This window comes from Streptomyces bambusae (assembly GCF_020532645.1).
GTDB lineage: Bacteria > Actinomycetota > Actinomycetes > Streptomycetales > Streptomycetaceae > Streptomyces > Streptomyces bambusae.
The window spans coordinates 1-56,986 of sequence record NZ_JAJAUZ010000027.1; the positions used below are offsets into that span (position 1 = coordinate 1).

At 74.2% G+C, this 56,986-nt stretch carries 50 protein-coding genes, 1 rRNA gene and 1 pseudogene (1 of these 52 cut by a window edge); 36 read left to right on the top strand and 16 right to left on the bottom strand.

The genetic code is table 11. The annotated features are described in order from the left end of the window. Positions 1 to 74 precede the first annotated feature (74 nt). The 3 genes and pseudogenes from rrf (at position 75) to LG634_RS19670 (ending at position 2,450) form a co-directional block, all read left to right on the top strand. A 5S ribosomal RNA gene (gene rrf / locus LG634_RS19660) occupies positions 75 to 191 on the top strand. A 408-nt stretch (positions 192 to 599) separates the two neighbouring features. Then, a pseudogene (locus LG634_RS37925) lies at positions 600 to 1,550 on the top strand (hypothetical protein); the annotation flags it as partial. Positions 1,551 to 1,610: 60 nt separating this feature from the next. Further along, complete coding sequence (locus tag LG634_RS19670; RefSeq protein ID WP_226735268.1) at positions 1,611 to 2,450, top strand: tetratricopeptide repeat protein; 840 nt, start codon at positions 1,611 to 1,613, stop codon at positions 2,448 to 2,450. Positions 2,451 to 2,538: 88 nt separating this feature from the next. On the opposite strand, the gene LG634_RS19675 is transcribed toward LG634_RS19670, so the two are convergent. Continuing rightward, positions 2,539 to 3,816, bottom strand: a complete 1,278-nt coding sequence (locus LG634_RS19675; protein WP_226735192.1) for a DUF1015 family protein — start codon at positions 3,814 to 3,816, stop codon at positions 2,539 to 2,541. Between the two features lie 88 nt (positions 3,817 to 3,904). Between LG634_RS19675 and LG634_RS19680 the strand changes: the two genes are divergently transcribed. The 4 genes from LG634_RS19680 (at position 3,905) to LG634_RS19695 (ending at position 8,074) form a co-directional block, all read left to right on the top strand. Next, positions 3,905 to 4,948 (top strand): HAD hydrolase-like protein, encoded by a 1,044-nt coding sequence (locus tag LG634_RS19680; RefSeq protein WP_226735193.1) that lies wholly within the window; start codon positions 3,905 to 3,907, stop codon positions 4,946 to 4,948. A 143-nt stretch (positions 4,949 to 5,091) separates the two neighbouring features. After that, positions 5,092 to 6,135 carry a FecCD family ABC transporter permease gene (locus LG634_RS19685; RefSeq protein ID WP_264203349.1) on the top strand — a complete coding sequence of 348 codons (1,044 nt, stop codon included), beginning with the start codon at positions 5,092 to 5,094 and terminating at the stop codon, positions 6,133 to 6,135. After that, entirely contained in the window at positions 6,132 to 7,193 is a 1,062-nt protein-coding gene (locus LG634_RS19690) for a FecCD family ABC transporter permease (RefSeq protein WP_226735195.1), read from the top strand. The genes LG634_RS19685 and LG634_RS19690 overlap by 4 nt, the downstream gene beginning before the upstream one ends. Before the next feature lie 11 nt (positions 7,194 to 7,204). After that, the gene (locus LG634_RS19695) at positions 7,205 to 8,074 is read left to right on the top strand and encodes an ABC transporter ATP-binding protein (protein WP_372482461.1); all 870 of its coding nucleotides are present in this window, start codon (positions 7,205 to 7,207) and stop codon (positions 8,072 to 8,074) included. Positions 8,075 to 8,100: 26 nt separating this feature from the next. Here LG634_RS19695 and LG634_RS19700 read toward each other — a convergent pair whose 3' ends face one another. After that, a complete protein-coding gene (locus LG634_RS19700) occupies positions 8,101 to 8,448 on the bottom strand; it encodes a sterol-binding protein (RefSeq protein ID WP_226735197.1) in 348 nt (115 codons plus the stop codon). 70 nt (positions 8,449 to 8,518) lie between these two features. Between LG634_RS19700 and LG634_RS19705 the strand changes: the two genes are divergently transcribed. The 5 genes from LG634_RS19705 (at position 8,519) to LG634_RS19725 (ending at position 13,697) form a co-directional block, all read left to right on the top strand. After that, positions 8,519 to 8,770 carry a hypothetical protein gene (locus LG634_RS19705; RefSeq protein ID WP_226735198.1) on the top strand — a complete coding sequence of 84 codons (252 nt, stop codon included), beginning with the start codon at positions 8,519 to 8,521 and terminating at the stop codon, positions 8,768 to 8,770. Positions 8,771 to 8,801: 31 nt separating this feature from the next. After that, positions 8,802 to 9,617: a TlyA family RNA methyltransferase gene (locus tag LG634_RS19710; protein ID WP_226735199.1), complete on the top strand. Its 816-nt coding sequence runs from the start codon at positions 8,802 to 8,804 to the stop codon at positions 9,615 to 9,617. A gap of 14 nt (positions 9,618 to 9,631) precedes the next feature. Beyond that, entirely contained in the window at positions 9,632 to 10,564 is a 933-nt protein-coding gene (locus tag LG634_RS19715) for an NAD kinase (RefSeq protein WP_226735200.1), read from the top strand. A gap of 146 nt (positions 10,565 to 10,710) precedes the next feature. Then, positions 10,711 to 12,447, top strand: a complete 1,737-nt coding sequence (gene recN / locus LG634_RS19720; protein ID WP_226735269.1) for a DNA repair protein RecN — start codon at positions 10,711 to 10,713, stop codon at positions 12,445 to 12,447. A 155-nt stretch (positions 12,448 to 12,602) separates the two neighbouring features. Then, a complete protein-coding gene (locus LG634_RS19725; protein WP_226735201.1) occupies positions 12,603 to 13,697 on the top strand; it encodes a glycosyltransferase family 4 protein in 1,095 nt (364 codons plus the stop codon). A gap of 47 nt (positions 13,698 to 13,744) precedes the next feature. On the opposite strand, the gene LG634_RS19730 is transcribed toward LG634_RS19725, so the two are convergent. Beyond that, positions 13,745 to 14,389, bottom strand: coding sequence for a TetR/AcrR family transcriptional regulator (locus LG634_RS19730; RefSeq protein ID WP_226735202.1), 645 nt, complete (start codon positions 14,387 to 14,389; stop codon positions 13,745 to 13,747). A gap of 119 nt (positions 14,390 to 14,508) precedes the next feature. Between LG634_RS19730 and LG634_RS19735 the strand changes: the two genes are divergently transcribed. Then, entirely contained in the window at positions 14,509 to 15,276 is a 768-nt protein-coding gene (locus LG634_RS19735) for an SDR family NAD(P)-dependent oxidoreductase (RefSeq protein ID WP_226735203.1), read from the top strand. Positions 15,277 to 15,327: 51 nt separating this feature from the next. Here LG634_RS19735 and LG634_RS19740 read toward each other — a convergent pair whose 3' ends face one another. Then, complete coding sequence (locus LG634_RS19740; protein WP_226735204.1) at positions 15,328 to 16,956, bottom strand: PucR family transcriptional regulator; 1,629 nt, start codon at positions 16,954 to 16,956, stop codon at positions 15,328 to 15,330. Positions 16,957 to 17,164: 208 nt separating this feature from the next. Between LG634_RS19740 and LG634_RS19745 the strand changes: the two genes are divergently transcribed. Continuing rightward, positions 17,165 to 18,703 carry an APC family permease gene (locus LG634_RS19745; RefSeq protein WP_226735205.1) on the top strand — a complete coding sequence of 513 codons (1,539 nt, stop codon included), beginning with the start codon at positions 17,165 to 17,167 and terminating at the stop codon, positions 18,701 to 18,703. 11 nt (positions 18,704 to 18,714) lie between these two features. Continuing rightward, positions 18,715 to 20,358: a flavin monoamine oxidase family protein gene (locus LG634_RS19750; RefSeq protein ID WP_226735206.1), complete on the top strand. Its 1,644-nt coding sequence runs from the start codon at positions 18,715 to 18,717 to the stop codon at positions 20,356 to 20,358. A 104-nt stretch (positions 20,359 to 20,462) separates the two neighbouring features. On the opposite strand, the gene LG634_RS19755 is transcribed toward LG634_RS19750, so the two are convergent. Continuing rightward, entirely contained in the window at positions 20,463 to 21,845 is a 1,383-nt protein-coding gene (locus LG634_RS19755; RefSeq protein WP_226735207.1) for an FAD-binding oxidoreductase, read from the bottom strand. A gap of 46 nt (positions 21,846 to 21,891) precedes the next feature. Continuing rightward, entirely contained in the window at positions 21,892 to 23,703 is a 1,812-nt protein-coding gene (locus LG634_RS19760) for a glycoside hydrolase family 15 protein (protein ID WP_226735208.1), read from the bottom strand. A gap of 425 nt (positions 23,704 to 24,128) precedes the next feature. On the opposite strand from LG634_RS19760, the gene pyrG reads away from it, so the two are divergent. From pyrG to LG634_RS19815, 11 genes are all read left to right on the top strand, one after another. Further along, a complete protein-coding gene (gene pyrG / locus LG634_RS19765) occupies positions 24,129 to 25,778 on the top strand; it encodes a CTP synthase (protein WP_226735209.1) in 1,650 nt (549 codons plus the stop codon). A 79-nt stretch (positions 25,779 to 25,857) separates the two neighbouring features. Next, positions 25,858 to 26,475, top strand: coding sequence for an NUDIX domain-containing protein (locus LG634_RS19770; RefSeq protein ID WP_226735210.1), 618 nt, complete (start codon positions 25,858 to 25,860; stop codon positions 26,473 to 26,475). A gap of 400 nt (positions 26,476 to 26,875) precedes the next feature. Beyond that, a complete protein-coding gene (locus tag LG634_RS19775; RefSeq protein ID WP_226735211.1) occupies positions 26,876 to 28,903 on the top strand; it encodes a tetratricopeptide repeat protein in 2,028 nt (675 codons plus the stop codon). A gap of 150 nt (positions 28,904 to 29,053) precedes the next feature. Continuing rightward, positions 29,054 to 30,169, top strand: coding sequence for an alanine dehydrogenase (gene ald, locus LG634_RS19780; RefSeq protein WP_226735212.1), 1,116 nt, complete (start codon positions 29,054 to 29,056; stop codon positions 30,167 to 30,169). Between the two features lie 337 nt (positions 30,170 to 30,506). Continuing rightward, on the top strand, positions 30,507 to 31,667 hold the full coding sequence (locus LG634_RS19785; RefSeq protein ID WP_226735213.1) for a ParA family protein: 1,161 nt from the start codon (positions 30,507 to 30,509) through the stop codon (positions 31,665 to 31,667). Next, complete coding sequence (locus LG634_RS19790) at positions 31,652 to 32,209, top strand: hypothetical protein (RefSeq protein WP_226735214.1); 558 nt, start codon at positions 31,652 to 31,654, stop codon at positions 32,207 to 32,209. The genes LG634_RS19785 and LG634_RS19790 overlap by 16 nt, the downstream gene beginning before the upstream one ends. A 61-nt stretch (positions 32,210 to 32,270) precedes the next feature. Further along, complete coding sequence (locus LG634_RS19795; protein WP_226735215.1) at positions 32,271 to 33,353, top strand: segregation and condensation protein A; 1,083 nt, start codon at positions 32,271 to 32,273, stop codon at positions 33,351 to 33,353. After that, on the top strand, positions 33,350 to 33,970 hold the full coding sequence (gene scpB, locus LG634_RS19800) for an SMC-Scp complex subunit ScpB (protein WP_226735216.1): 621 nt from the start codon (positions 33,350 to 33,352) through the stop codon (positions 33,968 to 33,970). The genes LG634_RS19795 and scpB overlap by 4 nt, the downstream gene beginning before the upstream one ends. Then, the gene (locus LG634_RS19805; RefSeq protein ID WP_226735217.1) at positions 33,970 to 35,109 is read left to right on the top strand and encodes a pseudouridine synthase; all 1,140 of its coding nucleotides are present in this window, start codon (positions 33,970 to 33,972) and stop codon (positions 35,107 to 35,109) included. The genes scpB and LG634_RS19805 overlap by 1 nt, the downstream gene beginning before the upstream one ends. Before the next feature lie 157 nt (positions 35,110 to 35,266). After that, on the top strand, positions 35,267 to 36,010 hold the full coding sequence (locus tag LG634_RS19810) for an NUDIX domain-containing protein (RefSeq protein WP_372482462.1): 744 nt from the start codon (positions 35,267 to 35,269) through the stop codon (positions 36,008 to 36,010). Further along, positions 36,007 to 37,020 carry an ADP-ribosylglycohydrolase family protein gene (locus LG634_RS19815; protein ID WP_226735219.1) on the top strand — a complete coding sequence of 338 codons (1,014 nt, stop codon included), beginning with the start codon at positions 36,007 to 36,009 and terminating at the stop codon, positions 37,018 to 37,020. The genes LG634_RS19810 and LG634_RS19815 overlap by 4 nt, the downstream gene beginning before the upstream one ends. Before the next feature lie 28 nt (positions 37,021 to 37,048). Here LG634_RS19815 and LG634_RS19820 read toward each other — a convergent pair whose 3' ends face one another. The 3 genes from LG634_RS19820 to LG634_RS19830 form a co-directional block, all read right to left on the bottom strand. Then, complete coding sequence (locus tag LG634_RS19820; protein ID WP_226735220.1) at positions 37,049 to 37,777, bottom strand: nucleotidyltransferase domain-containing protein; 729 nt, start codon at positions 37,775 to 37,777, stop codon at positions 37,049 to 37,051. Positions 37,778 to 37,787: 10 nt separating this feature from the next. Continuing rightward, the gene (locus tag LG634_RS19825) at positions 37,788 to 38,243 is read right to left on the bottom strand and encodes a QcrA and Rieske domain-containing protein (RefSeq protein ID WP_226735221.1); all 456 of its coding nucleotides are present in this window, start codon (positions 38,241 to 38,243) and stop codon (positions 37,788 to 37,790) included. An 88-nt stretch (positions 38,244 to 38,331) separates the two neighbouring features. Continuing rightward, entirely contained in the window at positions 38,332 to 38,676 is a 345-nt protein-coding gene (locus LG634_RS19830) for a DUF952 domain-containing protein (RefSeq protein WP_226735222.1), read from the bottom strand. Positions 38,677 to 38,791: 115 nt separating this feature from the next. Here LG634_RS19830 and LG634_RS19835 point away from each other — a divergent pair, with 115 nt between their 5' ends. From LG634_RS19835 to der, 5 genes are all read left to right on the top strand, one after another. Beyond that, entirely contained in the window at positions 38,792 to 39,262 is a 471-nt protein-coding gene (locus tag LG634_RS19835; protein ID WP_226735223.1) for a YidB family protein, read from the top strand. Positions 39,263 to 39,563: 301 nt separating this feature from the next. Continuing rightward, the gene (locus tag LG634_RS19840; protein ID WP_226735224.1) at positions 39,564 to 40,652 is read left to right on the top strand and encodes a prephenate dehydrogenase; all 1,089 of its coding nucleotides are present in this window, start codon (positions 39,564 to 39,566) and stop codon (positions 40,650 to 40,652) included. Positions 40,653 to 40,723: 71 nt separating this feature from the next. Beyond that, on the top strand, positions 40,724 to 41,407 hold the full coding sequence (cmk, locus tag LG634_RS19845) for a (d)CMP kinase (protein ID WP_226735225.1): 684 nt from the start codon (positions 40,724 to 40,726) through the stop codon (positions 41,405 to 41,407). Between the two features lie 56 nt (positions 41,408 to 41,463). Then, complete coding sequence (locus LG634_RS19850; RefSeq protein WP_226735270.1) at positions 41,464 to 42,051, top strand: lysophospholipid acyltransferase family protein; 588 nt, start codon at positions 41,464 to 41,466, stop codon at positions 42,049 to 42,051. A gap of 96 nt (positions 42,052 to 42,147) precedes the next feature. Continuing rightward, positions 42,148 to 43,599 carry a ribosome biogenesis GTPase Der gene (gene der / locus LG634_RS19855; protein WP_226735226.1) on the top strand — a complete coding sequence of 484 codons (1,452 nt, stop codon included), beginning with the start codon at positions 42,148 to 42,150 and terminating at the stop codon, positions 43,597 to 43,599. Positions 43,600 to 43,617: 18 nt separating this feature from the next. On the opposite strand, the gene LG634_RS19860 is transcribed toward der, so the two are convergent. Both LG634_RS19860 and LG634_RS19865 read right to left on the bottom strand, forming a co-directional pair. Then, positions 43,618 to 44,109: a hypothetical protein gene (locus LG634_RS19860; protein WP_226735227.1), complete on the bottom strand. Its 492-nt coding sequence runs from the start codon at positions 44,107 to 44,109 to the stop codon at positions 43,618 to 43,620. Between the two features lie 238 nt (positions 44,110 to 44,347). Beyond that, positions 44,348 to 45,139, bottom strand: coding sequence for a DUF8842 C-terminal domain-containing protein (locus tag LG634_RS19865; protein ID WP_504967650.1), 792 nt, complete (start codon positions 45,137 to 45,139; stop codon positions 44,348 to 44,350). Positions 45,140 to 45,359: 220 nt separating this feature from the next. Here LG634_RS19865 and LG634_RS19870 point away from each other — a divergent pair, with 220 nt between their 5' ends. Next, positions 45,360 to 45,989: a LysM peptidoglycan-binding domain-containing protein gene (locus LG634_RS19870; protein ID WP_226735228.1), complete on the top strand. Its 630-nt coding sequence runs from the start codon at positions 45,360 to 45,362 to the stop codon at positions 45,987 to 45,989. Here LG634_RS19870 and LG634_RS19875 read toward each other — a convergent pair. From LG634_RS19875 to LG634_RS19885, 3 genes are read right to left on the bottom strand one after another with little or no spacing between them, the layout of a single operon-like run. After that, positions 45,934 to 46,620 (bottom strand): ATP-binding cassette domain-containing protein, encoded by a 687-nt coding sequence (locus LG634_RS19875; RefSeq protein WP_226735229.1) that lies wholly within the window; start codon positions 46,618 to 46,620, stop codon positions 45,934 to 45,936. The two genes, LG634_RS19870 and LG634_RS19875, sit on opposite strands and share 56 nt — an antisense overlap. Next, positions 46,610 to 49,210, bottom strand: a complete 2,601-nt coding sequence (locus LG634_RS19880; RefSeq protein WP_226735230.1) for an ABC transporter permease subunit — start codon at positions 49,208 to 49,210, stop codon at positions 46,610 to 46,612. The genes LG634_RS19875 and LG634_RS19880 overlap by 11 nt, the downstream gene beginning before the upstream one ends. Continuing rightward, on the bottom strand, positions 49,198 to 49,614 hold the full coding sequence (locus tag LG634_RS19885) for a hypothetical protein (protein WP_226735231.1): 417 nt from the start codon (positions 49,612 to 49,614) through the stop codon (positions 49,198 to 49,200). The genes LG634_RS19880 and LG634_RS19885 overlap by 13 nt, the downstream gene beginning before the upstream one ends. A gap of 158 nt (positions 49,615 to 49,772) precedes the next feature. On the opposite strand from LG634_RS19885, the gene LG634_RS19890 reads away from it, so the two are divergent. The 3 genes from LG634_RS19890 (at position 49,773) to LG634_RS19900 (ending at position 52,758) form a co-directional block, all read left to right on the top strand. Further along, positions 49,773 to 50,291, top strand: a complete 519-nt coding sequence (locus LG634_RS19890; protein WP_226735232.1) for an MTB12 C-terminal domain-containing protein — start codon at positions 49,773 to 49,775, stop codon at positions 50,289 to 50,291. Then, positions 50,272 to 51,639, top strand: a complete 1,368-nt coding sequence (locus LG634_RS19895; RefSeq protein ID WP_226735233.1) for an ABC transporter substrate-binding protein — start codon at positions 50,272 to 50,274, stop codon at positions 51,637 to 51,639. The genes LG634_RS19890 and LG634_RS19895 overlap by 20 nt, the downstream gene beginning before the upstream one ends. 75 nt (positions 51,640 to 51,714) lie before the next feature. Continuing rightward, entirely contained in the window at positions 51,715 to 52,758 is a 1,044-nt protein-coding gene (locus tag LG634_RS19900) for a helix-turn-helix transcriptional regulator (protein ID WP_226735234.1), read from the top strand. 358 nt (positions 52,759 to 53,116) lie between these two features. Here LG634_RS19900 and LG634_RS19905 read toward each other — a convergent pair whose 3' ends face one another. Next, complete coding sequence (locus LG634_RS19905) at positions 53,117 to 54,160, bottom strand: phosphatase PAP2 family protein (protein WP_226735235.1); 1,044 nt, start codon at positions 54,158 to 54,160, stop codon at positions 53,117 to 53,119. Between the two features lie 281 nt (positions 54,161 to 54,441). Continuing rightward, positions 54,442 to 55,602, bottom strand: a complete 1,161-nt coding sequence (locus LG634_RS19910) for a putative hexosyltransferase (RefSeq protein ID WP_372482460.1) — start codon at positions 55,600 to 55,602, stop codon at positions 54,442 to 54,444. Positions 55,603 to 55,852: 250 nt separating this feature from the next. Here LG634_RS19910 and LG634_RS19915 point away from each other — a divergent pair, with 250 nt between their 5' ends. After that, on the top strand, positions 55,853 to 56,986 hold the 5' portion of the coding sequence (locus LG634_RS19915) for an MFS transporter (RefSeq protein WP_226735237.1). 630 nt of this gene lie beyond the right edge of the window; only the first 1,134 of its 1,764 coding nucleotides appear in the window; its start codon is at positions 55,853 to 55,855; the stop codon falls past the right edge of the window.

The following is a 56,986-nucleotide window of genomic DNA, read 5'->3' on the forward strand; positions in this document are numbered from 1 at the left end:
CAACGAACAGTTGCTGGTTTCTAGAGCTGGAACACAACTACAGAGTGTGCTTGTTCGCTCGAAACCGATAGGGTTTCGGTGGTCATAGCGTTAGGGAAACGCCCGGTTACATTCCGAACCCGGAAGCTAAGCCTTTCAGCGCCGATGGTACTGCAGGGGGGACCCTGTGGGAGAGTAGGACGCCGCCGAACAATCTTTCAAAGGACCCTTGGTCCTCAGCGTTCACGCTGAGGACCAAGGGTCCTTTTTGTTTTTCACCTGAAATACGTCGAAGCGCGGCCATGGGCTGGTTGCGCGAGAATGACTGCGGTACCCCGAAGACAGGAGTCACACCCATGTCCAACTCTCCCGACGATCGTCCGGAGCGCGAGCCCCGTCGCAACGACGGTGGTGACAGGGGCGGCTACCGCGGGGGCCGCGACGACCGCGGTGGCGACCGCGGTGGCTTCCGCCGTGACGACCGGGGTGGCCGCCCCGCCGGCGGTGGCTTCCGCCGTGACGATCGCGGTGGCCGGCCGGCCGGCGGCGGTTTCCGCGGCCGTGACGACCGGGGTGGCGACCGTCCCTCCTTCCGCCGCGACGACCGGGGCGACCGTCCGAGCTACCCGCGCCGTGACGACGACCGCGGTGGCTTCCGTCGCGATGACCGTGGTGACCGTCCCGGCGGTGGCGGCGGTTTCCGCGGCCGTGACGACCGGGGTGGCGACCGTCCCTCCTTCCGCCGCGACGACCGGGGCGACCGCCCCAGCTTCCCGCGCCGCGACGACCGTGGTGACCGTCCGAGCTACCCGCGCCGTGACGACGACCGCGGTGGCTTCCGTCGCGACGACCGCGGTGACCGGGGCGACCGCCCCAGCTACCCGCGCCGTGACGACCGCGGTGGCGACCGTCCCTCCTTCCGCCGCGACGACCGTGGCGACCGTCCGAGCTACCCGCGCCGTGACGACGACCGCGGTGGCTTCCGTCGCGACGACCGCCCGGGTGGTTTCCGTCGCGATGACCGTGGTGACCGTGGTGACCGTCCGAGCTACCCGCGTCGCGATGACGACCGTGGTGGCTTCCGTCGCGATGACCGTGGTGACCGTCCGGGCGGTGGCGGCGGTTTCCGCGGCCGTGACGACCGGGGTGGCGACCGTCCCTCCTTCCGCCGCGACGACCGTGGTGACCGTCCGAGCTACCCGCGCCGTGACGACGACCGCGGTGGCTTCCGTCGCGACGACCGCCCGGGTGGTTTCCGTCGCGACGACCGCGGCGACCGGGGTGACCGCCCCAGCTACCCGCGTCGCGACGACGACCGCGGTGGCTTCCGTCGCGACGACCGCGGCGACCGTCCGGGCGGTGGCGGCGGCTTCCGCGGCCGCGACGACCGTGGCGGCGACCGCGGTGGTTTCCGCGGTGGCGACCGTCGGGACGACCGCGGTGGCGACCGTGGCGGCTTCCGCCGTGACGACCGTGGCGGCGACCGTGGTGGTTTCCGCGGCCGTGACGACCGGGGCGGCTACCGGGGCCGTGACGAGCGGGACCGCGACTACCGCGACCGCAGCGACCGCGAGCCGGTCAAGCGCCTTCCGATCGACGAGGACGTCACCGGCGACGAGATCGACGCCGACGTGCGCCAGGAGCTCCTGAGCCTGCCCAAGGGCCTGGCCGAGGAGGTCTCCCGCAACCTGGTCATGGTCGCCCGACTCATCGACGAGGAGCCCGAGCAGGCGTACGCGTACTCGCGCATCGCCCTGCGGCTGGCCTCCCGCGTCGCCGCCGTCCGCGAGGCCGCCGGCTTCGCCGCATACGCCACGCAGAAGTACAGCGAGGCGCTCGCCGAGTTCCGCGCCGCCAAGCGCATGACCGGCTCCGTGGAACTGTGGCCCGTCATGGCCGACTGCGAGCGTGGCATGGGCCGCCCCGAGCGCGCCCTGGCCATGGCCGGCGAGCCCGAGGTACAGAAGCTGGACAAGGCCGGCCAGGTCGAGATGCGTCTCGTCGCCGCCGGTGCCCGGCGCGACATGGGCCAGCTCGACGCGGCCATCGTGACCCTGCAGAGCCCGGAGCTGGCCTCCAACACGGTCCAGTCGTGGACCGCCCGCCTGCGGTACGCGTACGCCGACGCGCTGCTGGCCGCCGGCCGTGAGGACGAGGCGCGCGACTGGTTCGCCAAGACGGTCGAGGCCGACAAGGACGGCGCCACCGACGCGTCCGACCGCCTGGCCGCCATCGACGGTGTCGAGTTCGTCGACGCGATGGACGACGACGAGGACGACGACGCCGACTACGAGTCGGACGCCGCCGAGGTCGCGGCTGCCGAAGCCGCCTCCGACGTGACCGAGTACTACGACGAGGACGACGACGAGTACGAGCCCGCGGAGTCCTCCGCGGCCGACGCCGACGCCGACCGCGACGCCGGTGACGACGAGCGCGACGACGCCGACCGCGAGGACGGCGACAAGGCCTGACGGCCCGCGGCGCGCAGCCGGGCATGAAGAAGGGCGGCACCCCGGAAACGGGGTGCCGCCCTTCGCCGTACCAGGAGGCTGCCGCCGGTCAGTCCACCTGCCGCAGCACCAGACCGGTCGCAGGCTTGGGGCCGAACGACGTCGACTTGCGCGGCATCGTCACGCCCTGCCGGGCGAGTTCGCGTACGACGTCCTCGCGGACCGGGTGCATCAGCACCGCCGTGCCGCCGTGCCGCGCCGCCATCTCCACCGTCGCCGCCGTGTCGTGGATGTACGTGATCTGCTCCGGCGAGTCCGGCACGTGCCACAGGTGGTCGAGGAGCGTGGCGTGCAGGACCGTCGCGTCCAGCCTGCGCCAGGCCTCCGGCCGGTCCCGGCGCACCGTGCGCTCGATCAGCTCCGGGTCGGGATCCGTGACCAGGTGGAACGAGCCGTCCCCGGTCAGCAGGAACGCGTTGCCCGCGGCCGCCGCGTCCGCCAGCTCGGCCATCGCCCGGTCCAGCGGGCCGTCGACCGTACGGACCCGGAACGAGCCCGCCAGGGCCGCCACCGCGTCCCGGACCGGCAGCCGGCGCAGCATCCGGTGGATGGCGCGGACCTGGAGCGGGTAGCGGACCGTGTCCACGAGCAGCACCAGGCCGAAGTCCCAGGCGCCCGCGCCCTGCTGCTCCGACTGGAGCCGCAGGTAGGTCGCCCAGCGGTGGTGGCCGTCGGCGATCAGGGCCTGGCGGCGCGCCAGGTCGGCCGTCACCAGCTCCAGGTCGGCCGGATCGGTCACCGACCACAGCCGGTGGTCCACTCCGTCCTCGGTGGTCGTCGCCAGCAGCGGCTCACCGAGCACGGTCCGCTCGACGACCGCACCGGTGTCCGCGGCCGCGTCCGTGCCGCCGCCGACGTACGTCAGCAGCAGCGGCTCCAGGTTGGCGGAGGTCGCGCGCATCAGACCGGCCCGGTCCGTCACCACGTCCGGCATCACGTCCTCGTGCGGGAGCACCACGCCGGCCTCGGCGGGGGAGAGCTCCAGCGCGCCGATCACACCGCGCTGCAGCAGCTCGCCCTTGCGCTGCTCGTACACGTACAGGGCGGGAGCCTCGTCGGCGCTCAGGACGCCCTCGGCCAGCCAGTCGCGCAGGGTCCGGGCGGCCTGCTCGTTGCGGGCCTCCGGAGTAGCGGCCTGCGGCAGGATCAACCGGACGATGTTGTGCGGGTCCGCCGATTCGAGGTGGTTGAGACCGTCCGGACGCACGACGACGTCGTACGGCGGAGAGGTGACGGCGGCGAGGCTGCCGACCCGCTCGGGGACGTAGCGCAGTCCGGCGAAGGGGATGAGGCGCAGTCCCTGTTCTGCAGGTCGAGGTGTGGTCATTGATGCATGGTAAGTCGCGTCTCGGGATGCGGGATGATCAGGGTGAGAAGTGCCCGACCAGGCACTGTCGTCACAAGGAGCGGACACGATGAGCCGGCAGCTCAGGACCAAGCCCGCGGGCAGCGGGACCAGCCTCCACCGGGCGTACGACACGGCCCTGCTCGACCTGGACGGCGTCGTGTACGCGGGCGGGCAGGCGATCGCGCACGCGGTGCCCTCGCTGGGCGCGGCGCGGGCGGCGGGCATGCACCTCGCGTACGTCACGAACAACGCGCTGCGGACGCCCGACGCGGTCGCCGAGCACCTGACCGAGCTGGGTGTGCCCGCCGTGGCCGGCGACGTGATCACCTCGGCGCAGGCGGTGGCCCGGCTGATCGCCGAGCAGGTGCCGGCCGGGGCGAAGGTGCTGGTGATCGGCGGCGAGGGGCTGCGGGTCGCGCTGCGCGAGCGCGGTCTGGTGCCGGTGGACTCCGCCGACGACGACCCGGTGGCCGTGGTGCAGGGGTACGGCGGCCCGGAGCTGCCGTGGGGCCGCTTCGCGGAGGCGGCGTACGCGATCGCCCGCGGGGTGCCGTGGTTCGCGTCCAACACCGACCTGACGATCCCCAGCGCGCGGGGCATCGCGCCCGGCAACGGAGCCGCGGTGGAGGTGGTGCGGATCGCGACCGGAGCCGAGCCGCAGGTCGCGGGCAAGCCGCTGCCGCCCATGCACCGCGAGACGGTCCTGCGGACCGGGGCGAAGCGGCCGCTGGTCGTCGGGGACCGGCTGGACACCGACATCGAGGGCGCGTTCAACGGGGACGTCGACTCGCTGCTGGTGCTGACCGGGGTGACCGACGCGGCGCTGCTGCTGCGGGCGGAGCCGAAGTACCGTCCCACGTACGTCGACGCCGACCTGCGGGGGCTGCTCACCGGGCAGCCCGAGGTGACGGCGGCCGGGGACGGGTTCCGGTGCGGGCAGTGGACGGCGCGGGCGGCCGCGGACGGACTGGAGCTGGCCGGCGACGGCGACGGCGACGGCGGTGCGGTGCTGGACGGGCTGCGGGCGCTGTGCGCGGCGGCGTGGACGCACGCCGGCGAGGGGTCCTGCACGCTGGACGCGGGGAAGGCGCTGTCGCGGCTGGGACTGTGACCGGAGAGGGATGCGGGCGAGCGGGGTGCGGCAGGTGTGCCGGGCCCCGCGGCCGGGCAGGGTACCCGGCGGGCTGCGATCTTGATCCGATGATCACATAAAGGCTCGACGTTTTTGCAGGGTAGGCTAACCTAACCTCCGTGTTGGTCGAGAGTCCCCCCGAACAGAGCGCCGCTCCCGCAGCCGTGCCCCGCCCCCGTCATGCGGTGCGCGCCGCGGGCCTGCTGGCCGCCGTCGGCGTGCTCGTACTGGTCGCCCTGATGAGCGTGGCGGTCGGAGCCCGGCAGATGCCCCTGGAGCAGGTCTGGCACGGCCTGTTCCACTACACCGGCACCGCCGACGACGTCGTCGTCCGCGACGTGCGCATACCCCGCACGGTCCTCGGCCTCCTGGTCGGCACCGCGCTCGGCCTGTCCGGCGCGGTCATGCAGGCGCTGACCCGCAACCCGCTGGCCGAGCCCGGCATCCTCGGTGTCAACGCCGGCGCCGCGGCCGCGGTCGTCAGCGCGATCAGCTTCTTCGGGGCCTCCTCGCTCACCGAGTTCGTCTGGTACGCCTTCGCCGGCGCGGCCCTGGTCTCCGTCGTCGTCTACGTCCTGGGCGGCAGCCGCAGCGCGACCCCGGTACGCCTGGCCCTCGCCGGCACCGCCGCCAGCGCCGCGCTCGTCGGCTACATCAACGCCGTCCAGCTCATGGACAGCGAGGCGCTGGGCCGGATGCGCTTCTGGACGGTCGGCTCGCTGTCCGCCGCGAACGGCGACACGGTCGAGCAGGTCGCCCCCTTCCTCGCGATCGGCATCGTCATCGCCCTCTCCCTGGGCCGGCCGCTCAACGCCATGGCGATGGGCGACGACACCGCCCGCGCCCTCGGCGCGAACCTCACCCGCACCCGGATCGCCTCCATGGTCGCCATCACCCTGCTCTGCGGGGCGGCCACCGCGGCCTGCGGCCCTATCACCTTCATCGGCCTGATGATCCCGCACTTCGCGCGGCTGATCACCGGCCCCGACATGCGCTGGCTGCTCGCGTACTCGGCGGTCCTCTCGCCCGTGCTGCTGCTCGGCGCCGACGTGCTCGGACGCGTCGTCACCCGGCCCTCCGAACTCCAGGTCGGCATCGTCACCGCGCTCATCGGCGGACCCGTCTTCATCTACCTCGTACGGCGCAAGAGGATGGCCCAGCTGTGACCGTGAACCTGCGGACCGGCACCCCCCGGCCGCGTACCCTGCGTGCGCCCGGCGGGATCTCGCTGCGCGTCGAGCCCCGCGCCCTGGCCGCCGGGATCCTGCTGAGCGCCCTCGCGCTGCTCACCGCCGTCGTGCTCATCGGCACGGGCGACTTCGCCATCGCGCCCGCGGACGTCGTGAAGACCCTCCTCGGCAACGGCAGCCCCGCCGACGACTTCATCGTCAACGACCTGCGGCTGCCGCGGGCCCTCGTCGGGCTGCTCGTCGGCGCCGCCTTCGGGATGTCGGGCTCGGTCTTCCAGACCGTCACCCGCAACCCGCTCGCCTCCCCGGACATCCTCGGCTTCAGCTACGGCTCGGCCGTCGGCGCACTCTGCGCCATCGTGCTGTTCAAGGCGGACGCCCTCGGCGTGGCCGGCGGGGCCGTCGTCGGCGGCGTGCTGGCAGGCACCGCCATCTACCTGCTGTCGTGGAAGCAGGGCGTGCACGGCTACCGGATGGTGCTCATCGGCATCGGCTGCTCGGCGATGCTGCTGTCCGTCATCCAGTACCTGCTGACCAAGGCGGAGGACGTGGACGCCGCCCGCGGCATGGTCTGGCTGACCGGCTCGCTCTCCGGCCGGGACTGGTCGCAGGTGTGGCCGCTGCTGGCCACCTGCGCGGTGCTGTTCCCGCTGGTCCTCGGCCAGGGCCGGGCGCTGCGGATGATGGAGATGGGCGACGACGCGGCCGCCGCCCTGGGCATCCGCGTCGAGCGGACCCGGATGCTGCTCATGCTCGCGGCCGTCCTGCTCACCACCGCGGCGGGAGCCGCCGCCGGCCCGATCGCCTTCGTGGCGCTGGCCGCACCCCAGCTGGCCCGCCGGCTGACCCGCTCGGCCGGGCCCAACCTGGTGTGCTCGGCGCTCATGGGCGCCGTGCTGCTGCTGGCCTCGGACTGGGCCTCGCAGCGGGTGTTCGGCGCCGACCAGATGCCCGTGGGTGTGGTCACCGGCCTGGTCGGCGGTGTGTACCTGCTCTGGCTGCTGGTCACCGAGCGCAAGGCGGGGCGGATCTGATGGCACGGCACATGCCCGCCGGGCAGGCGCAGGGTTCAAGCGATTCAAGGAGTACGGAAGTGCAGCGGCTCAGCGCGGAGAACGTCACGCTCGGCTACGACCAGCGGGTCATCGCCGAGAACCTGTCGGTGGAGATCCCCGACCACTCCTTCACGGTCATCGTGGGGCCCAACGCCTGCGGCAAGTCGACCCTGCTGCGCGCCCTGTCGCGGATGCTGAAGCCCTCCTCGGGCCGGGTGCTGCTCGACGGCCAGGCCATCGGCTCGATGCCGGCGAAGAAGGTCGCCAAGACCCTCGGCCTGCTGCCGCAGTCCTCCATCGCCCCCGACGGCATCACGGTGTCCGACCTCGTCTCCCGCGGCCGTTACCCGCACCAGGGGCTGCTGCGCCAGTGGTCCTCGGAGGACGAGCGGATCGTGGCGGAGTCGATGGCCGCGACCGGGGTCGCCGAACTCGCGGGCCGGTCCGTGGACGAGCTGTCCGGCGGCCAGCGGCAGCGGGTGTGGATCGCCATGGCCCTCGCCCAGCAGACCCCGCTGCTGCTGCTCGACGAGCCGACCACCTACCTCGACATCCAGCACCAGATCGACGTGCTCGACCTGTGCGCCGAACTCCACGAGGAGCAGGGCCGGACCCTGGTCGCGGTGCTCCACGACCTCAACCACGCGGCCCGCTACGCCACCCACCTGATCGCCATGCGCGGCGGCCGGGTCGTGGCCGAGGGCCCGCCCGCCGAGATCGTCACCGCCGCACTGGTCGAGGAGGTCTTCGGGCTGCGCTGCCAGATCATCGATGACCCCGAGACCGGCACCCCGCTCGTGATCCCGGCGGCCCGGCAGCCCCGCGTCAAGGCCCCGGCACAGGCCGCCGCCGCTTCCTGACCCGCCGGGCGGGAGGCCCGTACGCCCTACAGCAGGGAACGCAGTCGCAGCAGGTCGCGGAAGCCTGCCTCCAGGCGGATCCGGCCGGAGGCCCAGGCCTTCGCGAAGTTCAGGTCGCCGCCGACCACGGCCACCAGGTCGTCCCCGGTCATCGCCAGCCGGATCGCCGCCTTCTCGCGCGGCGGTCCCGGCTCGGCGCCGTCCACCAGGATCCGGCCGCCGGCCAGCCGGCCCCGGAACGTCGTGTCCAGGTCGGTCAGGTGGCAGCTCAGCGAGCGGTCCATCGAGGCCGCACTGCGCACCGCGCCGTCCGCGCGGGTCAGGCTGTCGGAGAGTCGGCCGAGGGCGTCCCGGCACTGTTCGATCGTCGCCATGGTGCTGCCGACCGTACCGCAGAGCAGTGACACGCGACCGGAGCAGTGCTCTTCGGGGTAGCGTCGGGGCATGAGCGACCCGCTGCCCGAGCCGGCCCCCGGCCCCGCACCCGACGGGCTCCCCGCACCCGACGGCACCGCCGCCGAGCCCGCGCCCCTGGGCGTGCCGCGCACCCCCACCGGGCGGCCGGAGACCGATGACCTGCTGGCGCGGCTGGCCGATGCCGACCACCTCCCGGCGGACGGACACGTCGCGGTGTACGAGGATGTGCACAGGGGACTGCGCGACGCGCTGAGCGCGCTCGACGCCGCCCCCCAGTGATGTCCGTTCTAAAACAGGAGCTGAACCGATCGTGGCAGGAGTGGCACGCCGCCGCCTGGACGCCGAACTGGTGCGCCGCAAGATGGCCCGCTCGCGGGAGCACGCGGCGCAGCTGATCGCCGCCCGGCGGGTCACCGTCGGCGGCACCACCGCGACGAAGGCCGCCACCCAGGTCGAGACGAGCGCAGCCCTCGTCGTCCTCTCCGACGACAGCGACCCCGACTACGTCTCCCGCGGCGGCCACAAGCTGGCCGGCGCGCTCGCCGCCTTCACCCCGCAGGGCCTGGCGGTCGCCGGCCGGCGGGCGCTGGACGCGGGCGCCTCCACGGGCGGCTTCACCGACGTGCTGCTGCGCGCCGGCGTCGCCCACGTGGTCGCCGTGGACGTGGGCTACGGGCAGCTGGCCTGGTCGCTGCAGAGCGACGAGCGGGTCACCGTGAAGGACCGCACGAACGTGCGCGAGCTGACCCTGGAGCAGATCGACGGCGTCCCCGTGGACCTGGTCGTCGGCGACCTGTCGTTCATCTCCATCGGCCTGGTGCTGCCGGCCCTGGTGCGCTGCACCGCGCCCGGCGCCGACCTGGTGCTGATGGTGAAGCCGCAGTTCGAGGTCGGCAAGGACCGGCTGGGCAGCGGCGGCGTGGTCCGCAGCCCGGAACTGCGGGCCGAGGCCGTGCGCGAGGTCGCCCGGCAGGCGGGGGAGCTGGGCCTGGGCGTGCTCGGCGTCACCGCCAGCCCCCTCCCCGGACCCTCGGGAAATGTCGAATACTTTCTCTGGCTGCGGGCGGGGGCACCGGCACTCGACCCGGCGGACGTTGACCGTGCTGTGGCGGAGGGGCCGCGTTGACAACTTCAGGGGCAGTGGCGTCAGGAGCAGAACAGTCGGAGGGCGGGACCGGGGAGCGGCGTACCGTCTTCCTGCTGGCGCACACCGGCCGGCCGGCCGCGATCCGCAGTGCGGAGCTCGTCGTCAAGGGGCTGCTGCGCTGCGGGCTGGGCGTACGGGTGCTGGAGCACGAGGCGGCGGACCTGCCGCTGCCGGACTCCGTCGAGCTGGTCGCGGAGGCCACGCCGGGCGTCCTCGACGGCTGTGAACTGCTGATCGTGCTCGGCGGCGACGGCACGCTGCTGCGCGGCGCCGAGTTCGCCCGCAGCTCCGGCGTCCCGATGCTCGGGGTGAACCTGGGCCGGGTCGGCTTCCTCGCCGAGGCCGAGCGGGACGACCTCGACAAGGTCGTCGACCGGGTGGTCACCAAGGCGTACGAGGTCGAGGAGCGGATGACCCTCGACGTGGTCGTCCGCACCAACGGCGACGTCGTGCACACCGACTGGGCGCTGAACGAGGCCGCCGTCCAGAAGGTCTCCCCGGAACGCATGCTGGAAGTGGTCCTGGAGATCGACGGCAGGCCGGTCACCGGCTTCGGCTGCGACGGGATCGTCTGCGCCACGCCGACCGGCTCCACGGCGTACGCGTTCTCCGCCGGCGGGCCCGTGGTGTGGCCGGAGGTCGAGGCGCTCCTCATGGTGCCGATCAGCGCCCACGCGCTGTTCGCGAAGCCGCTGGTGACCTCCCCGACCTCGGTGCTCGCCGTCGAGGTGCAGACCGGCACCCCGCACGGCGTGCTGTGGTGCGACGGGCGGCGCACCCTGGAGCTGCCCGCCGGGGCCCGGGTCGAGGTCCGGCGGGGCGCCGTCCCGGTCCGGCTGGCCCGGCTGCACCACGCCTCCTTCACGGACCGGCTGGTCGCGAAGTTCGCGCTGCCGGTCTCGGGCTGGCGCGGCGCCCCGCACTGAGCCCGCGGGCTGCCGGACCATTCCAACGAGTGCGGGCGACCCGGGTCACACCGGGCGGGCGGTTCCGCCCGATCGGTGACGGGTCGCGCCGCGCGGTCGCATGCCGGCGGGCAAACCTCGGTAAGGTCTGGGGCGTGCTTGAGGAGATGCGGATACGGTCGCTCGGTGTCATCGACGACGCGGTGGTCGAGCTGTCGCCCGGTTTCACCGCGGTGACCGGCGAGACCGGCGCCGGCAAGACCATGGTCGTCACCAGCCTCGGCCTGCTGCTCGGCGGCCGCGCCGACCCGGCCCTGGTCCGGATCGGCGCCAAGGCCGCCGTCGTCGAGGGCCGGATCGTCATGCGGCCGGACGCCCCCGCGGCGGTGCGGGCCGAGGAGGCCGGCGCCGAGCTGGACGAGGGTGCGCTGCTGATCAGCCGTACCGTCTCCGCCGAGGGCCGGTCGCGCGCCTACCTCGGCGGCCGCTCCGTGCCCGTCGGCGTGCTCGGCGAGCTCGCCGACGACCTCGTCGCCGTGCACGGCCAGACCGACCAGCAGGGCCTGCTGCGGCCCGCCCGGCAGCGCCAGGCCCTGGACCGGTACGCCGGCGACGCGGTGGCGGTCCCGCTGGAGAAGTACGCGGCCGCCTACCGTCGGCTCAAGGCCGTCGCCACCGAGCTGGACACCCTGACCACCCGGGCCCGGGAGCGGGCTCAGGAGGCCGACCTGCTGCGCTTCGGGCTCGACGAGGTCGCCGCCGTGGAACCGCTGGCCGGCGAGGACCGGGAGCTCGCCGCGGAGGCCGAGCGGCTCGGCCACGCCGAGTCCCTGGCCTCGGCCGCCGCCGTCGCGCACGCCGCGCTCGCCGGCAACCCCGAGGATCCCGAGGGCGTCGACGCCAACACCCTCGTCGCCGGGGCCCACCGCGCCCTGGAGGCCGTACGCTCCCACGACCCGGCGCTCGGCGCGCTCGCCGAGCGGATCGGCGAGCTCGGCATCCTGCTCGCCGACGTGGCCGGGGAGCTCGCCGGGTACGCCGACGACCTGGACGCGGACCCGCTGCGGCTGGCCGCCGTCGAGGAGCGGCGGGCCGCGCTCACCCAGCTCACCCGCAAGTACGGGGCGGACGGCGAGGGCATCGCCGGCGTCCTGGCCTGGGCCGAGCAGGGCGCCGCGCGGCTCACCGAACTCGACGGGGACGACGACCGGATCGGGGAGCTGACCGCCGAACGCGACGGGCTGCGCTCCGAACTGTCCGGCCTCGCCCAGGCCCTGACGGACGCCCGGGCCGCGGCCGCCGAGCAGTTCGCCGCGGCCGTCACCGCCGAGCTGGCCTCCCTCGCGATGCCGCACGCCCGGGTCACCATCGACATCCGGCAGACCGAGGCGGCGGACCCGGCCGACGGGGTCGAGGTCGGCGGCCGGGCCGTGGTCTGCGGGCCGACGGGTGCCGACGAGGTCGAGCTGCTGCTCGCCCCGCACCCGGGGGCCCAGCCGCGGCCCATCGCCAAGGGCGCCTCCGGCGGTGAGCTGTCCCGCGTGATGCTCGCCGTCGAGGTGGTGTTCGCCGGCTCCGACCCGGTGCCGACGTACCTGTTCGACGAGGTGGACGCGGGCGTCGGCGGCAAGGCGGCGGTCGAGGTGGGCCGGCGGCTGGCCAAGCTCGCCCGGTCCGCGCAGGTCGTGGTCGTCACCCACCTGCCGCAGGTGGCGGCCTTCGCCGACCGGCAGCTGCTGGTGGAGAAGACCAACGACGGATCCGTGACCCGCAGCGGCGTCACCGTCCTGGAGGGCGAGGACCGGGTGCGGGAGCTGTCCCGGATGCTCGCCGGCCAGGAGGACTCGCAGACCGCCCGGGCGCACGCCGAGGAACTCCTCGCGGCGGCACGCGCGGACGCGTGACACGGTGCACCCGGCCCGAATGTCACCCATGTGGGTGATACCTGGAGGCGGGTGACGGGATCCTGTACGGGATCCGCACCCGGACGGCCGCGGAACGCGCGTGCGGGCTGGCATCCTGGGCGCGTCCCTACTCCCACACCCAGGAGCTCCGGCACGTGAGCAGCACACCGGTTCCGCCGTACGGGCGCCCGCCGTTGCGCACCGTCCAGGTGCTCGGCGGCGGCAGCGCGGGCAGCAGCGCGCACGTGCGGTCACTGACCACCGGGCTGGCCGCCCGGGGCGTCCGGGTCACCGTCTGCGCGCCCGTCGAGACCGAGGGGGAGTACGACTTCACCGGTGCGGGCGCGCACTTCACCCCGGCCGCGGTGAGCGCCCTGCGCGCCGTGTGCGCCGGGGCGGACATCGTCCACGCGCACGGGCTGCACGCCGGGATGCGGGCGGCGCTGGCGCTGCGCGGGCGGCGGGCGCCGCTGGTGGTGACCTGGCAGGCCGGGCCCGCGGCCGACGGGCCGCTGGGGCAGCTCACCCGGATGCTGGAGCGGCGGGTGGCCCGGGCCGCCGCGGTGGTCCTCGGCACCTCCTCCGACCAGGTCGACCGGGCCCGGCTGCGCGGGGCGCGCGATGCCCGGCTGGCGCCGGTGACGGTTCCCGGGGCGCGCCGGGCGCCGGCCCGGGGCCTGGACTCCAAGGCCCGCGCCGAACTGGGCGCGGTGGCCCGGCCGCTGGTCATCGCCGTGGGCAGCCTGGTGCCGCGCCGCGGCTATCCGGTGCTGCTGGACGCGGCCCGGTCGTGGCGGGGGCTGGACCCGGCGCCGCTGCTGGTGATCGCGGGGGAGGGGCCGCAGCGGACCGCGCTGGCCCGCCGGATCGAGGCGGAGCAGCTGCCCGTACGGCTGCTCGGGCGGCGCGACGACGTCACGGACCTGCTCGCAGCGGCGGACGTGGCCGTGCTGCCGAGCCGCTGGGAGGCCCGCTCGCTGCTCGCCCAGGAGGCGCTGCGGCTGGGCGTGCCGCTGGTGGCGACGGCGGTCGGCGGGGTGCCCGAACTCGTCGGCGACGCGGCGGTCCTGGTGCCGTACGGGGACGCCCGCGCCCTCGGCTCGGCGGTGACCGGACTGCTGGCGGACGCGGATCGGCGGGCGGCCCTTGCGGTGGCCGGAGCGGCCCAGGCGGAGACCTGGCCGACGGAGGACGACACGGTGGCCCAGGTGCTGTCGGTCTACGACGAACTGACGGAACGCGCCCGGTAGGACGGTAGGACGGCAGGACGGTAGGACGGGTGCCGTGGGGCCGCCCGCTACCGTCCGGCGGGGAGTTCCGGGCCGTCCGGGGCCGGGGCCGGGGCCGGGGCCGGGGGCGGCCAGGCGGCCAGGGTCATGTCGACCAGCCGGTGCAGGTCCGCGGGGGCGGTGCCGGTCGCGGCCTGGACCGCGATGCCGTACGTGACGGCCTTGACGTGCCGCGCCAGGTCCGCCGGGTCGAGGCCGGCCGGCAGGTCGCCCTCCTCCTGGGCGCGCCGGTAGCGCGCACACAGGGCCCGCTCTCCCTCGGCGCGCATCAAGGCGAGCTCCTCGCGGAGCGCCGCGCCCTGCGGGCCGGTGACCAGCGCGCCCTGGACGATCAGGCAGCCCGCCGACGGGTTCTCGTCCGAGGTGCAGACCCGGACGGTGCCGCGCAGCAGGTGTTCCGTGACGGCGCGGGCGGTGGGTTCGGCGAGTGCCGCGTCGGCGTGGCGGGCCGGTCCGGCGGTGTAGTGCGCGACGGCCTTGCGGAACAGGGCCTCCTTGTTGCCGTAGGCCGCGTACAGGCTGGGGCGGCTGATGCCCATGGCCTCGGTGAGGTCCGCGAGGCCGGTGCCCTCGTACCCCTGGCGCCAGAAGACGCGCATGGCGCGGTCCAGGCGCTCGTCCAGGTCGAACGCGCGGGGTCGTCCCAGGGTCATCGCAGTCCGCCTCCGTCGTCGGCCGGCCGGGCCGGTCCGGCCCCGGTTACTTCTGTACCGATCGATATAGTACCGTGGCCGCAGTTCGATACCGATCGGTACAGAAGTGGGGAGTTCTGGTGCACGCACACAACGGGCGGCTCGGCAGCCTGGCGGGGAAGGTCGCCCTGGTGACCGGCGGGTCGCGGGGGATCGGAGCGGCGACCGCCCGGGCGCTCGCCGCCGAGGGCGCAGCGGTCGCGATCAGCCACTCCGCCTCCGCGGAGCGGGCCGAAGCGGTGGTGGCCGGGCTGCGCGCCACCGGGGTCCGGGCGGCCGCCTACCGCGCCGACCAGGCCGAGCCCCGGCAGGTGGCCGACCTCGTCGGCAAGGTCGCCGCCGACTTCGGCCGCCTCGACATCCTGGTCAACAACGCGGGCGTGTTCGTCTACGGCGCGACCGACGACGCGGACAGCGACGCGGCCGCCCTGGAACGGCAGTTCGCCGTCAACGTCGGCGGGGTCGCCGCCGGCATCCGGGCCGCGGCCGGGGTCCTCGGCGACGGCGGCCGGATCATCACCGTCGGCTCCAACCTGGCCGACCGGCCCGGGCAGCCCGGGGTCGCCGACTACGCCGCCACCAAGGCGGCCGTCGTCGGCTACAGCAAGGGCGCGGCCCGCGACCTCGCCCCCCGCGGCATCACGGTCAACGTCGTCCAGTCCGGCTCGGTCGCCACCGAGATGAACCCGGAGGACGGGCCGCACGCCGACCGGCAGCGCGCCGCCAACGCCATGGGCCGCTACGGCCGCCCCGAGGAGATCGCCGCCGGCATCGTCTTCCTCGCCGGCCCCGGCGCCTCGTTCGTCACCGGAGCCGTCCTCGACATCGACGGCGGGTACGCGGCCTGACCCCGGGCCGTGCGGTCACCGCGCCCCGGCCCGGGGCGCGGTGACCCGGGGTCAGGGAGCGTGCCGGCGGGCGCGGAGGGCCAGGCTCAGGGACAGCACCGTCTCCGGGTCGTCCAGGTCGGTGCCCAGCAGCTCGGCGATCCGGGCCAGGCGGTTGTAGAGGGTCTGGCGGTTCAGGTGCAGTTCGCGGGCGGTCTCCGCCTTGCGGCCGGCGTGCGCGAGGTACGTCTCCAGCGTCGGCAGCAGCGCCGGCTTCGAGGACGTGTCGTGCGTGCGCAGCGGACCGATCGCCCGCTCCACGAACGCCGCCAGGTCCGGATGCTCCCGCAGCCGCCACAGCAGCAGGTCGATGTCCAGCCGGCGCGCGTCATACCAGGGCCGCGCCGGCAGGCCGTGCGCGGCCGTCGCGGTCTCCGCCGCGTGCCGCAGGCCTGCCGAGGCCGCCGCCCAGCCGCCCGCCACCCCGACGACCACCACCGGCTGCCCGCTGCCCGCCCGGTCCAGCCCGGCCCGCTCCACCCCGGCCCGCAGCGCCGCCGACACCCGGTCCGCGACCGCCGTGCGCTCCGACTCCGTACGGAGCGCCAGCAGCAACGGCACCCGCCCCTCGACCGGCCGCACGCCCAGCAGCACCGGCACGCCCACCGCGGCCAGCTCCTCCAGCACCGCCCGGGCCAGCACCGCCCAGTTGCCCGACGGCCCCAGGTCCGAGGCCAGCCGCATCACCACCGGCAGCAGCGGCCCCTCGCCCGGCCGGAAGCCCAGCACCCGCGCCTGTGCCGGAGCGTCCTCGGCCGCGATCCGGCCCTCCGCCAGGTCGGTCAGGAAGTCGCCGCGGCCCCGGGCCGCCAGCTCCTCCTCCTGCCGGGCCTGCATCAGGACCACCGCCAGCACGCTCGCGGTCCGCTCGGCCGCGATCCGGTGCACCGGCAGCAGCGGCGCCGACACCCCCAGCAGCACCAGCCGGGCCCGCACCGACCCGGTGCCGTGGCCGCCGCCGGGCACGTCCACCAGGACCGCGTTCCCCGGCGGGCCCTCCGCCCGCGCCTCGCGCTGGCCGCGCAGCCCCTCCCAGATCTGCAGCGGATCGGCGCCGACCTCGCCCGAGCCGCCGGCGGCCGCGTACAGCAGCTGCCCGTCCGGGGTCTCCAGGAACACCGGGTTCGCCGTGAAGTCCGCCAGGATCCGCAGCACCTGGGGGATGCCGCCGCCGCCCAGCAGCGCCTCCGTGCACCGCCGGTGCACCTCCTCGGCGCGCTGCAGCAGCGCATAGTGGCCGTTGACGATCTCGGTGTGCACCTCCTCCGTCACGGCCACGAACGGGACCTCGCGGTGCAGCTGCACCAGCGGCAGGCCGGCCGCCCGCGCGGTCTCCACGATGGTCGCCGGCAGCCGGCTGAACCGCGGTCCCAGCTCGACCACCAGTGCCGCGATGCCCCGCTCCGCGAGCCGCCGGACGAACGCCCGCTGCTCCGCCGGCCGGGTGCCCAGCCCCAGCCCGGTGGTCAGCAGCAGCTCCCCGCCCTTGAGCAGCGAGGCGATGTTCGGCACCTCGCCCGCGTGCACCCAGCGCACGGTCCGCCCCAGCCGGTCCGCCCCGGCCACCACCTCCGGCAGGCCGCTGCGCAGCCCGGGGAGTTCGAGTGCCCGCTGAACGGTGATGCCGCCCTGGTTGTCCATATCGCGGGACGGTACCGGCAGCATGGTTTCCGGCACATCACTCCACGGTCACGGCTGCCGTCGTACCCCCTGTTCGCCCGACAACTCGTCGGCCGTACAAGGCGATTATCAGACTCCGTGCCGATTGTGGCGTGCGTCACCCGGCGCGAGAGTGGCCGCCTTCACGTCCACGCGCAGCACCATCGGAACACCAAGGAAGAGGACGTCCATGTCCCAGCGTTCCACGGGTGAGGTCCAGCGCCTCAAGGCGAACTCGGTCGGCCTGACCGGAGTCGTCTTCATGGCGGTCGCCACCGCCGCGCCGATCACCGCGATGACCGGCAACCTCCCCATCGCCGTCGGCTTCGGCAACGGCACCGGCGCCCCCGCCGGATACCTGTTCGCCACCCTCGTCCTGACCGTCTTCGCGGTCGGATACGTGGCCATGGCCCGCCGGATCACCGCCGCCGGTGCGTTCTACGGCTACATCTCGCACGGCCTCGGCCGGATCGCCGGCATGGCCTCGGGCATGCTGGCCGTCCTGGCGTACATCGTCTTCGAAGCCTCGATCGTCGGCGTGTTCGCCTACTTCGCGCAGACCACGGTGCACGACCAGCTCGGCGTGGACCTGCCCTGGGTCCTCTACGCGGCCGCGATGCTCGCCGTCACCGCCGTCCTGGCCCACTTCGACATCAACCTCACCGCCAAGGCGCTCGGCGTGATGCTCGTCGCCGAGGTCGCCGTGCTGTTCGCCGTCGCCACCGCGGTGCTCGTGGCCGGCGGCGGCCCCGACGGCATCCCCCTGGAGCCCGTCAACCCGAAGAACGCCTTCACCGGCGCCTCCGCCGGACTCGGGCTCTTCTTCGCCTTCTGGTCCTGGGTCGGATTCGAGTCCACCGCCATGTACGGCGAGGAGTCCCGCGACCCCAAGCGGGTCATCCCCAAGGCCACCCTGATCTCCGTCGTCGGCGTGGGCCTCTTCTACATCTACGTCTCCTGGATGACCATCTCCGGCAACGGCCTCGGCAAGTCCGTGGAGCTGTCCGCCTCCAGCAGCCCGCTCGACCTCTTCTTCGCCCCCACGCACACCTTCATCGGCGCCTGGGCCGTCGACGCCTTCCAATGGCTGCTGCTCACCGGCTCGTTCGCCTGCGGCATGGCCTTCCACCAGTGCGCCGCCCGCTACCTGTACGCCATCGGACGCGAGGGCTTCCTGCACCCCGCGCTGGGCCGCACCCACGAGCGGCACGGCTCCCCGCACGTGGCCTCCGTCGTCCAGACGGTCATCGCGGTCGCGCTGGTCGCCCTCTTCTGGCTCACCGGCCAGGACCCCTACCTGCACCTGTACACCCTGCTCGCGATCCTCGGCACGATGGCCATCCTGATCGTCCAGACCCTGTGCTCCTTCGCGGTCATCGGCTACTTCCGCCACCACCACCCGGAGGACCGGCACTGGTTCCGGACCCTGGTCGCCCCTCTCCTCGGCGGCATCGGCATGACCGCCGTCGTCGTCCTGCTCGTCCTCAACATGGAGACCGCCGCCGGCACCGCAGCCGGGTCCGTGTTCTTCCGGCTCATCCCGTGGATCGTCGGCGCCGTCTTCTTCGGCGGCCTCGGACTCGGCCTCTACCTCAAGGCCAGGGCCCCCGAGCGCTACGAGATCATCGGCCGGATCGTCCTGGAGGACGCCGCCGAGCGCACCGGCGGCGGCAGCGGCACCGACGGCCCCACCGACCTCTCCCCGTCCACGTCCACCGCGAACGTCTAGGAGGCAACGCCATGGCCCGTACGCCCCTGATGCACGCACTCACCCGGCTCGCCGCCGAGCACGCCGCCGCGCGCCGGCTGCGGCTGCCCGTCGCAGAGGTCCGCGGCATCGGCCGCCGCGCGCTGCTGGAACGCGCGGCCGCCCTCGGTCTCGGCGCGGCGGTCGCCGCCGGCGCCGCCGCACCCCCCGCCCGGGCCGATGCGGCGCCGGCCCCCGACGGCCGCAAGCCCGCGCCCGCCAGGGTCGCCGTGGTCGGCGCCGGCATCTCCGGGCTCACCGCGGCCCTCACCCTCCGGGACGCCGGGATCGCCGCCACCGTGTACGAGGCGAACCCCGCCCGGGTGGGCGGCCGGATGTGGACCCAGCGCAGCCACTGGGCGTACGGGCAGACCTCCGAGATCGGCGGCGAGCTGATCGACACCAGCCACAAGAAGGTCCTCGAACTCTGCCGCCGCTTCGACCTGCCCGTCGAGGACTTCCTCGGCGGCGGCCCCAATGGCGCCGAGGAAGTCCTGTGGTTCCAGGGCGGCTACTACCCGCGTGAACAGGCCGACGAGGACTTCAACGCCGTCTACCAGCAGCTCCGCCGGGACCTCTCGGAGGCGGGCGAGGTCTCCTGGAACACCACCACCCCCACCGGCACCGCGCTCGACAACATGTCGCTCTACGAGTGGATCGAGACGCGCGTCCCCGGCGGGCACTCCGCACCCCTGGGCCGCTTCTTCGACGTGGCCTACAACGTCGAGTACGGCGCCGACACCACCGAGCAGTCCGCCCTCGCCCTGGTCCTGCTGATGGGCTATCAGACCAACCCCGGCAACTTCAACGTCTGGGGCCTGTCCAACGAGCGCTACCACATCACCGGCGGCAACGACCGGCTCCCGAACGCCATCGCGGCCGCCCTGCCCGCCGGTTCGATCGTCATGGGCCGCGAACTCCTCGCCGTACGGGCCAACGCCGACGGCACCCAGACCCTCACCTTCGACGACGCCGGCGCCACCCGCACCGCCGTCGCCGACCACACCGTGCTCTGCCTGCCGCTGCCGGTCCTCCAGCGCATCGACACCTCGCAGGCCGGCTTCGACCCGCTGATGCGCAACCTGCTGCGGGACGCCCGGATGGGCCACTGCACCAAGCTCAACATGCAGTTCACCGCCCGGCCCTGGCGCGGCACCGGACCCTGGCCGGGGGTCTCCGCAGGAGACTGCTTCACCGACTCCGAGGTCCAGCAGACCTGGGACACCACCAAACTCCAGCCGGGCTCCGGCGGCATCCTCATCCAGTACGGCGGCGGCAGCCTGGCCGCCGCCCTCAGCCCCGGCAGCCCCTTCGCCACCGAATCCGACCCGTACGTGCGCAGCCTCGCGCAGCGGATGCTCACGGGCATCGACGCGTTCTACCCCGGCACCAGGGCGGTCTGGAACGGGCGCGCCCAGCTGTCCGCCTGGCACCGCAACCCCCACGCCCTCGGCGCGTACTCGTACTGGCCCGCGGGCTACCTGCACCGGTACGCCAAGTACGAAGGCACCCCGCAGGCGCAAGGCCGCATCCACATCGGCGGCGAGCACTGCTCCTACGACTTCCAGGGCTTCATGGAGGGCGGCGCCACCGAGGGAGAACGGGCGGCCCGGGAGGTGATCGCCGCTCTCGTGTGAGAGGGGTGTTCCGAGAAGAGAGCGGTGCTCCGGAGCGGGAGCACCGGGCCGGGGGGCGAGCGGTGCTCCGGTACGGGAGGGGTGCTCCCGTACCGGAGCACCGCTCACGCCGGCCGGATGTTGTGGTTGAAGCGGAAGACGTTGTCCGGGTCGTACTCCCGCTTCACCGCGCCCAGCCGCCGCATGTTCTCCGTGCCCAGGCCCGCGACCACCCGCTCGGCCCCCTCGTCGCCGGTGAAGTTCAGGTACACCGCGCCCGTGCTCCACGGCGCCACCCCGGCCCGGACGTCCTTCACCCACTGCCGGCACCGTTCGTCGTCCGCAGGGTCCTCCCAGATCCCGAACGGGTGCACCGCCCAGGGCGCGTCCCGGTACGGCACCGGCCACTCGTCCGGCCCGTCCGCGATCGCCCCGCCCTGCGGCCACAGCAGGTGCTGGGTTCCGGTGCCCGCCGGCATCATCTCGCCCAGCCGGCAGAAAGCGTCCACGAACGGGTCCGGCACCCCGGTCAGGTACTCCGCCGACCAGTAGTTCCGCATCCCCGGCGGGTCGTCCATCATGCACTGCAGGTCGGCGTAGGGGATCGCGGAGACGAGCTCCACCTCGTGCGGCAGCGCCAGCAGCGGCGCGACGAGCCTGCGCAGCGCGTCCTCGGCACCCGCGTACGTCACCAGGGCGCCCACCAGCCGCTGCCCCACCAGCTCCGGCGGCATGAACTCCTCGGGCGCACCGGTCAGGTAGAGCGCAGCGCCCGACGCCCACCGCGGCGCCGCCTCCATCACGTCCCGGTACGTGCGCACCACCTCGCGCCCCAGCTCCGGCCGGTACAGCACCAAGGCGAACGCCATCGCCGGCAGCTCGTGCAGCCGCAGGGTCAGGGAGGTCGCCACGCCGAAGTTCCCGCCGCCGCCGTGCAGCGCCCAGAACAGCTCGGGGTTCTCCTCCGCCGTCGCCTCCACCACCCGGCAGTCCGCCGTCACCAGCTCCACGCCCAGCAGGTTGTCCACGGCCAGCCCGAAGCTCCGGTCCAGCCAGCCCGAGCCGCCGCCCAGCACGAAGCCGCCCACCCCGGTCGTCGACACCCGGCCGCCGGTGGTGGCCAGCCCGTACGGTGCGCACGCCCGGTCCAGCAGGCCCATGGTGGTCCCGCCGCCGACCCGGACCGCCTTCGCCGCCGGATGCACCGTCACCTCGTGCATCCGGCGCAGGTCCACCACCAGCCCGCCGTCGTTGACCGCCGTGCCGGCCACGCTGTGCCCGCCGCCGCGCACCGCGACCGGCAGGTCCAGCTCCCGGGCGAACCGCACCGCCGTGACCACGTCCTCGGTGCTCTCGCACTGGGCGATCACGGCCGGCCGCCGGTCGATCATGGCGTTGAAGACGATCCGGGCCTCGTCGTAGCCCTGATCGCCGGGCGCGTACACGTCACCGGCCAGATCCTCGCGGAGCGCGGCCAGGGCCGCGCCCGCCTTCGACAGGGGCGCCATGGCTGCCCCCTTCCGGGAGCGGAGAAGGACGACCCCTCCAGGCTAGTCAGCCCCCGTACGCCCCGCTCGCCGTGAGCCGCAGGGCCGTGTCGATCAGCGGGACGTGGCTGAACGCCTGCGGGAAGTTGCCCACCTGGCGCTGCAGCCGCGGGTCCCACTCCTCCGCCAGCAGCCCCAGGTCGTTGCGCAGCGACAGCAGCCGCTCGAACAGCCGGCGCGCCTCGTCGACCCGGCCGATCATCGCCAGGTCGTCCGCCATCCAGAACGAGCAGGCCAGGAACGCGCCCTCGTCGCCCTCCAGCCCGTCCACCCCGGCCTCCTCGCCGGCCGTCGGGTAGCGCAGGATGAACCCGTCCGGCGTGGAGAGCTCCCGCTGGATCGCCTCGATCGTCCCGATCACCCGCTTGTCGTCCGGCGGCAGGAAACCCATCTGCGGGATCAGCAGCAGCGAGGCGTCCAGCTCCTGCGAGCCGTACGACTGCGTGAACGTGTTGCGCTCCTTGTCGTAGCCCTTCTCGCAGACGTCCCGGTGGATCTCGTCGCGCAGCTCCCGCCACCGCTCCAGCGGCCCGTCCGCGTCCCCCGCCTCGATCAGCTTGATCGTCCGGTCCACCGCCACCCAGGCCATCACCTTCGAGTGCACGAAGTGCCGCCGCGGGCCCCGGACCTCCCAGATGCCCTCGTCGGGTTCGTTCCAGTGGGTCTCCAGGTACCGGATCAGCTTCAGCTGGAGCAGCGAGGCGTAGTCGTTGCGGGCCAGGCCCGTCATGTGGGCCAGGTGCAGGGCCTCGGTGACCTCGCCGTACACGTCCAGCTGGAGCTGGTGCGCGGCGCCGTTGCCGACCCGGACCGGCTGCGAGCCCTCGTACCCCGGCAGCCAGTCCAGCTCCGTCTCGCCCAGCTCGCGCTCGCCGGCGATCCCGTACATGATCTGCAGGTTCTCCGGGTCGCCGGCCACCGCGCGCAGCAGCCACTCGCGCCAGGCGCGGGCCTCCTCGCGGTAGCCGGTGCGCAGCAGCGAGGACAGGGTGATCGCCGCGTCCCGCAGCCAGGTGTACCGGTAGTCCCAGTTGCGGACCCCGCCGATCTCCTCGGGCAGCGAGGTGGTGGGCGCGGCCACGATGCCGCCGGTGGGGGCGTACGTGAGGGCCTTGAGCGTGATGAGGGAGCGGACCACCGCCTCCCGGTACGGGCCGTGGTACGTGCAGTGCTCGACCCACTCCCGCCAGAACTCCTCGGTGGCCTCCAGGGCCCCGGCCGGCTCCGGCACCGCCGGCGCGTCCTTGTGCGAGGGCTGCCAGCTCACGGTGAACGCGACCCGGTCGCCCGGGCCCACCGTGAAGTCCGCGTACGTGGTCAGGTCGCGGCCGTACGTCTGGGTGTCCGTGTCCAGCCAGATCGAGTCCGGCCCGGCCACGGCGACCGTACGGCCGTCCGTGCGGTGCACCCACGGCACGACACGCCCGTAGCTGAACCGCATGCGCAGTGCCGAGCGCACCGGCACCCGGCCGCTGACCCCCTCGACGATCCGCATCAGCTGCGGGGCGTGCTGCTCACGGGGCGGCATGAAGTCGGTCACCCGGACCGTGCCGCGCGGGGTGTCCCACTCGGACTCCAGGATCAGGGAGTCGCCGCGGTAGCGCCGCCGGTCCGCGCGCGGCGGCTCGGTGCCGGCCGCGTGGGCCGGGCCGATCCGCCAGAAACCGTGGTCCTCCGTGCCGAGGAGTCCCGCGAAGACGGCCGGCGAATCGAAGCGCGGCAGACAGAGCCAGTCCGCCGATCCGTCCCGGCAGACCAGTGCGGCGGTCTGCATGTCGCCGATGAGTGCGTAATCCTCGATGCGCCCGGACACGTGCATATCTCCAGTCGAACGGCCACGTACGCCCGGGCGCCGAACGCCGGGGCGGTCTCTTCGCGGTCAGGGGTCGTTGACGAGTTCAAGCTTGCCGGAGCGGGCTGGGGTGGTGCCTTGGCCGGCCTGCTCGGCACGGGTATCAGAGCAGGATACGACGGCACCCTAGTGATCTCCCGGAACGTCCTGGCAATTGCCGCTGCTCCGATCGGGTGAGGGCCGCCCTGACGGCATTGCGCCGCGTGGCCGGAAGCGGACCGCGCCGGTCGCTGATAGGCTGGTACCCCGTGGACCGGTGGTCTGCCTGTGCGAATCAGGGGCCCCGAAACCGCAGCTTCGGCACCCCCGAAAGCCCTCGCCGCACGGCGGCCGGGCACCGGGTGGCAGCCGGACGCACCTCACCTCGCGACCACGGGAGCCCCCTCTTGGCGATGTCGGCCAAATCCATGACGACCAAGCACATCTTCGTCACCGGAGGTGTCGCTTCCTCCCTCGGCAAGGGGCTCACGGCCTCCAGCCTGGGTGCGCTGCTCAAGGCGCGGGGTCTGCGGGTCACGATGCAGAAGCTCGACCCGTACCTGAACGTCGACCCCGGCACGATGAACCCGTTCCAGCACGGCGAGGTGTTCGTCACCAACGACGGCGCCGAGACCGACCTGGACATCGGCCACTACGAGCGCTTCCTCGACGTGGACCTCGACGGTTCGGCCAACGTCACCACCGGCCAGGTCTACTCCCAGGTCATCGCCAAGGAGCGGCGCGGCGAGTACCTCGGTGACACCGTGCAGGTCATCCCGCACATCACCAACGAGATCAAGCACCGCATCCGCCGCATGGCCACCGACGACGTCGACGTCGTCATCACCGAGGTCGGCGGCACCGTCGGCGACATCGAGTCGCTGCCGTTCCTGGAGACCGTCCGCCAGGTGCGCCACGAGGTCGGCCGCGACAACGTCTTCGTCGTGCACATCTCGCTGCTGCCCTACATCGGCCCGTCAGGCGAGCTGAAGACCAAGCCGACCCAGCACTCGGTCGCCGCCCTGCGCAACATCGGCATCCAGCCCGACGCGATCGTGCTGCGCGCCGACCGTGACGTCCCGACGTCCATCAAGCGCAAGATCTCGCTGATGTGCGATGTGGACGAGGCCGCGGTGGTCGCCGCCATCGACGCCAAGTCGATCTACGACATCCCGAAGGTGCTGCACACCGAGGGCCTGGACGCGTACGTCGTGCGCAAGCTCGACCTGCCGTTCCGCGACGTGGACTGGACCGTCTGGGAGGACCTGCTGGACCGGGTCCACAACCCCGACCACGAGGTCACCGTCGCGCTCGTCGGCAAGTACATCGACCTGCCCGACGCCTACCTGTCGGTGACCGAGGCGCTGCGCGCCGGCGGCTTCGCCAACCGCGCCCGCGTGAAGATCAAGTGGGTCACCTCCGACGACTGCAAGACGCCCGCGGGCGCCGCCAGGCAGCTCGGCGACGTGGACGCGATCTGCGTGCCCGGCGGCTTCGGCGACCGCGGTGTGAACGGCAAGGTCGGCGCGATCACCTACGCCCGCGAGAACAAGATCCCGCTGCTCGGCCTGTGCCTCGGCCTGCAGTGCGTGGTCATCGAGGCCGCGCGCAACCTGGCCGGCATCGAGGACGCCAACTCCACCGAGTTCGACGCCTCCACCGCGCACCCGGTCATCTCCACGATGGAGGAGCAGCTGGCCTTCGTCGAGGGCGCCGGAGACCTGGGCGGAACGATGCGCCTGGGCATGTACCCGGCCAAGCTGGCCGAGGGCTCGATCGTGCGCGAGGTGTACGACGGCAAGGAGTACGTGGAGGAGCGCCACCGCCACCGCTACGAGGTGAACAACTCCTACCGCTCCGAGCTGGAGAAGAAGGCCGGCATCCTGTTCTCCGGCACCTCGCCGGACAACAAGCTGGTCGAGTACGTGGAGTACCCGCGCGAGGTGCACCCGTACCTGGTGGCCACCCAGGCGCACCCGGAGCTGCGGTCCCGTCCGACCCGCCCGCACCCGCTGTTCGCGGGTCTGGTGAAGGCCGCCGTGGAGCGCCAGCAGGGCAAGTGAGCGGACGCCGCTCGATAACGTAGGCAGCCGGGGTACGGGTCCGTACCCCGGCTGTCGCGTTGTCGGAGGGTCGGTTCAAGTGGAGATCAGGGATGTACCGGAGTCCTGGCGGGTCGTGGCGAGCGAGACCCCGTTCCGGGGCAAGAAAACCGCCGTGAACACGGATGACGTGGTCATGCCGGACGGCTCGGTGGCCCGCCGCGACTACCAGGTGCACCCCGGCTCGGTGTGCGTGCTCGCCCTCGACGAGGAGGGGCGGGTGCTCGTGCTGCGGCAGTACCGGCACCCCGTGCGGCACAAGCTGTGGGAGCTGCCGGCCGGGCTGCTGGACGTCCCCGGCGAGAACCCGCTGCACGCGGCGCAGCGCGAGCTGTACGAGGAGGCGCACGTCAAGGCGGGGGACTGGCGGGTGCTGGTCGATCTGTACGCCACCCCGGGCGGGTCCGACGAGGCGATCCGGGTGTTCCTGGCGCGGGACCTCGCGGAGGCGGACGGGGAACGGTTCGCGGTTGCCGAGGAGGAGGCGGACATGGAGTTCGCGCGCGTTCCGCTGCCGGATCTCGTCCGGGGCGTGCTGTCGGGCGAGCTGCACAACGTCGGTCTCGTCGCGGGCGTGCTCGCCCTTGCCGCCGACCCCGGCCTCACCGCCCTCCGGCCCGCCGAGGCCCCCTGGCCGGCCCGCCCGTACGAATCCTGACCCCGCGGGGTCCCCGCGCCGCGGCCGCCGGCGGGGCTCAACGCCCCGGGGCTCCGCCCCGCACCCCGCGCTTCAAACGCCGGCGGGGCTGGGGGTGGCGGTGCCGGTTCCCGGGCTCTGCCCGGACCCGCGCCTCAAACGCCGGCGGGGCTGGATTTCGCCCCGCGGGGACTCATGCGCCGGAGGGGCCGGGGGTGGCGGCCCCGGCTCCCGGGCTTCGCCCGGACCCGCGGGGCCGGGGGTTTCCGGGACGGCTGCCCGCCGGGCGGGGCTGGAGGGATTGCTGTGACGAGATGGTGATCCGATTGGGGGATTTGTCGGTCGTGGGTGGGCGGGTGCGTCGCTCTGTGTGAATTACGCTCGGGCTCCCGGACGCCACCGGGAGGGAGAGGAGCGGTCCGTGACGGACGACGCGGTGCACGGCGACAGAAGCGACCCGGCCGGATTCTTCGGCCGCCGGCGGGAACTCAAGGAACTCCGCGAGGACATCGCCCGTACCGGACTCGACACCCTCACCGGCCGCAAGGCCCCCCGCGCCCGCGTGCTCCTCGTCGCCGGCCGCCCCGGCTCCGGCCGCACCGCACTCGCCGAGGAGTTCGTCCGCCGGATCGCCGCCGACTACCCCGACGGTGTGCTCCGGGCCCGCCTCACCACCCCCGCCGGCGACCGCGTCCCCACCGCCGCCACCGCCCGCACCCTGCTCGAAGCCCTCGGCCTGCCCACCCCGCCCGGCGCCGGCGAGGACGAACTGACCGCCGCCCTGCGCGAAGCCCTCGCCGGCCGCCGCATCCTGATGCTCCTCGACGCCGCCGCCGACGCCCAGCAGGTCGACCCGCTGCTCGCCGACGACCCCGGCTGCCTGGCCGTCGTCACCGGCGAGGGCCCCCTCACCGGCATCCCCGACGTCCGCCCCTGCACCCTCGGCGGACTGGACACCCCGGCCGCCCTGGAACTGCTCGTCCAGCGCATCGGCGCCGTCCGCGTCACCGTCGACCCGCGCGCCGCCGACGCCCTCGCCGAGGAGTGCGGAGGCCTGCCCGCCGCCCTCGTCCTGATCGGCGGCTGGCTCGCCGGCCACCCCGAGGCCGCCCTCGCCGACGTCGTCAAGCAGCTCTACGGCTTCAACGAGGGCAGCACCGACGGCGGCCCGGTCGCCCGCGCGTTCCGCTTCGTCCACGAATCCCTGCCCCCCGCCGCCCAGCGCACCCTGCGCCTGCTCCTCCTCGCCCCCGCCGGCGTCGTCGACGCGCAGACCGCCTCCGCCCTCGCCGGCTGCTCCCTGTCCACCGCCCGGGCCACCCTGGCCGACTTCGCCGGCCTCGGCCTGCTCCGGCCCGCCGACGACCGCCAGTACCTGCTGCCCGGCTGCCTCGTCCCGCTGCTCCGCGAGCAGCTGGAGGCCAAGGAGCGCCCCGCCGAGGTGCAACTGGCCCGGGCCCGGATGCTGGAGCGCACCGTACGGCTGCTGAAGTCGTGCCGGATGACGGCCGAGGACGGCGCCGGGGAGCACGACGCCCTCGCCCTGACCCCCGAGCCCGCCGCCGCCCTGCCCCGCGCCCTCCGCTTCCCGGACCGCCGGGCCGCCGCGGCCTGGCTCGACAGCCGGCTGCCCGCCCTGACCGCCGCCGCCTCCCTCGCCGTCGCCGACGGGGAGCTGGACACCCTGGCCCGCCGGCTGGTCGCCGCCCTGGTGCGGGCCCTGGCCGCGCACCGCGGGACCGAGGCCGCCGCCCCCGAGCTGTACGGACTGCACCGCCTGGTCCTCGACGTGGCCGACCGGCACGGCCTGCACCGCGAGCGGGCCGCCGCCCTGCTCAACCTCGGCGACCTCGACGCCGAGACCGGCCGCACCGCCGACGCCCTGGTCCGCTACCGGGCCGCCCTCGACGCCGGCCGGTCCGCCGGCGACCACTACGCGACCGGCCGCGCGATGGAATCCGTAGGGGGCGTGCACCAGGAGCTGGGGGACTGGCACCGGGCCGCCGACTGGTACGGGCGCGCCCTGTCCCAGTGCCTGGCCCGCGGCGAGCGCGCGGACGAGGCACGCCTGTACGGACGGCTCGGCTCGGTACACACGTACGCGGGACGCTACGGCGAGGCGCTGCGCAGCTGGCGCGCGGCCGCGGCAGGCTACCGGAAGCTCGCCGATGTCCCCTCGCACGCACGGGCGTTGAGCGAGATGGCCCGCGTGCAGGAGTACGCCGGCCGGCCCGAGGAGTCGCTGCACACCTGCCGCGCCGCCGTCGAGCTGGCCCGGCAGGCGGGCGACCTGCGGCTGCAGGCGGCTCTGCAGCTGCGGCTGGCGGACACGCTCGACCGGCTCGGCGACCCCGCCGCGGCCCGGCTGCACCGCGGTACGGCCGCCCGGCTTCTCGACGACACCGAGGAGCCCCCTGTGGCCTGCGAAATCCGTAGTGGTTCACGCTGAGATATTTGCTTTGTAAGGCTAGACAGCTCGAAATCCTTCATTAGACTGGCTCCACCACGTCATCCCGTGGTGCATCCCGCTGCGCGCTGCTGCAATGGGTATGCATGGCATTGCCCCGTTTCCTCCCCTGAGCCAAGGACCGTGATCGACGTGAAGGTCGGTATCCCCCGCGAGGTCAAGAACAACGAGTTCCGGGTGGCCATCACCCCCGCCGGCGTGCACGAGCTCGTCCGCAACGGCCACCAGGTCTTCGTCGAGCAGAACGCCGGCGTCGGCTCTTCGATCACGGACGCCGAGTACGTCGCCGCCGGTGCGGAGATCCTCGGCACCGCCGACGAGGTCTGGGCCACGGCCGACCTGCTGCTGAAGGTCAAGGAGCCGATCGCGGAGGAGTACCACCGCCTCCGCAAGGACCAGACCCTCTTCACCTACCTGCACCTGGCGGCCTCCCGCGAGTGCACGGACGCCCTCCTGGAGTCCGGCACCACCGCCATCGCGTACGAGACGGTCGAGCTCGCCAACCGCGCGCTCCCGCTGCTCGCCCCGATGTCCGAGGTCGCGGGCCGCCTCGCCCCGCAGGTCGGCGCGTACCACCTGATGCGCTCGGCCGGCGGCCGCGGCATCCTCCCCGGCGGCGTCCCGGGCACCCAGGCCGCCAAGGCCGTCGTCATCGGCGGCGGCGTCTCCGGCTGGAACGCCGCGCAGATCGCCATCGGCATGGGCTTCCACGTGACCCTGCTCGACCGCGACATCAACAAGCTCCGCGAGGCCGACAAGATCTTCGGCACGAAGATCCAGACGATCGTCTCCAACGCCTTCGAGCTGGAGAAGGCGGTCCTGGAGGCCGACCTCGTCATCGGCGCTGTGCTGATCCCGGGTGCGAAGGCCCCGAAGCTGGTCACCAACGAGCTCGTCTCCCGGATGAAGCCCGGAAGTGTCCTTGTCGACATTGCCATCGACCAGGGCGGCTGCTTCGAGGACTCTCGTCCGACCACCCACGCCGAGCCGACCTTCCAGGTCCACAACTCGGTCTTCTACTGCGTCGCCAACATGCCGGGCGCGGTTCCGAACACCTCCACCTACGCCCTCACGAACGCCACGCTGCCCTACATCGTGTCGCTCGCGAACAACGGCTGGGTCGAGGCGCTGCGCCGTGACCCGGCGCTCGCCCTGGGCCTCAACACCCATGACGGCCAGGTCGTTTACGGCCCGGTCGCCGAGGCCCACGGTCTCGAAACCCTCGAGCTGAGCAGCCTCCTCGGCTGAGTCGGCTGAGGCACGTCAACGATTGACGTCAATCTCACGCATCCGGCCGGACCTTGCCCGCAAGGTCCGGCCGGAGGTGTTTCCGGGCGCGCCCCCGGCGGGCTTCAACTCGCCTCGAACGTAACCCTTTAACCGTTTCGCACACCCGCGAAACTTCACAGCGACGGCCCGTACGCCCTTGACAGAGTGGTGTTCGGTTGCCGACACATCGTGCCGCGTCCGGCCGATTGTGTTGCTGCGGACCGGTGACACGCCATAGAGTCGCCAACCGTCGGCATGGTGCCACGCTGACCTATCGATAAGTGTCCTGGTCACGTCCGAGGAGGTAAGACGACTTGTGAATGAGTCGACATTTGCTCCTGGGGGTGGTCAAGCAGGAACTGCTGCGCGGGGCCAGGGCCCTGCCGGGCTCGAAGCTGTCGGCTCCGTCGCAGTCCGCACCTTCGCAAACCACCAGCACATGACGACGCCCCAAAAGAGCATGGACGGCCTAGACGTGAACTCCATGGCCGGCGACCTGAGCGGCCGAGAGCCCACCGGTTTCGCCGACTACGACGAGGTGCCCGAGGGGCACTTCTACGACCCCGACGCCGAGTACGAGCCCGACCCCGAGTACGCGGCCACCCTCGCGCCCGACGCTGCCCGCCAGCGCCGTGAGCGCATCGGCCCGACCGGACGGCCGCTGCCGTACTTCCCGATCCCGGGTCCGCTGACCGACCACGGTCCGGCGAAGATCATCGCGATGTGCAACCAGAAGGGCGGCGTCGGCAAGACCACGTCGACCATCAACCTGGGTGCGGCCCTCGCGGAGTACGGGCGGCGGGTGCTGCTCGTCGACTTCGACCCGCAGGGAGCCCTGTCGGTCGGCCTCGGGGTCAACCCGATGGAACTCGACCTGACGGTCTACAACCTGCTCATGGAGCGGGGCATGTCGGCCGACGAGGTGCTGCTCAAGACCGCGGTCCCCAACATGGACCTGCTGCCGAGCAACATCGACCTCTCCGCTGCGGAAGTGCAGTTGGTGAGCGAGGTCGCGCGCGAGTCGACGCTGCAGCGGGCCCTGAAGCCCCTGATGTCCGACTACGACTACATCGTGATCGACTGTCAGCCTTCCCTCGGCCTGCTGACCGTGAACGCCCTGACGGCGGCTCACAAGGTCATCGTGCCGCTGGAATGCGAGTTCTTCGCGCTGCGCGGTGTGGCCCTGCTGACCGAGACCATCGAGAAGGTCCAGGAGCGGCTGAACCCGGAGCTGGAGCTCGACGGCATCCTCGCCACGATGTACGACTCCCGTACGGTGCACAGCCGCGAGGTGCTGGCGCGCGTCGTCGAGGCCTTCGACGACCACGTCTACCACACGGTCATCGGCCGGACGGTGCGCTTCCCGGAGACCACCGTCGCCGGCGAGCCGATCACGACGTACGCCTCGAACTCCGTCGGCGCCGCCGCGTATCGCCAGCTCGCCAGGGAGGTGCTCGCCCGGTGTCACGCCGAGTGAGTCTGCCCGGAGCCGACGAACTGTTCCGCACCACCGGAGGAACGGCACTGCAGTCCTCCTCGCCGCGCCGGTCCGGTCCCGAGGACCCCGGCACGGCGGAGCACACCGCGGCGGGCCCGGACGGCGGCCCGGCGGCCGAGGGGCGCGTACGCGGCCCCGAGGAGGCGCCGGAGGGCGTCGGGGCGGCCGCGGGAGCGGTACCGCTCGTCAGCGGCCCCAGGAGGCCGCAGGAAGGTTCTGGCAGCGGTGCGGCGGCCGCGGCGGCGGGTTCCCCGGCGCCGGCGGCCGGCGGGCGCCGCGGCAAGGGGCGGGGTGCCAACCGCCGCCCCAGCGGGCGCGAGCGGCACGACGAGAAGATCACCGTGTACGTCTCCGCCGAGGAGCTGATGGACCTGGAGCACGCGCGCCTGGTCCTGCGCGGGGAGCACGGGCTCGCCGTGGACCGCGGGCGGATCGTCCGCGAGGCGGTCGCGGTGGTCCTGGCGGACCTGGAGTCGCGCGGCGAGGCCAGCATCCTGGTCCGCCGTCTGCGCGGCCGGTAGCCTGCCCGCCTGACCGGGGCGCGCCGCCCCCGCCCCCGCACCACCCGCACCCTGGATCGCCATGCCCTCCACCGACGAGCCTGCCCGCGTCCCGCGCCGCCCTCTGGGGCGTGGCCCGGGTGCGTCTGCGGCGGCGGGGAGCCGTGCCGCCGGCACCGGGCCCGGCCCGGACCCCGCGCCTCCGTCGCCGGCGGGGCCGAACAGCCTCGGGGACTCCGCCCCCGGACCCCCGCGCCTCAATCGCCGGCGGGGCTTGGATTCGCCCCCGCAGCATCCGGACCCCGGGACGGAGCCGGCCGAGGTGGAGCCGGCCGAAGTCGGGTCCGGGGCCGAGGCGGACGGGGGTGGGCGGTTCACCGTGCGGCTCGCGAACTTCGAGGGGCCGTTCGACCTGCTGCTGCAGCTGATCTCGCGGCACAAGATGGACGTGACCGTGGTCGCCCTGCACCGGGTCACCGACGAGTTCATGGCCCACATCCGGGCCATGGGCGCCGACTGGGACCTCGACCAGACCACCGAGTTCCTGGTGGTCGCGGCCACCCTGCTCGACCTCAAGGCGGCCCGGCTGCTGCCGACCGCCGAGGTCGAGGACGAGGCCGACCTCGCCCTGCTGGAGGCCCGCGACCTGCTGTTCGCCCGGCTGCTCCAGTACCGGGCGTACAAGCGGATCGCGGACATCTTCCAGGACCGGCTGGACGACGAGGGCCGCCGGTACCCCCGTACCGTCGGCCTGGAGGCCCACCACGCCGAGCTCCTGCCCGAGGTGGTGATCAGCATCGGCGCCGAAGGGCTCGCCCGGCTGGCCGTGCGGGCCATGCAGCCCCGGGCGGAACCGCAGGTCTACGTGGACCACATCCACGCACCCCTGGTGAGCGTCCAGGAGCAGGCGCAGGTCGTCGTACGGATGCTGCGCGGGGCCGCCGGACCGGTGGGCTTCGCGGAACTGGTCGGCGACGCCCCGGACACCCTGACCGTGGTGGCCCGCTTCCTGGCCCTGCTGGAGCTGTACCGGGAACGGGCCGTCGGCCTCGACCAGGAGGAGGCCCTCGGCGCCCTCCTGGTCCGCTGGACCGGTGGCGACGGCGGCGAACCGCTGGTCACCGACGAGTTCGACAAGGCCGCGGCCGAGGAGGAGGACGCATGAGCGAGGTCGGGGAGCTCGACCTGAAGCCCGCACTGGAGGCCGTCCTCATGGTCGTGGACGAGCCGGCCGGCGAGGAGCACCTCGCCAAGGTGCTCGGCCGCACCCGCCGCGAGGTCGCCGGTGCGCTGCGCGAGCTGGCCGGCGAGTACGCCGCCGCGGGCCGCGGCTTCGAGCTGCGGCCGGTGGCCGGCGGCTGGCGGTTCTACACCCGCGCCGCGTACGCGCCGGCCGTCGAGGCCTTCGTGCTCGACGGCCAGCAGGCCCGGCTGACGCAGGCCGCGCTGGAGACCCTGGCGGTGGTCGCGTACCGCCAGCCGGTGAGCCGGTCGCGGGTCTCCGCGGTCCGCGGGGTCAACTGTGACGGGGTCATGAGGACCCTCCTCCAGCGGGGTCTGGTGACCGAGGCGGGGACGGAACCCGAAACAGGTGCGATCCTGTACAGGACGACGAACTACTTTCTGGAGCGGATGGGCCTGCACGGCCTGGACGAGCTCCCGGAGCTCGCGCCCTTCCTCCCGGAGGCGGACGCGATCGAAGCCGAGACGCAGGAAGGTGTCCCGTCGTTCGACCCGGACGCACCGGACACAGACGTAGACGACAAGACGACGGACATTTGATGCGAAGCAGCGGCGGCAACAGGAACAGCGGCAACAGCGGCGGGCGCGGTAACCACCGCGGCGCCGGCAACTCGCGCGACGACAAGCAGGGCGGCCAGGGCCAGGCCCGCCCGCGCCGGCCCCGTCCCGAGGAGCGCCGCTACGACGTGGGTCCCGAGGGCGAGCGCAGCGGCGCCTCCCGCTCCGGCGGCGGCGCCCGCGGCTCCGCGGCCCGCGGTGGCGCCAAGGGCGGCCCCAAGGCCCCGCAGGGCGGTCAGGGCGGCCGTGGCGGCCAGGGCGGGCGCGGCGGTCAGGGCGGCGGCCGTGGCGGCCAGTCCCGGCCGCGCGAGTACGACGCCCGGATCGAGGAGCGCAACCGCGAGCGGTACGCGAACAAGCCCGAGATCAAGACCCCGAAGACCTTCCCCGGCGCCGAGCAGGAGGGCGAGCGGCTGCAGAAGGTGCTCGCCCGCGCCGGCATGGGCTCGCGCCGCGCCTGCGAAGAGCTGATCGAGCAGGCCCGGGTCGAGGTCAACGGCAAGATCGTGGTCGAGCAGGGCATGCGCGTCCGCCCCGAGAGGGACGAGATCAAGGTGGACGGCCTGACCGTCGCCACCCAGTCGTACCTGTTCTTCGCGCTGAACAAGCCGGCCGGCGTCGTCTCCACCATGGAGGACCCCGACGGCCGCCAGTGCCTCGGCGACTACGTCACCAACCGGGAGACCCGCCTCTTCCACGTCGGCCGGCTCGACACCGAGACCGAGGGCATCATCCTGCTCACCAACCACGGCGAGCTGGCCCACCGCCTCACCCACCCGAAGTACGGCGTCACCAAGACGTACCTCGCGGCCATCACCGGCCCGCTGCCGCGCGAGGTGGGCAAGCGCCTGACCTCCGGCATCCAGCTGGAGGACGGGTACGCGAAGGCCGACCACTTCCGGGTCGTCGACCAGGTCGGCAAGAACTACCTGGTCGAGGTGACCCTGCACGAGGGCCGCAAGCACATCGTCCGCCGGATGCTGTCCGAGGCCGGGTTCCCGGTCGAGAAGCTGGTGCGGACCGCGTTCGGCCCGATCGAGCTGGGCGACCAGAAGTCGGGCTGGCTGCGCCGCCTGACCAACACCGAGGTCGGCATGCTGATGAAGCAGGTCGGGCTGTAAGGACCTGGAGGGAAATGCCCGCGGCGCCCGGCGCCGCGGGCATTTCGCGTTTCCGGGGGCCGGGGGCCGCGGGCCCAGGGTCGGACACCGGATGGCGGGGGCCTTGTGGGGGACCCCTCGCTCCCTTTATAGTCAGAGTGACTATTAAGGGAGGGGGATCGCCGTGCAGCCCGGGTACGACCCGCACGCCTTCACGCCGTTCGCCGTCACCGTCGACCTGGCGGTCTTCACCGTCCGGAGCGGTGTGCTGCACACCCTGCTGATCCGGCGCGGCCAGGAGCCGTACGCCGGGGACTGGGCGCTACCCGGCGGGTTCGTCCTGCCGCGGGAGTCCGCCGAGACCGCCGCGCGGCGCGAACTCGCCGAGGAGACCGGGCTCGCCCCCGACCTGGTCGCCGCCCTGCACCTGGAGCAGCTGCGCACGTACAGCGAGCCGGACCGCGACCCGCGGATGCGGGTGGTGTCGGTGGCCTTCACCGCCCTCGTGCCCGACCTGCCCGAGCCGCACGGCGGCGGCGACGCCGCGGACGCCCGCTGGCTGCCGGCGGGCGAGCCCGGGCCGCCGGTGCCGCTCGCCTTCGACCACGAGCGGATCCTCGCGGACGCCCGCGAGCGGGTCGGCGCCAAGCTGGAGTACACCTGCCTCGCCACCGCCTTCTGCCCGCCCGAGTTCACTCTCGGCGAGCTGCGGCAGGTCTACGAGACGGTGTGGGGCGCCGAACTCGACCCGGCCAACTTCCGCCGCAAGGTGCTCGCCACGCCCGGCTTCGTCGAGGCCGTGCCCGGGGCGGCCCGGCTCACCGGCGGCCGTGGCAAGCCCGCCGCCCTCTACCGGCCCGGCCCGGCCGGCACCCTCGCCCCGCCCCTGCTCCGCCCCCGCCCGGAAGGAACCGCACGATGACCCGTACCGCCAAAGGTGCCGCGACCGGATCGCTGCTCGGGCTGGCCCTCGGGGACGCCCTCGGCTTTCCCACCGAGTTCAACGACGTGCCGTCGATCCTCGCCAAGTGCGGGCCCTGGCGCACGATGGAGCTGCCGGCGCCCGCGTTCATCACCGACGACACCCAGATGACCCTGGCCCTCGCCCGGGGCCTGCGCACCGCACAGGAGCGGGGGCGGATCGGCCCGCTGCGGCTGGCCCGGCCGGTCCGCGAGGAATTCGTCGACTGGTACCACTCGCCCGAGAACAACCGGGCGCCCGGCCGCACCTGCATGACCGCCTGCATGCTGCTCGACTCCGACCGGCCCTGGCAGCAGGCCAGCCAGACCGGTTCGAAGGGCTGCGGCGCGAACATGCGGGTGGCCCCGCTGGGCCTCGTCCCCGGACTCACGCCGGAGGAGCGGGCCGGCGCCGCGCAGCTCCAGGCCGCGCTCACCCACGGCCACCCCACCGCCCTGGCCGCCTCCGACCTGACCGCGCACGCCGTCCACCTGCTCGCCGAGGGCACCGAGCCCACCGGACTCGTCGGCCGGCTGCGCTCGTACGCCCTCGAACACCGCACCACGTACCACGAGCGGTGGCTGGGCGACCTGTGGCAGTACGCGCAGGACCCCTCCGCGCAGTCGTACATCACCCGCGGCTGGGACGACTGCCTGGACGCCCTCGACCGGGTCGCCAAGGCCCTGCGGGCACCCGCGCCGGAACTCGACCCGTGCCTGGCGACCGGCGAGGGCTGGATCGCCGAGGAGGCCCTCGCCACCGCCCTGCACTGCTTCCTGCTCTTCCCCGAGGAGCCGCTGCTCGCCCTGCGCCGGGCCGCCTGCACCGCCGGCGACTCCGACTCCCTCGCCTGCCTCGCGGGCGCCTTCGCCGGGGCCCACCTCGGCGCGGCGGCCTGGCCGCAGGAATGGGTGCAGCGGATCGAGCACCGCAGCGAGCTGATGGCGTTCGGGGCGCTCTGGGACGCGTAGGGACCGGCCCTGGGCAGCCGGTGTCCCGTCAGACCGCCGAGGCGCGGCGGGTACGGACCAGGAAGTCCTCCACCCGGGCCCGGTCGGCCTCCTCCGGGAGCGGGCTGCCGGGGAGGGCCGCCGCGGCCTCGGCGGCCAGCCGGTCCATCCACGCCTCGACCTCGGGCCAGCCGGCCTCGCCGCGCTTGACGGCCAGCAGCCGCTCCCGGTCCGCGCCGACGGAGATGTCCAGCTCGCCGGTGCGCAGCAGGTCGCGGCAGCTCGCCAGCAGGCGGATCAGGTGCATCGCATGCTTCCAGCGGGGCGCGCCGTGGACGCGGACGTCCGCCGCCAGCTTGCGGCGCTGGCTGTCGGCGTACCCGGTGAAGGTGGCGTGCGCCCGGCGGGACAGGAACGCGCCCCGGAGGGCGAGGAGTTCCTCGCCCACCGGGGTCAGCTCCGTCACGAGCGGGGAGTGCAGGCACTCCAGGATGTTCGGGTTCGCCCGCAGGGCCAGCTCGCAAAAGCGTTCCAGCTCCCAGGAGAACTGCTCCTCCAGCGGCCCGTCGACGTGCGTCGGAGGCTTGTCGAACCGCCAGAACAGAGGGGTCGGCGCCACGTACACACCGCGCCGGTCGGTGTCGCTGTCCTCGGTGGCCAGGCCGAAGGCGCGCGACCCCATCACGCACGCGTAGACGGTGTGGTCCCGTACCAGGGCCTCGTCGGTGAGGGCGGCGGGTATGGCGGTGCGGGCCCGGGGGCCGGGTGTCGGCTGCATGGGCCGAAGGCTACGACAGACTGATCTTCCCGTCCGTCACGGTGATCTCCTTCTCCTCCAGCGGCTTGGTGGCGGGCCCCGTCGTGACCGAACCGTCCTCCGCGCTGAACTTGCTGCCGTGGCAGGGGCAGTCGATGGTGCCGTTCGCCACCTTGTTCACCAGGCAGCCCTGGTGGGTGCAGACGGCCGAGAAGGCCTTGAACTTGCCCGCGGCGGGCTGGGTGACCACCACCTTCTCCGCCGTGATGACGGTGCCGCCGCCCACCGGCACGTCCGCGGCGGTCGCCAGGACGGCGTCGTCGCCCGCGGTCGGTGCGCTCCCCGGGGCCTTGCCGGAGGCGCGGTCGGTGACCTTGTCCGCGCCGGTGTCCGTGCTCTTCTCCTCGCCGCAGCCGGTGAGCGCGACGCCGGCGGCGGCCGCACCGGCAGCCAGGACCGTGCGCCGGAGCGGAAGGTTGTCTCCCATGGTGTTCTCCTCGGTGGTACGGGTGGAACGCAGCGGCAGCATCCTGGCGTGCCGCGGGGCGGTTGAGAAGCAGGGGGACCGGCGCGGCTCAGGCCGAAGGCCACGGCGCCAGGTCCGCGGCGGAACCGTCGGCGCCGCGTACGACCTCCCAGACGCGGGCGACGGCCGCCCGGTCCAGCGGCCCGTACACGTGCGGGTAGCGGGCGCCGCCGTCACCCTCACGGCGTACCTCCGAGGTCAGCGCGCGCTCGTCGAGCTCCACGGCGAGCAGCGGGCCGGGCACCGCGCGGTAGTGGCGGTCCGCGACCTCCAGGACCGTCGGCCGGTCCGCCGAGCAGTGCACGAAGCCCTCCGCGTCGAGGGAGGGCGGGGCGTACGGCAGGTCCGGCGCGGCGGCGGCCCAGTCGGCCAGCGGGACGAGGTGGAAGATCATGCGCCCGGTTCTACCGCAGGGTGCCACGATCGGGTGCGGTGGGTGGCGGGTTGCGGTGGTACGGGAGAGATTGTGCGTGTCTTGTCGCCGGGCCCGGTGCCGGTCTTGGGCCGAGGTGTCCGGCGCTTCCTCTGCGAAAGGCGGCACCATGGCGGGCAACGACCTCGGCTCCCTGCTCGGCGGGCTCCTCGGCGGCGGCGGCGGTGGTGGTGGGGCGGGCGGCGCGGCGGGGGGTGGCGGGAACGTCCTCGGGGCGCTGCTGTCCGGCCTGATGGGCGGGGGCGGCGGCGGGGCGGGCGGCAATCCGCTCGGCGGGCTGCTGGAGATGCTGACGAAGTCCGGGCTGGCCGATCAGGCGCAGTCCTGGGTCGGGACCGGGGAGAACCAGCCGGTCAGCGGTGCGCAGATCAAGGAGGCGCTGCCGGATGCGGCGCTGGAGCAGGCGGCGCGGGAATCCGGCGTCAGCCCCGAGGCGGCTGCCGATGAGATCGCTGCGCAGCTGCCGGCCGTCGTCGACAAGCTCAGCCCGTCGGGGCAGTTGCCGGGCGGATCGCTGGAGGAGCTGATCCGGCAGCAGAACCTGTGAGGCGGGGTGTGCGGGGGTGTGGGTGCGGGGGTGTCCGGTCTCGTCGTCGGGTGACGGCCGTCGGGGGCTGATCGCGCAGTTCCCCGCGCCCCTGGGGGGCCTTGGGATCGTGGTCGGGTGCGGGGCGGTGTGAGTTGGGCGCGCAGTTCCCCGCGCCCCTGGGGGTGCCCTGGGTTCGTGGTCGGGTGCGGGCGGTGTGGGCCGGGGGGCAGTTCCCCGCGCCCCCGGGGGGCGGTTCGGTGGGCGTGTCGGGGTGGCTAGGGTGGGGTGGGTGCAGTTGTCGGGTAGGTAGGAGCAGAGCGTGCGAACCGCCGTAGTCATCGGAACCGGGCTGATCGGTACCTCCGCGGCGCTTGCGCTGTCCGGGCGGGGGGTCACCGTCCATCTGGTCGACCACGACCCGGCACAGGCGCACACCGCCGCCGCCCTCGGCGCCGGCACCGACCAGGCGCCCGACGGACCGGTGGACCTCGCGATCGTCGCCGTGCCCCCGGCACACGTCGCCGCCACCCTCGCCGACGTCATCGGCCGCGGCGCGGCCCGCGCCTACATCGACGTCGCCAGCGTCAAGGGCGGCCCGATGCGCGAGCTGGCGGCCCTCGGCGTCGACCTCAGCGGCTACATCGGCACCCACCCCATGGCAGGCAAGGAGCGCTCCGGCCCGCTGGCCGCCAGCGCCGACCTCTTCGAGGGCCGCCCGTGGGTCCTCACGCCCACCCGCGACACCGACACCGAGGTCCTCAACCTGGCCCTGGAGCTGATCGCGTACTGCCGCGCGGTGCCCGTCGTCATGGAGGCCGACGCCCACGACCGGGCCGTCGCCCTCGTCTCCCACACCCCGCAGCTGGTCTCCTCCATGGTCGCCGCCCGCCTCGGCGACGCCGACGAGACCGCGGTACGGCTGTGCGGCCAGGGCATCCGCGACGTCACCCGGATCGCCGCCTCCGACCCGCGGATGTGGCTCGACATCCTGTCCGCCAACCCCGGCCCGGTCGCCGACGTCCTCTCCGGCATCGCCGCCGACCTCGACGAGACGGTCCAGGCCCTGCGCGCCCTCCAGTCCGGCGAGGAGTCCCGCCGCAAGGGCGGCGCCGAGGGCATCGAGGACGTCCTGCGGCGCGGCAACGCCGGCCGCGGCCGGGTCCCCGGCAAGCACGGCGCCGCCCCCGCCGTGTACGAGACCGTCGCCGTGCTGATCAGCGACCGCCCGGGCGAGCTGGCCCGGATCTTCGCCGACGCCGGCCAGGCCGGCGTCAACATCGAGGACGTCCGCATCGAGCACGCCACCGGCCAGCAGGCCGGCCTGGTCCAGCTGATGGTCGAGCCGAAGGCCGTGCCGGCGCTGACAGCCGAGCTGCGCGACCGCGGCTGGGCGCTGCGCCCGCAGTAGGCCCGGTAAACTGGGAGAGGGGCGTTTTTCGCGCGCCCGTACCCGCCGCGCAATCAGAAGGGCCCACCACCGTGGAAACCGCCGTGATCGTCGCCATCGACGGCCCCTCCGGCACGGGCAAGTCCAGCACCTCCAAGGCCGTCGCGGCCAAGCTGGGCCTGCGCTACCTGGACACCGGCGCCCAGTACCGGGCGATCACCTGGTGGATGCTGTCCAACGGGGTGGACGTCGAGGACCAGCACGCCGTCGCCACCGCGGCCGGCAAGCCGGCCATCGTCTCGGGCACCGACCCCAACGCGCCCACCATCACCGTGGACGGACTGGACGCCTCCGGCCCGATCCGCACCCAGGAGGTCACCTCCCGCGTCAGCGCCGTCAGCGCCGTGCCGGAGGTCCGCACCCTCATCACCGAGCTGCAGCGGAGCATCGCCGCCGGCGCCGAGGGCGGCATCGTGGTCGAGGGCCGGGACATCGGCACCACCGTCCTGCCCGACGCCGACCTGAAGATCTTCCTCACCGCCTCCGCGGAGGCCCGCGCGGCCCGCCGCAGCGGCGAGCTGAAGGGCAAGGAGGCGGCCGACCTCGCCGCCACCAAGGAGGCCCTGATCAAGCGGGACGCAGCCGACTCCGGCCGCAAGACCTCGCCGCTGGCCAAGGCCGCCGACGCGGTCGAGGTGGACACCACCGAGCTGACGCTTGACCAGGTCATCGAGTGCGTCGTCACCCTGGTTGAGGAGAAGCGGGCCGCCAAGTGAGCGAAACGCCCTCCCCGAAGGGGGCGGCGGTCGGACGGCGCATCGGCATCGGCCTGATGTACGGTCTCTGGCGCCCCCGGGTGCTCGGGGCCTGGAAGGTGCCGGCCGCCGGGCCGGTCATCCTCGCCGTGAACCACTCCCACAACATCGACGGCCCGATGCTGATGGGCACCGCACCGCGGCCCGTGCACTTCCTGATCAAGAAGGAAGCGTTCACCGGGCCGCTCGACCCCTTCCTGAAGGGCATCGGGCAGGTGCCCGTGGACCGCTCCGGCACCGACCGGGCCGCGGTCACGCAGGCCCTGTCCGTCCTCGCCGACGGCGGCGTCCTCGGGATCTTCCCGGAGGGCACCCGGGGCGAGGGCGACTTCGCCGCGCTGCGCGGGGGGCTCGCGTACTTCGCCGTACGCTCCGGCGCACCGATCGTGCCCGTCGCGGTCCTCGGCAGTGCCGAGCGCCGGGGCCGGCTGGTCAAGGCCCTGCCGCCGTTCCAGAGCCGCGTGGACGTCGTCTTCGGCGACGCCTTCGCTGCCGGGGACGGAGAGGGGCGGCGCACCCGTACGGCCCTCGACGAGGCCACCGTACGCATCCAGCAGCGGCTCACCGCCCACCTGGACCACGCCAAGCGCCTCACCGGGCGCTAGGCGAGACTGAGAACGAGTAGTGGACCCGCCTCCCCTCCGGGACGGAGCCGGCAGGCGGACCCCACCGATCACCACGAACGACGAGGAACGGACTTCATGAACGACCAGCACGACCACGGAGCGCTTGGCGACGCCGAGTACGCGGAGTTCATGGAGCTCGCGGCGGAAGAGGGTTTCGACCTGGAGGACGTCGAGGACGCGATCGGTGAGGCCGGCCACGGCCCGCTGCCGGTCCTCGCCGTCGTCGGCCGCCCGAACGTCGGCAAGTCGACCCTGGTGAACCGCATCATCGGCCGCCGCGAGGCCGTCGTCGAGGACAAGCCGGGCGTCACGCGCGACCGCGTCACCTACGAGGCCGAATGGGCCGGCCGCCGCTTCAAGGTCGTCGACACCGGCGGCTGGGAGCAGGACGTCCTCGGCCTCGACGCGTCCGTCGCCGCCCAGGCCGAGTACGCCATCGAGGCCGCCGACGCGTGCATCTTCGTCGTCGACGCCAAGGTCGGCGCCACCGACACCGACGAGGCCGTCGTCAAGCTGCTGCGCCGGGCCGGCAAGCCCGTCGTGCTGTGCGCCAACAAGGTCGACGGCCAGAGCGGCGAGGCCGACGCCGCCGCCCTCTGGTCGCTGGGCCTGGGCATGCCGTACCCGGTCTCCTCGCTGCACGGCCGCGGCACCGGCGACATGCTCGACGCCGTCCTGGAGGTGCTGCCGGACGCCCCCGCGCAGACCTTCGGCGGCGCCCCGGTCGGCGGCCCCCGCCGCATCGCCCTCATCGGCCGCCCCAACGTCGGCAAGTCCTCGCTCCTCAACAAGGTCGCGAAGGAGGAGCGGGTCGTCGTCAACGAGCTGGCCGGCACCACCCGCGACCCGGTCGACGAGCTGATCGAGCTCGGCGGCGTCACCTGGAAGTTCGTGGACACCGCGGGCATCCGCAAGAAGGTCCACCTCCAGACCGGCTCCGACTACTACGCCTCGCTGCGCACGGCCGCCGCCGTCGAGAAGGCGGAGGTCGCGGTCATCCTGATCGACACCACCGAGAACATCAGCGTCCAGGACCAGCGGATCATCACGATGGCCGTCGAGGCCGGCCGCGCCATCGTGATCGCCTACAACAAGTGGGACGAGCTCGACGAGGAGCGCCGCTACTACCTCGAGCGCGAGATCGAGACCGAGATGCAGCAGGTCGCGTGGGCGCCCCGGGTCAACGTCTCCGCGCTGACCGGCCGCCACATGGACAAGCTGGTCCCGGCCATCGAGACCGCCCTCGCCGGCTGGGAGACCCGCGTCCCCACCGGCCGCCTCAACTCGTTCCTCGGTGAGATCGTCGCCGCCCACCCGCACCCGATCCGGGGCGGCAAGCAGCCGCGCATCCTCTTCGGCACCCAGGCCGGCACCAAGCCGCCGCGGTTCGTGCTGTTCGCGTCCGGCTTCCTTGAGCACGGCTACCGCCGCTTCATCGAGCGCCGCCTGCGCGAGGAGTTCGGCTTCGAAGGCACCCCGCTGCACATCTCGGTGCGGGTGCGCGAGAAGCGCAACAGGAAGAAGTAGCGGAAACGTCCGGCGGGCTCAGAAGGCCCGCCGGGGAGCGGGCGGCAGCGCCGCCGGGACGTGCGTCCCGGTGTGGTGCGGCCGCCCGCTCGCGTATGCCCCGGCGGTCGCCCCGTACCCGGCCGGCGGCACCGGCGTCACCCGGGCCGGCAGCGCCGCGTACGACGGACCGCCGCCGCCCGGCGGGTCCGGCCACGGGTCCGGCCCGCCCCACGAACCGGTCGGCTGCCAGCTGCCGGTCGGCCAGGTGCCCGTACCGGTGTACGTGCCCGTGTCCGGGCCGGGGCCGCTCCACCCGGAGCCGGCGTACGAGCTGCCGACCGTGCTCCCGTACGAGCCGCCGTACGTGCCGCCGGCCGTGCTCGGGTACGTGCTGCCGAGCCGGCTCCCGTACGACGGGCCGAAGGCGGTGAAGCCGAGATTCTCCTCGCCCGACCGGTCGCCGGGCAGCGCCCGGAACGCGTGCATGTACTCCGCGTACAGCTCGTCGAAGATCGGCGTCTGCGACACGGCGGCGTGCGTCCCCCGCTCGTGCGCGGGGCGCGCGGAAGGGAGCTGGCCCGGGAACGGGCTCGGGTACGGCTGCGGGAGCGGAGCGTCGTATGGGTGCACGTACCTGCCAACGAAACGCCCGCCCGACGGATGCGGGCGGGCGGGGCGAAAACGCAGATCGCCGGGGGTGTCCGGACGTCCTCCGGTACCCCCCGGCGTGCGCCGAGCACGGCCGGGCGCGAACGCCCGGACCCGGTCAGGTGCCCGCGAGGGGCATCGCGGCGGCCACCAGCAGGCCGTTGGCGGCCGCCTTGTCGAGGGCGTCGCGGAGCAGGTCCTCGCGCGGCTGCTGGCCGATGGCGCCCGCCGGGGCCGCGTACACCAGCACCTTCTGGGTGCGGTTGACGGCCGCCCGCCAGCCGTCGGTGACCGGCAGCGCCTGGTGGGCCTGCCACCAGGCCACCGGGTTGCTGCCGGCGGCGCCCGGCTGCAGCACCGCGTGGAGCTGGCCCATCGCCAGCAGCACCGACCAGCCGGACAGCACGGAGGGCACCTCCGCCATGTCGGACACCGGGATGAAGCCCTGCTCGATCAGCAGCGGCAGGAAGTCGTCGCCCGGGCCGTCGCTGCCCGGCCGGGAGATCGCCGTGGTCGGCTCGACGACAAGCGCCGGGTGCAGCTCTCCCTCGATCAGCATCAGACCGCTGGTGATCCCCAGCACGGCCTGGCCGCGGGCCGGCTCGGGGGCGGTGGCCGCGGCCACCGCGGGGGCCTCGCCGGTGATGCTGGCGACGGCGCCCTGCAGCTGGTCCTCGGAGACCGCCACCACCTGGGAGGGGATGCACTTGGCGTGGGCGAAGGCCAGGACGGCGGTCTCGTCGCCGACGAACAGCACGGTGCTGGTCGGCTCCCGTTCGGAGTCGCCCGGGGTGCGGCAGGAGGTGCAGTCGTAGCTGCCCGGCGCGGTCTCGCCGGAGAGCAGCAGCTCGGCTTCTTCGTCGCCGATCTCGGCGCGTACGTCAGGGCTGACGTCGAGCATGCGCGACACGGGGGACTCCTCGGACTAGGCGTGCGTGGGCCGGGCCGTTCCCGGCTCTGCGGGGCTCAACGGGGGAGCCGCGGCCGGGGTCACGCCCCTTTTGTGGGCAGTTGCAGCGCGCGCCCGCCGCACCCGGCCGGGTCACGTCCCCTCCGCCGCCCGAGTGGCCGGGCCGGCAGCGCCGCGCGCCCCGCTCCGACCGGCCGGGACGGCTGCGTAACGTGCCCCGATGCCTCGCTTCCGCCGTGCCGTCTTCCCGGCCGCCGCCCTGCTGGTCGCCCTGGCCGCCGCCCCGGCCGCTGCGGGGCCGCTCCCGCCGTCGCCGGAGCCCGTCGGCACCCCTGCCGGTGCCGATGCCGGTGCCGGGGGAGGCGGGGGCGGACGGGGGCCGGGGGAGTGCGGGCCGGGCCGGGAGTGGCCGTGGGACTGCGTGGCCGACTGCGAGTCGAGCGGGCGGTGGCAGGTCAACACCGGCAACGGGTTCTACGGCGGACTGCAGTTCGCCCAGCCGACCTGGGAGCGGTTCGGCGGAACCCGGTTCGCGCCGCGGGCCGACCTCGCGAGCCGCGCGCAGCAGATCCGGGTCGCCGAGGACGTGCTCGGCACCCAGGGCTGGGAGGCGTGGCCGACGTGCTCCCGGCGCTACGGGCTGTCCGGCCGGGCCCACGTCGTACGGCCCGGCGACACCCTCTCCGGGCTCGCCCGCACCTACCGCATCCCCGGCGGCTGGCAGCAGCTGTACGCGCTGAACACCGGGCCGGTGGGTCCCGATCCGGGACGGCTGCGGCCGGGCATGATGCTCGTCATCCCGAAAGGAGCGGCCGTTCCGCCGAGGCCGGCTCCGGGGCCTCGCCGCTGAACACCACCGCGCCCCGGCACAGTTCGTGCACTAGCACCCCCGGGGTGCGCAGCGGGGCCGGCACCCGCTGTTCGGCGAGGACCACCGCCGCACCGGCCGCGGCGAGCGCGGCGAGCAGGGCGTACGTGCGTTCCGCGGGCCCGGCGGCCATGCCGAGGACGGGCTCGTCGACGAGCACCACCCGGGCACCGCGGGCCAGCAGTGCCCGGGAGACCGCAAGCATCCGCTGCTCGCCGCCGGACAGGGTGCCGGCGGTACGGGCGGACAGCGCGCGCAGTTCCGGATAGCCGGCCAGGGCGGGGCCGGGGTCGCCATCCGGCGCGGCCAGCCGCAGCTGCTCGGCCACGGTCAGCCGCCCGTACACCGCCCCGAGGTCCGGTACGAGGCACAGCCCGCGCCGGGCCCGTTCGTGGGCGCGCAGCCGGGTCACGTCCCGGCCCCGCCAGTCCACCCGGCCGGCGGCGAGGCGGACCGTGCCGGCCAGGGCGTGCAGGGCGGTGGTGCGGCCGGAGCCGTTGCGGCCGACGAGCAGCGTGACGGTGCCCGCCGGGACCGGCAGGTCCACGCCGTGCAGGGCCTCCAGCGGGCCGTGGCGGACGCGTGCGCCGTACAGGGCCATCTCAAGGGCCATCGAGCACCCCCTGCGCCATGACGTGCACGGTGTCGGCGAGCGCGGCCACCAGGTCGAGGTCGTGCTCGACGATGAGCACGGCCAGGCCGTCGGCGGCCAGGGCGCCCAGGATCCGGGCGAGCGCGGCCGCCTCCGCGGCGTCCAGCCCGGCGGCCGGCTCGTCGAGCAGCAGCACGCGGGGGCCGCCGGCCAGGACGCGGGCCAGTTCCACCCGGCGCAGCGTCCCGGTGGGCAGGCCGGCGGTGGGGGCGTGCCGGACGGGTCCGTCGAGCCCGAACAGCCGCAGGGCCCGTTCCACGGCGGCCGCCCCGCCCCGCCGGTACCCCTGCTCGGCACCCACCCGTACGTTGTCCTCGACGCTGAGGGACCCGAACACCGCCAACTGCTGGAAACTCCGCCCCACCCCGGCCCGTGCACGCTCGTGCGCCGCCCACCGGGTCACGTCCCGCCCTCCGACCGCCACCCGCCCGGCACTCACCCCCACCCCACCGCAGAGCGCCTGAAACAACGTCGACTTACCGGCCCCGTTCCCCCCGACCACCCCCACGACCCGCCCGGCACTCACCCTCACCGAAACCCCCCGCACAGCGAGATACCCATCGGGGTACCGCACCTCGATCCCCTCAGCCACCAACACGGGCCCCGCCCCACCAGCCCCTGCCCCGCCCGGCTCTGCCTCCGCCGGTGTCCGGGGCCCGGCGGGTGCTTCCAGCCTCGCCGGCGTTTGAGGCGCGGGGGAGTGGGGGCGGAGCCCCTGCTCGCCGGGCGGGATCGGGCGTCCCGCCGGATCCGGCGGGACCGGGCGCGGTCGGCGGACCGCGGGGCGGGGCACACCCCGGCGCACAGACAGCGGCAGGCGCCCGACCAGGCAGGCCAGGACGCCGATCACCGCCGCGGCCAGACCGCCCCGCGGGCCCGCGTCCAGGCCCACCAGAAGCGCCGCCGCCACCACCGCCCCCCGCGTACTGTCGTGGCCGACGACGACCAGCGCCGCGAACCACAACAGCCCGCGGACCGGGTCGAACGCATCGGGATCGAACGCCCGCGCCCCCATCCCGAGCATGCCCCCGCCGAGCGCCGCCAGCCCCGCCCCCACCGTGAACGCCAGCAGCTTCAGCCGCGGCACCCGCACCCCGGCCGCCCCCGCCCCCGCCTCGTGGTCGCGCAGCGCGGCCAGCGCCCGCCCGGTGCGGCCCCGGCGCAGGGCGGTCACCACGGCCAGCACGGCCGCGAGGAGGCCCAGTTCGAGCGCGTAGTACGCCCGGTCGTCCGCGAAGCCGGCCGGCCGCGGCAGCACCAGCCCGGCCGTCGCGTACGGCTGCACGAACACGAACCGGCTGACGGCCACTCCGAACGCCAGCGTCACCAGCGCCAGGGCCAGCCCCCGCCGCCGGATCGCCGGATACCCCGTCAGCAGCCCCAGCGGCGCCACCAGCAGCACCGCGCACCCCAGCGCCACCAGCCCCGGCACCCCGGCCATCGCCAGATGCGCCGTGAACAGCGCCCCCAGCCCGGCGTACGCGGCCTGTCCCAGCGAGATCTGTCCGCCCCGCCCCGACACCACCACCAGCGACAGCAGCACCACCGCCAACGCCGGCACCTGCACGGCCGTCTGCAGATCGCTCCCCCCGAACGCGAAGGGCAGCAGCAGCACGCCCCAGAGCACCGCCCACCACCCGGCCCCGCCGCCCCGCCGGCCCGCCACGGCCCCCGGCACCGCGAGCGGCCGCCCCGCCCCGCCCGCCGGCAGCGCACCCGCCAGCGCTCCGCCCAGCAGCGCCAGGACGAACAGGTTCGCCGTCACCGACTGGAGGAGCGGCGCGGCCCACCCGTCCGGGTGGAAGCGGGTCAGCTGCGCCTGGGCCACCCCCAGCGCCAGCGCCGCGAAGACCGCCACCGGAATGCTCCGCAGCCGCGCCAGGACCGCCACCGCCAGCACCTCCAGCACCAGCAGCGGCAGCCCGTACGGATCCAGCCGGACGTACGGCGCGAGGAGCACGCCCGTCAGCCCCGCCGTGAACGCGCCGAACGCCCAGCCGACCGCCGCCACCCGGTCCGCGTCGACCCCGCTCAGCGCGGCCAGCCGGCGGTTGTCGACGACCGCCCGCAGTTCCCGCCCGAACCGGGTGCCGCGGTCCGCCCACAGCACCCCTGCGGACAGCACGGCGACGGCCGCCAGCTGCGGCCACGGCTCGGTCCCCGGCAGCCGCGGCACGTCCGCCCGCGCCCCCGGTCCCCACACCAGCAGCGCCCCGCCGACCAGCAGGACGAACACCCCGATCGTGGCCACCAGGGTCCGCTCCGGCCCCGCCTCCCGGACCGCGAGCGGCCGGAACACCGCCCGCTCCAGCAGCAGCCCGGTGCCGGGCGCGAGGACCAGCAGGGTGACGGCCGCCGCTGCGCCCGCCGGCAGCCTCACGTCGACCGCCAGCCAGCGGAACACGTACGCGCAGACCATCGCCACCGCACCGTGCGCGAGGTTGAGCACACCGGTCGCCCGGTACGTGACGATCAGCCCGATGCCGCTGAGCGCGGCCGCGCCGCCGACGGCCAGCCCGGCGAGGGTGAGCTCGTACGTCAGCCCGGCCATGCCGGCTCGCACACCGGGCAGGGGCTCAGACCGCCGTCACCGGCCGCGGGCACCGCATCCGTCCGGCCGTCCACCAGCGGGCAGTCCGGCCGGTGCGCGAGGGTGCCGCCGGGGACCCGCAGCGGCGGCCCGGGGGAGCGGGGCGGCCCGGCCGCGCCCTCGGCGGACAGCGGTTCCGCCGGCCGGCCGGGACCCGGCGGCGCCGGCCGCCACACCGCCGTCAGCAGCACCGCACCCGCCACCAGCAGCGCCGCACCCGGCACCGTGCACGAGGCCAGGTACGGGATCTGACGCTCCGCGAACCGTTCCCCGGACACCCCGTACCAGCCGGCCGCGCACAGCAGCGCGCCGCAGACCAGCGCCAGGACGGCGGCCCCCAGGGCGGGGCGCGGACTCGGCTGCATCGGGGCTCCCCTGGGACGGCGGAGGCAGAGGACGGAACAGACCGGCGAGTGATGCCGACACCTTGCACTATGCCCTGATCGATTGCGGTATGCCCGGATGGGGCAGACGCTGGTAGCACCGAGCCGCCCGGCTCGAACGGACACCGGTGGTGAGCCCCATGCTCCTCGGCAGACACCCGCGCACCGCCGCCTGGGCGGCGGCCGCGGTCCTCGTGCTCGCACCCGTCGCGGCGGGCTGCTCCGACGGCTCCGACGACAACGGCGCTGACGCCTCGCCCGCCGCGACCACCCCCCTGCCGCCCGCCGTGGACGCCACGGCACCCGCCGACCCGGCCGGTGCGACGGCGCAGGTCAAGCAGAACTGGGCGCGGTTCTTCGACCCGAAGACCGCCACCGGGGAGCGGATCCGGCTGCTGGAGAACGGCGAGGAACTGCGGCCCGTCCTGCTGGCCTTCGCCGCCGACCCGAACACCGCCAAGACCTCGTCCGTCGTCAAGGAGGTCTCCTTCACCTCCGCCACCGACGCGAACGTGACCTACGACCTGCTGGTCTCCGGCGCCCCCGTCCTGCCCGCGGCCAAGGGCACGGCCGTCTACGAGGACCAGGTCTGGAAGGTCTCGCAGAAGTCCCTGTGCGCCCTGGTCCAGCTCAGCGGCAATGCCGTGCCGGGCTGCTGACCCCCTGGCGCCCGGCGGAGGCGGCCCGGGCGGACCCCGCCCGCCCGGCGGCCGGCGGCTGCTCCCCGCCCTTTCCCTCGCCCTGCTCCTCGCCCTCGGCACCGCCTGCGGCAGCCGGCTCCCCGAGAGCGCCTTCGGCCGCCGCACCGAGCCCCCCGCCGGCACCGCCACCCGCACCACCGACCCCATCCGAATCGGCATCATCGCCAGCATCACCAGCCCCGTCGGCGGGGACGCCTTCGCCGGCCCCGGCGAGGGCGCCCGGGCCTGGTTCGCGGCCCTCAACGCCCGCGGCGGCATCGGCGGCCGGCCCGTCGAGGTGCACACCTGCGACGACGGCGGCAGCGGCGTCGGCAACAACGCGTGCGTGCACGAACTCCTCGACGAGAAGAAGGTGTTCGCCCTCGTCGCCACCACAGCCCTCGACTACGCCGGCGCCCCGCTCGTCAGCCGCGCCGCCGTCCCCGACATCGGCGGCCAGCCCCTCGGCACCGCGTACGACACCCACCCCCACCTGTACGGCATCTACGGCAGCAACGCCCCGCGCGACGGCCGCAGCCCCGGCTGGGACGGCACCCTGTACGCCGGCACCGAGGTCTACCGCTTCTTCCACCGCACCCAGGGCGCCCGGACCGCCGCCGTCGTCTCGTACAACCAGGCCGCCTCCGCCGGGTACGCCCGTCAGCTGGTCCGCGGCCTGGAGGCCGAGGGGTACCGGGTCACCGCCGAGCAGGTCGACTTCGCCCTGCCCAACTTCCGGGCCGTCGCCGCCGACCTGAAGGCCCGCGGCACCGACCTCGTCTTCGACGCCCTCGACACCCACGGCAACGCCCGGCTGTGCGAGGCCCTCGACGAGGCCGGGGTCCGCCTCACCGCCAAGGTGACGAACGTGCAGAACTGGAACGACGCCGTGCGCACCGAGTACGCCAAGGCCCCCGGCTGCCGCAACACCCTCTGGGTCACCGGCTCCAGCCGCAACCACGCCGACGCCGCCGACCCCGCCGTCGCCGCGTTCCGGGCCGCGATGGTCCCCCGCCTGAAGGGGCGCCCGCTGTCCCAGTGGCAACTGGAGGGCTGGGCCGCCGCCATGTGGTTCACCGACGCCGCCCGCTCCTGCGGCGCGGACCTCACTCGTCCGTGTGTCGAACGCTTCCTCAACCGCGCCGAGCCGTACACCGCCGGCGGGCTGCTGCTCCCGGTGTCGTTCCGGCCCGCCGCCGAGCCGCCGCGCACCCACCGGGCCTGCCTCTCCGCCGCCCGCTGGCAGGACGGCCGCGGCTGGGTCACCCAGGGCGGCGAGATGACCGCCAACTGCGCCGACGTACCCCTGCTGCCCCACCGGCCGTAGGGCCTGCCTGCCGGACCGGCCCCCGGGCCGTCCCGGGGCCGCGGCCGGCCGCCCGGCCCTGGCACACTCGGCGGCATGCTCGAGACCTCCGCCCGACTGCTGCGCCTGCTGTCCCTCCTCCAGGCCCACCGCGAATGGACCGGCGCCGACCTCGCGGAACGCCTCGGCGTCACCCCCCGTACGGTCCGCCGGGACGTCGACCGGCTGCGCGAACTCGGCTACCCCGTCAACGCCAGCCCCGGCACCGGCGGCGGCTACCAGCTCGGCGCCGGCGCCGAGCTCCCGCCGCTGCTCCTCGACGACGACGAGGCCGTCGCCGTCGCCGTCGGGCTGCGCACGGCCGCCGGTCACGGAGTCGAGGGCATCGGAGAGGCCTCCGTACGGGCGCTGGCCAAGCTGGAGCAGGTGCTACCCGGCCGGCTGCGCCGCCGGGTCTCCGCCCTCAACGAGTTCACCGTCCCCATGCTCCGCCCGCGCCGCCGCTCCGCCGTGGACCCGTCCGTGCTCACCGAACTCGCCGCGGTCTGCCGGGACGGCGAACGGCTGCGCTTCGACTACCTCGACCACCGGGGCGCGGCCACCCGCCGCACCGTGGAGCCGCACCGGCTGGTGTGCACCGAGCACCGCTGGTACCTGGTGGCCTGGGACCTCGACCGGGAGGACTGGCGGACGTTCCGCGCCGACCGGATCGAGCCCCGGCCCCCGCACGGGCCGCGGTTCCCGCCGCGCCGCCCGCCCGCCGAGGACCTCGCCGGGTACGTCTCCGAGGGCGTCTCGCAGGGCGCCTACGCGGCCCGTGCGGTGCTCCGGCTGCACGTCCCGGCCGAGCAGGCGGCGCAGACCATCGGCCCCTCGGACGGGGTGATCGAGCCGGTCGACGCGCACTCCTGCCTGCTGCGCACCGGTGCCGTCAGCCTGGACGTGATGGTGATCCACGTCCTGCTGGCCGGGTACGAGTTCGAGGTCGTCGAGCCCGCCGGTCTCACCGACCGGATCAGGGCCGCACGGGACCTGCTGGACCGGGCGGTGGACCGGTCGGAAGCGGCGCGGCCGGCCGGACCGGCCGCGACGGTGCCGGAGCCCGCCCGGGCTCCCGACGCCGGTACGCCTTCCGGGTGAACGTGTGAAGGAACCGTGCGGTTTTCCACCCGCCGTCAGTTCTCTTTGCGGCACCGCGGTACGGAAAACCGGCCGGGAAAGGGCGGCGGGCGCAGCGAATTCCGCGGGTGCCCGGAATGCGTCCGGGGTGCTCCGTAAAGCGGATTTCGGTGGTCCGTGAAACTGTCGGCGGGGGTGAATCGGAGTGGGCCGGGGGTTGTCGACGATCTGTGACACAAGCGTGACCCGGGATGGACCAAAGCCCGCCGCCGCCCGGCTTCCGGGCCCGGACGCACGACCGCCGCGGTCCGGGGGCTCCGGATCCGCGGCGGTCGTCGCGGGGCTGGGTGTGCGTACCGGCCCCGCGTGGACGGGGTGCTCAGCCGCCGGCGACGGGGCGGGCCGAGGAGTTGCGGGCGGCGCGCTCGGCGTGTGCCGGGCGGCGGCTGCCGGCCGGGGTCACCGGGGTCCGCTCCGAGCGGATCAGGTGCGGCCGGGCGGCGGTGAGGTGCGGGCCGCCCCGGCCGCTGCCGCCGTGGCCGGCCACCGCGGCAGCGGGCTGCCGCGCCGGCTCGTCCTCGCCGGCCGCGACCCGCTGGGCGTAGGCCGCGGTGCGGGCCGCGAACGGGGTGACCGGCACCGGACCGGTGACCGGCCCCGTCGCCCGGCGGGTGCGCAGCCGGTCGCGCACCTCGAAGACGAAGGCCTCGGTACGGGCGATCAGCGGCTCGAACCACGGCAGCGCCAGCAGGATCAGCAGACCGGCCGCCCAGCCGAGGAGGACGTCGCTCACCCAGTGCGTGCCGAGGTAGACGGTGGTGAGGCCGACGCTGAGCGCGACCACCGCGGAGAGCACCGACAGGTTGCGGCGGGTGCGCACGGTCGAGGCCAGGTACGCGAGGATGCCCCAGGTCACGACGGCGTTGGCGGTGTGACCGGAGGGGAATATATCGCCGCCGGCGAAGAGTTCGGCGGACCCGATCTCGGTGGCGTAGTGCGGACCGAGCCGCCCGAGGCCGAGCTTGACCGAGCCGACGGTGACGTTCAGCAGCAGCAGCGCGACGCCGAGGGTGATCAGCGGGCGCAGGGTGTGCTGCCGCCAGGAGCGCCAGCCGAGCCAGGCGGCGACCATCACGGCGGTCGGGCCGCGCTGGCCGAGGACGACCAGGTAGTCGAGGTAGGCGTGGAGCTCCGGCCACTGCTCGTACGGCCGCCAGAACATGATCTGCCAGTCCAGGCGGACCAGCCACGAGGTGGTCAGCACGGCGACGACGATGGCCAGGTAGAACGCGAGGGTGGCGCCGAAGAGCACCACGCGGTGCCGGCTCATCTGCGGCGTCTGCAGATGAGCCGGTCGTTCGGGTTCACGGTCCAGCCGGGCGAAGACCCGCTCCAGACGGGTGAAGATTTGGTCGGTACGCACTCAATCGACGTTACCGCGCGTGCGCGTGCGACCCGGCCGAAACGCAGGGTTTGTGATGACCATGTGATGTGGAGTAGGTCTCACGCGGGTCTTTATTCCCGGGAATCCGGGGGCGGTTCGGCCTGCCGGGAACCGCGCTCCGTGAATTGCCGTTGAAACACACCCGTTCTTTGGATGATCCGGGAAATCTCTTTACCCGACGCATTCGGAATTTATCGGTCCGTTATCAAATGACCTCGGAGGCGGGTGCGCCGGGCGGGCAGGGCCGTCCCCCGCGCGCCCTACGGCGGCCCCGACCCGTTCAGCCAGAACGCCCCGTACACCGCGGCCCCCGCGGCGGCCACGGCCAGCACCGCGGCCGCCCGCCCGGTCCGCCACCGGGCCAGCGCCGCCGCGGCCGGCAGGAGCAGTGGGAAGGCCGGCAGCAGCAGCCGCGGCTTCGACCCGAAGTAGCCCGACGCGCACAGCGCCAGCGCCGTCACGATCCCCGCGTACACCAGCAGCGCCGCGGGCTGTCGCTGCCGCAGGCACAGCCGGTACAGCCAGAGCACCAGCAGCACCCCGGCGATCAGCCCCAGGCCCGCGGCGACCGCGCCCGACGCCAGCCGGTCCCCGATGAACCGGGCGAACGCCCAGCCGAAGTCGAAGCCGTTGCCCCAGCCCGCCTGCACGTCCAGGTAGCCCAGCAGCCCGTCCCCGGTGTGCGCCCCCACCCACAGCACGTACCCGGCCGCGCCCAGCGGCGCCAGCAGCACCCCGGCCGCCTGCCGCCGGGACCGCTCGCCGCGCCGCCACGCCAGGGCCGCCGCCACCCACACGGCCGCCACGACGGCCGCCCCCACCGGCCGGGTCAGCCCCGCCGCCGAGGCCAGCAGCCCGGCCGCCACCCAGCGCCCGGACAGCGTGCAGTACAGGGCCCACGCCGCCAGCGCCGTGAACAGCGACTCGCTGTACGCCATCGACTGCACGACCCCCACCGGCAGCGCAGCCCAGACCACGGCCGCGCACACCCCGGCACGCGGCCCGTACAACCGGTCGGCCACCGCGAAGATCCCCCAGGCCGCGGCGAGCGAGGCGGTCCACGCCACCACCAGCCCCGCCGAGCCGTACGACAGGCCGGTCACCGCCGACACCCCCCGCTCCAGCCACGGCAGGAGCGGGAAGAACGCCAGGTTCGAGTGCACGTCCCCGTTGGGCAGAACCACCTCGTACCCGTAACCGCCGCCCGCCACCCGGGCGTACCAGAGCGAGTCCCAGCGCGCCGACAGCAGCGTGTGCGGGCTGCTGCCCGCCGCCGCGCTCCACACCGCCAGCACCGCGAGCCCCAGCGCGCGGACGGCGGCGAAGCCCAGCAGGGCGGGTGCCGCCCGGCGCAGGGAGGGCGGCGCGGGGACGGGGGGCGGATGCGGCGGTGCGGATGGAGCAAGATCGGTCACAGGCATGATTATCGGTGGGAGCGGGCCGCGGCAACGGACCGTGACGACCCGTGCGCACGGGGCAGCGCGAGTGGCGTACGCCACACCCCGGCGCCCGAAGGGGTGAGAGCTTGACCACGTAAGGCGCAGGGGAACTCGCGTACGCTGACGATTCCTCGCGTGCCGGTCCCGGACCCCGTAGGACACCGCCACCCCGTGTCGCGGCAGAACATCAACGCTGGTCCGCCGAGTGCGAGGTCACCTGGGAGGTACGTACATGTCAGGGACGAACACGGCCGCAGCACGCCGCAGCACTCCCTGGCAGCGGCTGGCCGGAGCAGCCGGCGGCGCCAACCGCTGGGTCGTCCTGATCGTCCTCTGCGTCAGCCTCGTCGTCGTCGCGCTCGACGCGACGATCCTGCACGTGGCCGTCCCCGCCGTCACCGCCGACCTGCGGCCCGGCGCGATCGAGCTGCTGTGGGTCGTCGACGCCTACCCCCTGGTCTGCGCCGCCCTGCTGATCCTCTTCGGCACCCTCGGCGACCGGGTGGGACGCCGCCGGATCCTGCTGCTCGGCTACGGGCTGTTCGGCGCCGCCTCCGCGCTCGCGGCCTTCGCGGCCGACGCCCAGGTGCTGATCGCCGCCCGGGTGCTGCTCGGCATCGGCGGCGCGATGATCATGCCCGCCACCCTGTCGATCATCCGCCAGGTCTTCCCGGACCGGCGGGAGCGGGCCGTGGCCATCGGCATCTGGACCGCAGTCGCCGCGGTCGGCGCGGCCACCGGACCGGTCCTCGGCGGCTTCCTCGTCGAGAACTTCTGGTGGGGCTCGGTCTTCCTCATCAACATCCCGCTGATGGCGCTGCTGCTGCCGGCCGCCCGCTGGCTGCTGCCCGAATCCCGCGGCGCCGCCGACGGCCCCTGGGACGTGCTCGGCGCGCTGATGGCCGCCGCCGGCGTGCTCGGCGTGGTGCTCGGCGTCAAACGGGCCGGCGCCCACCAGACCTTCCTCGACGCCGGAGCAGTGCTCCCGTTGCTGACCGGTGCTCTCCTCCTGGTCCTCTTCGTCCGGCGGCAGAAGCGCCGCGCCCACCCCCTGATCGACATGGGGATGTTCGCCCGCGCCGGCTTCTCGACCTCCGTGGGCTGCATCGTCCTCGCCATGCTGGCCCTCGTCGGGCTGGAGCTCATCGCCGTCCAGTACCTCCAGCTGGTGCTGGGCCTGAGCCCGCTCGAAACCGGCCTGCGGCTGCTCCCGCTCACCTTCGCGGCCATGGCCGCCGGCGTCCTCGGCTCCTGGAACCTGCAGCGCTTCGGCCCCCGCCGGATGGTCTCGCTCGGCTTCGCCCTCACCGCGCTCGCCGTCCTGCTGCTGACCCTGATGGGCCAGCACGACCGGCCGGCGCTGCTC

What these genes read in the sequence shown, in the direction of transcription:
- LG634_RS19675 (WP_226735192.1), bottom strand. Translation starts at nt 3,816, where the DNA reads ATGACCACACCTCGACCTGCAGAACAGGGACTGCGCCTCATCCCCTTC.
- LG634_RS19680 (WP_226735193.1), top strand. Translation starts at nt 3,905, where the DNA reads ATGAGCCGGCAGCTCAGGACCAAGCCCGCGGGCAGCGGGACCAGCCTC.
- LG634_RS19695 (WP_372482461.1), top strand. Translation starts at nt 7,205, where the DNA reads ATGCCCGCCGGGCAGGCGCAGGGTTCAAGCGATTCAAGGAGTACGGAA.
- LG634_RS19700 (WP_226735197.1), bottom strand. Translation starts at nt 8,448, where the DNA reads ATGGCGACGATCGAACAGTGCCGGGACGCCCTCGGCCGACTCTCCGAC.
- LG634_RS19705 (WP_226735198.1), top strand. Translation starts at nt 8,519, where the DNA reads ATGAGCGACCCGCTGCCCGAGCCGGCCCCCGGCCCCGCACCCGACGGG.
- recN (WP_226735269.1), top strand. Translation starts at nt 10,711, where the DNA reads ATGCGGATACGGTCGCTCGGTGTCATCGACGACGCGGTGGTCGAGCTG.
- LG634_RS19730 (WP_226735202.1), bottom strand. Translation starts at nt 14,389, where the DNA reads ATGACCCTGGGACGACCCCGCGCGTTCGACCTGGACGAGCGCCTGGAC.
- LG634_RS19740 (WP_226735204.1), bottom strand. Translation starts at nt 16,956, where the DNA reads ATGGACAACCAGGGCGGCATCACCGTTCAGCGGGCACTCGAACTCCCC.
- LG634_RS19745 (WP_226735205.1), top strand. Translation starts at nt 17,165, where the DNA reads ATGTCCCAGCGTTCCACGGGTGAGGTCCAGCGCCTCAAGGCGAACTCG.
- LG634_RS19750 (WP_226735206.1), top strand. Translation starts at nt 18,715, where the DNA reads ATGGCCCGTACGCCCCTGATGCACGCACTCACCCGGCTCGCCGCCGAG.
- LG634_RS19755 (WP_226735207.1), bottom strand. Translation starts at nt 21,845, where the DNA reads ATGGCGCCCCTGTCGAAGGCGGGCGCGGCCCTGGCCGCGCTCCGCGAG.
- LG634_RS19760 (WP_226735208.1), bottom strand. Translation starts at nt 23,703, where the DNA reads ATGCACGTGTCCGGGCGCATCGAGGATTACGCACTCATCGGCGACATG.
- pyrG (WP_226735209.1), top strand. Translation starts at nt 24,129, where the DNA reads ATGTCGGCCAAATCCATGACGACCAAGCACATCTTCGTCACCGGAGGT.
- LG634_RS19795 (WP_226735215.1), top strand. Translation starts at nt 32,271, where the DNA reads ATGCCCTCCACCGACGAGCCTGCCCGCGTCCCGCGCCGCCCTCTGGGG.
- scpB (WP_226735216.1), top strand. Translation starts at nt 33,350, where the DNA reads ATGAGCGAGGTCGGGGAGCTCGACCTGAAGCCCGCACTGGAGGCCGTC.
- LG634_RS19805 (WP_226735217.1), top strand. Translation starts at nt 33,970, where the DNA reads ATGCGAAGCAGCGGCGGCAACAGGAACAGCGGCAACAGCGGCGGGCGC.
- LG634_RS19815 (WP_226735219.1), top strand. Translation starts at nt 36,007, where the DNA reads ATGACCCGTACCGCCAAAGGTGCCGCGACCGGATCGCTGCTCGGGCTG.
- LG634_RS19820 (WP_226735220.1), bottom strand. Translation starts at nt 37,777, where the DNA reads ATGCAGCCGACACCCGGCCCCCGGGCCCGCACCGCCATACCCGCCGCC.
- LG634_RS19825 (WP_226735221.1), bottom strand. Translation starts at nt 38,243, where the DNA reads ATGGGAGACAACCTTCCGCTCCGGCGCACGGTCCTGGCTGCCGGTGCG.
- LG634_RS19830 (WP_226735222.1), bottom strand. Translation starts at nt 38,676, where the DNA reads ATGATCTTCCACCTCGTCCCGCTGGCCGACTGGGCCGCCGCCGCGCCG.
- LG634_RS19850 (WP_226735270.1), top strand. Translation starts at nt 41,464, where the DNA reads ATGTACGGTCTCTGGCGCCCCCGGGTGCTCGGGGCCTGGAAGGTGCCG.
- der (WP_226735226.1), top strand. Translation starts at nt 42,148, where the DNA reads ATGAACGACCAGCACGACCACGGAGCGCTTGGCGACGCCGAGTACGCG.
- LG634_RS19870 (WP_226735228.1), top strand. Translation starts at nt 45,360, where the DNA reads ATGCCTCGCTTCCGCCGTGCCGTCTTCCCGGCCGCCGCCCTGCTGGTC.
- LG634_RS19875 (WP_226735229.1), bottom strand. Translation starts at nt 46,620, where the DNA reads ATGGCCCTTGAGATGGCCCTGTACGGCGCACGCGTCCGCCACGGCCCG.
- LG634_RS19880 (WP_226735230.1), bottom strand. Translation starts at nt 49,210, where the DNA reads ATGGCCGGGCTGACGTACGAGCTCACCCTCGCCGGGCTGGCCGTCGGC.
- LG634_RS19885 (WP_226735231.1), bottom strand. Translation starts at nt 49,614, where the DNA reads ATGCAGCCGAGTCCGCGCCCCGCCCTGGGGGCCGCCGTCCTGGCGCTG.
- LG634_RS19890 (WP_226735232.1), top strand. Translation starts at nt 49,773, where the DNA reads ATGCTCCTCGGCAGACACCCGCGCACCGCCGCCTGGGCGGCGGCCGCG.
- LG634_RS19895 (WP_226735233.1), top strand. Translation starts at nt 50,272, where the DNA reads ATGCCGTGCCGGGCTGCTGACCCCCTGGCGCCCGGCGGAGGCGGCCCG.
- LG634_RS19900 (WP_226735234.1), top strand. Translation starts at nt 51,715, where the DNA reads ATGCTCGAGACCTCCGCCCGACTGCTGCGCCTGCTGTCCCTCCTCCAG.
- LG634_RS19910 (WP_372482460.1), bottom strand. Translation starts at nt 55,602, where the DNA reads ATGCCTGTGACCGATCTTGCTCCATCCGCACCGCCGCATCCGCCCCCC.